Source organism: Lachnospira sp. (assembly GCF_016290755.1).
Lineage (GTDB): Bacteria > Bacillota > Clostridia > Lachnospirales > Lachnospiraceae > Lachnospira > Lachnospira multipara.
On the sequence record NZ_JAEEVD010000003.1, the window covers coordinates 1 to 57671 of the forward strand.

The 57671-nt window shown below is 35.6% G+C and carries 42 protein-coding genes, 1 tRNA gene and 1 other RNA gene (1 of these 44 running past the window's edge); 9 read left to right on the forward strand and 35 right to left on the reverse strand.

What is annotated here, in order from left to right; all coding sequences use genetic code 11:
* Nucleotides 1–264: 264 nt before the first annotated feature.
* The 8 genes from QVA17_RS01765 to QVA17_RS01800 all read right to left on the reverse strand — a co-directional run bounded on the left by QVA17_RS01765 (nt 265) and on the right by QVA17_RS01800 (nt 8688).
* Complete coding sequence (locus tag QVA17_RS01765) at nt 265–651, reverse strand: hypothetical protein (RefSeq protein ID WP_287386045.1); 387 nt, start codon at nt 649–651, stop codon at nt 265–267.
* 70 nt (nt 652–721) lie between these two features.
* Nucleotides 722–1141 carry a hypothetical protein gene (locus tag QVA17_RS01770; RefSeq protein ID WP_287386047.1) on the reverse strand — a complete coding sequence of 140 codons (420 nt, stop codon included), beginning with the start codon at nt 1139–1141 and terminating at the stop codon, nt 722–724.
* A gap of 1049 nt (nt 1142–2190) precedes the next feature.
* On the reverse strand, nt 2191–2436 hold the full coding sequence (locus tag QVA17_RS01775; protein ID WP_287386049.1) for a hypothetical protein: 246 nt from the start codon (nt 2434–2436) through the stop codon (nt 2191–2193).
* A 685-nt stretch (nt 2437–3121) separates the two neighbouring features.
* Nucleotides 3122–3430, reverse strand: a complete 309-nt coding sequence (locus tag QVA17_RS01780) for a hypothetical protein (RefSeq protein ID WP_287386051.1) — start codon at nt 3428–3430, stop codon at nt 3122–3124.
* Nucleotides 3431–3557: 127 nt separating this feature from the next.
* Nucleotides 3558–5594 carry a methyl-accepting chemotaxis protein gene (locus tag QVA17_RS01785; RefSeq protein WP_287386053.1) on the reverse strand — a complete coding sequence of 679 codons (2037 nt, stop codon included), beginning with the start codon at nt 5592–5594 and terminating at the stop codon, nt 3558–3560.
* Nucleotides 5595–5743: 149 nt separating this feature from the next.
* On the reverse strand, nt 5744–6835 hold the full coding sequence (locus QVA17_RS01790) for a GGDEF domain-containing protein (protein WP_287386055.1): 1092 nt from the start codon (nt 6833–6835) through the stop codon (nt 5744–5746).
* Nucleotides 6836–6938: 103 nt separating this feature from the next.
* Entirely contained in the window at nt 6939–8003 is a 1065-nt protein-coding gene (locus tag QVA17_RS01795) for an NAD(P)H-dependent flavin oxidoreductase (RefSeq protein ID WP_287386058.1), read from the reverse strand.
* Between the two features lie 157 nt (nt 8004–8160).
* The gene (locus QVA17_RS01800; protein ID WP_103952648.1) at nt 8161–8688 is read right to left on the reverse strand and encodes a TetR/AcrR family transcriptional regulator; all 528 of its coding nucleotides are present in this window, start codon (nt 8686–8688) and stop codon (nt 8161–8163) included.
* A 130-nt stretch (nt 8689–8818) separates the two neighbouring features.
* Here QVA17_RS01800 and QVA17_RS01805 point away from each other — a divergent pair, with 130 nt between their 5' ends.
* Nucleotides 8819–9646 (forward strand): DegV family protein, encoded by an 828-nt coding sequence (locus QVA17_RS01805; protein WP_034245683.1) that lies wholly within the window; start codon nt 8819–8821, stop codon nt 9644–9646.
* A gap of 144 nt (nt 9647–9790) precedes the next feature.
* On the opposite strand, the gene hcp is transcribed toward QVA17_RS01805, so the two are convergent.
* Nucleotides 9791–11425 carry a hydroxylamine reductase gene (gene hcp, locus QVA17_RS01810; RefSeq protein WP_287386062.1) on the reverse strand — a complete coding sequence of 545 codons (1635 nt, stop codon included), beginning with the start codon at nt 11423–11425 and terminating at the stop codon, nt 9791–9793.
* A gap of 147 nt (nt 11426–11572) precedes the next feature.
* On the opposite strand from hcp, the gene QVA17_RS01815 reads away from it, so the two are divergent.
* Nucleotides 11573–12259 carry a Crp/Fnr family transcriptional regulator gene (locus QVA17_RS01815; RefSeq protein ID WP_287386064.1) on the forward strand — a complete coding sequence of 229 codons (687 nt, stop codon included), beginning with the start codon at nt 11573–11575 and terminating at the stop codon, nt 12257–12259.
* A 95-nt stretch (nt 12260–12354) separates the two neighbouring features.
* Here QVA17_RS01815 and QVA17_RS01820 read toward each other — a convergent pair whose 3' ends face one another.
* From QVA17_RS01820 to QVA17_RS01845, 6 genes are all read right to left on the reverse strand, one after another.
* Nucleotides 12355–13197: an SDR family oxidoreductase gene (locus tag QVA17_RS01820; protein ID WP_287386066.1), complete on the reverse strand. Its 843-nt coding sequence runs from the start codon at nt 13195–13197 to the stop codon at nt 12355–12357.
* Between the two features lie 29 nt (nt 13198–13226).
* Nucleotides 13227–14276 (reverse strand): mannonate dehydratase, encoded by a 1050-nt coding sequence (uxuA, locus tag QVA17_RS01825; RefSeq protein ID WP_027431061.1) that lies wholly within the window; start codon nt 14274–14276, stop codon nt 13227–13229.
* A 41-nt stretch (nt 14277–14317) separates the two neighbouring features.
* Nucleotides 14318–15154 carry an HAD family hydrolase gene (locus QVA17_RS01830; RefSeq protein WP_287386068.1) on the reverse strand — a complete coding sequence of 279 codons (837 nt, stop codon included), beginning with the start codon at nt 15152–15154 and terminating at the stop codon, nt 14318–14320.
* Between the two features lie 21 nt (nt 15155–15175).
* Complete coding sequence (locus QVA17_RS01835) at nt 15176–16921, reverse strand: glycoside hydrolase family 3 protein (protein WP_287386069.1); 1746 nt, start codon at nt 16919–16921, stop codon at nt 15176–15178.
* Nucleotides 16922–16997: 76 nt separating this feature from the next.
* Complete coding sequence (locus QVA17_RS01840; protein ID WP_287386071.1) at nt 16998–17384, reverse strand: TM2 domain-containing protein; 387 nt, start codon at nt 17382–17384, stop codon at nt 16998–17000.
* A 21-nt stretch (nt 17385–17405) separates the two neighbouring features.
* Nucleotides 17406–18875, reverse strand: coding sequence for an MFS transporter (locus tag QVA17_RS01845; protein ID WP_287386073.1), 1470 nt, complete (start codon nt 18873–18875; stop codon nt 17406–17408).
* Nucleotides 18876–19077: 202 nt separating this feature from the next.
* Between QVA17_RS01845 and QVA17_RS01850 the strand changes: the two genes are divergently transcribed.
* Entirely contained in the window at nt 19078–20310 is a 1233-nt protein-coding gene (locus QVA17_RS01850) for an AraC family transcriptional regulator (protein WP_287386075.1), read from the forward strand.
* On the opposite strand, the gene QVA17_RS01855 is transcribed toward QVA17_RS01850, so the two are convergent.
* Complete coding sequence (locus QVA17_RS01855) at nt 20297–21109, reverse strand: class I SAM-dependent methyltransferase (protein WP_074521934.1); 813 nt, start codon at nt 21107–21109, stop codon at nt 20297–20299. The genes QVA17_RS01850 and QVA17_RS01855 overlap by 14 nt on opposite strands.
* Nucleotides 21110–21250: 141 nt before the next feature.
* Nucleotides 21251–22459, reverse strand: coding sequence for an iron-containing alcohol dehydrogenase (locus tag QVA17_RS01860; protein ID WP_287386077.1), 1209 nt, complete (start codon nt 22457–22459; stop codon nt 21251–21253).
* Nucleotides 22460–22750: 291 nt separating this feature from the next.
* Here QVA17_RS01860 and QVA17_RS01865 point away from each other — a divergent pair, with 291 nt between their 5' ends.
* The gene (locus QVA17_RS01865; RefSeq protein ID WP_287386079.1) at nt 22751–24874 is read left to right on the forward strand and encodes a glycosyltransferase family protein; all 2124 of its coding nucleotides are present in this window, start codon (nt 22751–22753) and stop codon (nt 24872–24874) included.
* A 68-nt stretch (nt 24875–24942) separates the two neighbouring features.
* Here QVA17_RS01865 and tkt read toward each other — a convergent pair whose 3' ends face one another.
* From tkt to ffs, 9 genes are all read right to left on the reverse strand, one after another.
* A complete protein-coding gene (gene tkt / locus QVA17_RS01870) occupies nt 24943–26937 on the reverse strand; it encodes a transketolase (RefSeq protein WP_103952658.1) in 1995 nt (664 codons plus the stop codon).
* 184 nt (nt 26938–27121) lie between these two features.
* Nucleotides 27122–29776 carry a hypothetical protein gene (locus QVA17_RS01875; RefSeq protein WP_287386082.1) on the reverse strand — a complete coding sequence of 885 codons (2655 nt, stop codon included), beginning with the start codon at nt 29774–29776 and terminating at the stop codon, nt 27122–27124.
* Nucleotides 29777–29958: 182 nt separating this feature from the next.
* Nucleotides 29959–34395 (reverse strand): hypothetical protein, encoded by a 4437-nt coding sequence (locus tag QVA17_RS01880; protein ID WP_287386083.1) that lies wholly within the window; start codon nt 34393–34395, stop codon nt 29959–29961.
* A 3-nt stretch (nt 34396–34398) separates the two neighbouring features.
* Entirely contained in the window at nt 34399–35103 is a 705-nt protein-coding gene (locus QVA17_RS01885; protein WP_027431071.1) for a DUF6063 family protein, read from the reverse strand.
* Nucleotides 35104–35131: 28 nt separating this feature from the next.
* The gene (locus QVA17_RS01890) at nt 35132–36646 is read right to left on the reverse strand and encodes a hypothetical protein (protein ID WP_287386086.1); all 1515 of its coding nucleotides are present in this window, start codon (nt 36644–36646) and stop codon (nt 35132–35134) included.
* A 125-nt stretch (nt 36647–36771) separates the two neighbouring features.
* A complete protein-coding gene (gene recR, locus QVA17_RS01895) occupies nt 36772–37368 on the reverse strand; it encodes a recombination mediator RecR (RefSeq protein WP_027431073.1) in 597 nt (198 codons plus the stop codon).
* Entirely contained in the window at nt 37368–37718 is a 351-nt protein-coding gene (locus tag QVA17_RS01900) for a YbaB/EbfC family nucleoid-associated protein (protein ID WP_287386090.1), read from the reverse strand. Before QVA17_RS01900 ends, recR begins: the two co-directional genes overlap by 1 nt.
* Nucleotides 37718–39334, reverse strand: coding sequence for a DNA polymerase III subunit gamma/tau (gene dnaX / locus QVA17_RS01905; protein WP_287386092.1), 1617 nt, complete (start codon nt 39332–39334; stop codon nt 37718–37720). Before dnaX ends, QVA17_RS01900 begins: the two co-directional genes overlap by 1 nt.
* A 167-nt stretch (nt 39335–39501) precedes the next feature.
* Nucleotides 39502–39766: signal recognition particle sRNA large type (gene ffs, locus QVA17_RS01910), an RNA gene on the reverse strand.
* Between the two features lie 92 nt (nt 39767–39858).
* Here ffs and tadA point away from each other — a divergent pair.
* The 3 genes from tadA to rsmA all read left to right on the forward strand — a co-directional run bounded on the left by tadA (nt 39859) and on the right by rsmA (nt 41863).
* On the forward strand, nt 39859–40374 hold the full coding sequence (tadA, locus tag QVA17_RS01915; RefSeq protein WP_034245693.1) for a tRNA adenosine(34) deaminase TadA: 516 nt from the start codon (nt 39859–39861) through the stop codon (nt 40372–40374).
* On the forward strand, nt 40365–40910 hold the full coding sequence (locus QVA17_RS01920; protein ID WP_103952663.1) for a GNAT family N-acetyltransferase: 546 nt from the start codon (nt 40365–40367) through the stop codon (nt 40908–40910). The genes tadA and QVA17_RS01920 overlap by 10 nt, the downstream gene beginning before the upstream one ends.
* 74 nt (nt 40911–40984) lie before the next feature.
* Complete coding sequence (gene rsmA / locus QVA17_RS01925) at nt 40985–41863, forward strand: 16S rRNA (adenine(1518)-N(6)/adenine(1519)-N(6))-dimethyltransferase RsmA (RefSeq protein ID WP_287386095.1); 879 nt, start codon at nt 40985–40987, stop codon at nt 41861–41863.
* A gap of 135 nt (nt 41864–41998) precedes the next feature.
* Here the strand turns inward: rsmA and metG are convergent, their stop codons facing one another.
* The 5 genes from metG to QVA17_RS01950 all read right to left on the reverse strand — a co-directional run bounded on the left by metG (nt 41999) and on the right by QVA17_RS01950 (nt 48232).
* A complete protein-coding gene (metG, locus tag QVA17_RS01930; RefSeq protein ID WP_287386096.1) occupies nt 41999–44002 on the reverse strand; it encodes a methionine--tRNA ligase in 2004 nt (667 codons plus the stop codon).
* Between the two features lie 240 nt (nt 44003–44242).
* Nucleotides 44243–46105 carry a DUF885 domain-containing protein gene (locus tag QVA17_RS01935; protein WP_287386097.1) on the reverse strand — a complete coding sequence of 621 codons (1863 nt, stop codon included), beginning with the start codon at nt 46103–46105 and terminating at the stop codon, nt 44243–44245.
* A gap of 145 nt (nt 46106–46250) precedes the next feature.
* A complete protein-coding gene (locus QVA17_RS01940) occupies nt 46251–47000 on the reverse strand; it encodes a J domain-containing protein (protein ID WP_287386099.1) in 750 nt (249 codons plus the stop codon).
* Between the two features lie 30 nt (nt 47001–47030).
* Complete coding sequence (locus tag QVA17_RS01945; protein WP_287386101.1) at nt 47031–47906, reverse strand: DUF5685 family protein; 876 nt, start codon at nt 47904–47906, stop codon at nt 47031–47033.
* Between the two features lie 253 nt (nt 47907–48159).
* A tRNA-Lys gene (locus tag QVA17_RS01950) sits at nt 48160–48232 on the reverse strand.
* 491 nt (nt 48233–48723) lie between these two features.
* On the opposite strand from QVA17_RS01950, the gene QVA17_RS01955 reads away from it, so the two are divergent.
* On the forward strand, nt 48724–50169 hold the full coding sequence (locus tag QVA17_RS01955; RefSeq protein ID WP_287386103.1) for an AI-2E family transporter: 1446 nt from the start codon (nt 48724–48726) through the stop codon (nt 50167–50169).
* 258 nt (nt 50170–50427) lie between these two features.
* Here the strand turns inward: QVA17_RS01955 and trmB are convergent, their stop codons facing one another.
* On the reverse strand, nt 50428–51066 hold the full coding sequence (gene trmB, locus QVA17_RS01960; protein WP_027431083.1) for a tRNA (guanosine(46)-N7)-methyltransferase TrmB: 639 nt from the start codon (nt 51064–51066) through the stop codon (nt 50428–50430).
* Between the two features lie 187 nt (nt 51067–51253).
* Between trmB and QVA17_RS01965 the strand changes: the two genes are divergently transcribed.
* The gene (locus QVA17_RS01965) at nt 51254–52648 is read left to right on the forward strand and encodes a D-alanyl-D-alanine carboxypeptidase family protein (RefSeq protein ID WP_287386104.1); all 1395 of its coding nucleotides are present in this window, start codon (nt 51254–51256) and stop codon (nt 52646–52648) included.
* 291 nt (nt 52649–52939) lie between these two features.
* Here QVA17_RS01965 and QVA17_RS01970 read toward each other — a convergent pair whose 3' ends face one another.
* The 3 genes from QVA17_RS01970 to QVA17_RS01980 form a co-directional block, all read right to left on the reverse strand.
* A complete protein-coding gene (locus QVA17_RS01970) occupies nt 52940–53404 on the reverse strand; it encodes a flagellar export chaperone FliS (RefSeq protein WP_027431084.1) in 465 nt (154 codons plus the stop codon).
* A gap of 45 nt (nt 53405–53449) precedes the next feature.
* The gene (locus QVA17_RS01975) at nt 53450–55015 is read right to left on the reverse strand and encodes a flagellin N-terminal helical domain-containing protein (RefSeq protein ID WP_287386105.1); all 1566 of its coding nucleotides are present in this window, start codon (nt 55013–55015) and stop codon (nt 53450–53452) included.
* Nucleotides 55016–55169: 154 nt separating this feature from the next.
* On the reverse strand, nt 55170–57671 hold the 3' portion of the coding sequence (locus QVA17_RS01980) for a DUF6240 domain-containing protein (protein ID WP_287386107.1). It continues 561 nt past the right edge of the window; only the last 2502 of its 3063 coding nucleotides appear in the window; the start codon falls outside the window, past its right edge — the gene reads right to left on this strand; its stop codon occupies nt 55170–55172.

Sequence of the window (57671 nt, forward strand, 5' to 3'; positions counted from 1 at the left end):
GTCATCTAGATTATATCCTTGCGAAAAATACTTTTTACCCTGATAAACGTATATAACCTCTTCACCATCTAAGAGTTTTTCAACAAAATCGTCAATATTACCATTAATCATAGCTCGGCTCCTTTAAAAAAACTTTTATAGTGTTTGTAAAGCTTCAAATTTTTCAGATTAACACCATCTTCCTCCCCAAAATGAGTCATATCAAATCATTTTAGACAAAAATGCCTACACTGATTATTTGAATCGCTGCGGGTGTTAACGCTCTTACTTATCTTCCATATTCTTAAAAAGATACTTTCCCTTGCCTTTTCCCTTCATTGGATAAATTAAATCCAATTCAAGCATTCTTTTTAATAAAGCAGATGAAGGAGATGCTGTTATTCTAAGAATGTTTTGTACATCTGACCTTCCAAAAAATCTATCATACCCAAATTCACAAAACAGATCTCGAATGTGCTGTTTTGTCTTTGAACTAAGCTCATTCGGTATTCCAATATCCTGTTTTATCTCCTGAATGTCCTGTTTCGAGTTTCCAATGTCCTGTTTTATCCCCTGAATGTCCTGTTTTGCATCTTTCCATCTAACATGAAGATATCTATTTTTCAGTTCATTTTTTTCTCCTAGCAAAAGATTTCTTAAAAATAATTCCAAATACTCTGTTGTTTCCCGAATATTTTTCGTATAAAAGGAAGGAATATAGCGCATTGTCCACATTCCTTTATCATTTTACTACAACCACTTCTCTTTTATACGCCGGTGAATACCCCTCATCCCACTCTTGCAAGAAATCATCATTATCAGAGATTTTATCAATCAAATCATATCCTCTCTGAATTGTTATTTCCTCGGAAAACGGAACTGTATCCTTCTCAAAAGATATCTCGCGACCACCCACTTCGAAAATAATTGCTCTCGTAAGCCAAACCTCATATGCAGGTTCGCCGTTAATCGCCATAGTCTGCTGTTCGTTAACCATCTTTACCGAAGTAATCTCTTCTCCTACAGGTGTAGATACCATTTCAACATTCTTGAACGCCGACTTTATCATTGAATCCTCTGTAACTGATAATTTAGCTACTGCCATATCATCAGTAGTCCCAAAATAATCCACTGTCTCTTGCACATTTGTAAGCGCGTACACTTCATCACCAATATACAATCCGACGATTTGCGTCACGCTATTGGTAAACTCAAAGGTATCGCACTTATACTTAACAAACGACTTTCCAATCCAACTCTGTATCAAATTGGAATCAAATCTCATATCAATTATTTTCATGACACATTATCCTCTCACTTTTCAAAAGTCTCATAAACGAATCTCTCAATTATGCGTGTAGTAATTTTACTTGTTTGGAGGGTATTCGTATCCTCAAATATGTCCCCTTTAGTGTTGGTAGCGCCCAATGGGATTTTTTTATTCGTCAACCCATTCCATTTCCTTTTCACATTCCCAAAAAGTTCTTCCATCAAATAATGGTTCTTTCAAGAATGCATCTAAACTTGCAGGACGATCCAATCCTTTTGCACTCCATAAAACGGATGCTGTGGGTTCCCACTGCTGCAGCTCGAAAATAAAAAACAACCACTTTTCATAGATTACTACTAACGAAAAGTGGTGGTTTATTCTTATTTTACAAATTATTCTTCATAATTTCCAAGTAATTCTCTGGAAAACCAATCAACTCCAAATTAATATCATTTCTGTAAACAATAAAGATGATTTTCTAATGTATCTCTTCCAACACCAACCATATGAGCAATAGCATCTTTTTCTGAATATCTTTTGCTTTCTATCTATCTATCTATGATAATCATACCATGGTCTACTAACTTATCCAATTGTTCATCGAAGGTCAATGGTTTTTTCAAATCCATAAAACCTCTCCTTAACGTAAAAAAGCTGAGCACAAGTCTCAGCTTGGTCCCCAATGTCAAAAAGACTTCGGGCAACTCTGTTACATATAGTATATTCATAAAGCGAAAAAATTGCAATAAATTATATTGTTTTCATCGATAATAATCTACCACATTAAGTCTTAGTAGTCCATTACTACTAAGGATTTCTCCCCACACCTTTGCCTTTATCCTGATTTTTTATTCTCTTTGTCTATGCTTACATTATACCCTCGAATGTAAAAAAAAGACAAACCAGTGATTTGCCTTGTCCAAAACACACCATTATTCTTTTTAATAAATCCAAATATCCTTTTCTGTAATTGACTCCAACATGTGAAGCACAGTGACTCCATCTCGCTCTACTTTTATGAGTTCATCAACAGACTCTACTTCCGTTGTCTCCTGATAAAACTCACAGAATGAAATCACGTTTTTACCGTCAGTCACTCCATACGTTATAGAATACTTTTTTCCATTGAACTTAAATTCTATCTCACGTCCCTCAGAAACATATTCTCTTAATTGATCTAAATTCATTTGTTTTACCTCCATATCTGAACTATCTCTATGCATCTTTCCATTATCGTCATAGGTTATCTTATGCTGATGCGGAACATTAGGATGCATCTTAAGGTATCCTCAAATATTTCCCCTTGAGTGTTGGTAGCGCCCAAGGGGATTTTTTTATTCGTCTACCCATTCTATTTCCTTTTCACATTCCCAGAAAGTTCTTCCATCAAATAATGGTTCTTTTAAAAACGCATCTAAACTTGCAGGACGATCCAATCCTTTTTACATTCCATAAAACGAATGCTGTGGGTTCCCACTGCTGCAGCTCGAAATAATACGTTCCATCATCAAGGAAAAAAAATAGAGCCATATCACATCTCTGCAATACCGCTCCGCAAAAGCACACGCTTTTTCTTTGTGCTTATATTTTATTGCTTTCCGGATCCTCTGTCAATTACCAAGCCGCAATTATTATTTTCAGAAAACCAAAAGCAGATCTAATCATATCAATAACAAGCCCACCGACCCGTGTCATACTCCAGCATATCTTTACCGCTTTTGATGCTTCCCAATGGGGTCATTTATTGGGTCATTTATTGGGTCATCGTGACCCAATAAAATTTTACCGCTAATCTGCATCTCTCGATTATGAAGTTCGTGTTTCTCATTAAGAAGAAAACTTTTCGCAAAGCCTTATACCATGCGGTAGTCTTTATAAACTATCTACATAATCCTTAGCTTCCACAAGACTTACTCCTGTATATTCTCTTACCATTTTAATTGCTTCCACAACTCTACCTGCTCTTTTAAGATTAAGGACCTGTGAATAAGCACTACTGTTTAATCTAATTTTACCACTATTCTGACTAATATCAGACTGATCAATGGGCTTATTTAGATGAACTGTTGAGCTATTTCTATTATGCTTTCCAACTTCGCTTTTAGCTTCGTTATTTAAAAAATTATTATAAACAAAAACAATAATAGCCAATACAACTAAACCGATTAATATATATATCACTGTTCAAACCTCACTTTTTTCTACTATTTTTTCATTCTATCATAGGCAAAATAGAAATTAAAAGCAAGCCGGATTTCTCCGACTTGCCTTTTAAAAGTTAATCATTGAATTTTTATTTTTGAAAATATTACTCAATCGTAAACTGATCTAGCAAGTTATTAATAGACTTAGCCGAATCTGATACTGTGTTAGCTGAATCAGATACACTCTTACTTCTATCAGCAATATCATTAGCTGAAACAACAAGTGTTTCTACAGTAGCTACAACTTCTTCTGAACTTGCTGACTGCTCTTCTGAAATAGCTGCAACATTAGATGCAATATCATTAACATCATTCATAAGAGTAATCATTGACTGCATAATATTAGCGGCATTATCAAGTTCACTAATAATAACAGAGAAGCTCTCTCCTGCCTTCTTAACAGCATTGCTTGATTCTCCAATAGCTTCCATATTATTCTGAGACTTATCAGTAAGCTTATCAACTTCACTTGTAATCTCAGAAATAATCTTTGCAATATCCTGAGCTGCATCCTGGCTATTAGATGCAAGATTACCAATCTCACCCGCTACAACTGCGAAGCCCTTACCAGCTTCGCCAGCTCTTGCTGCCTCAATACTTGCATTAAGTGAAAGAAGATTTGTCTGCTCTGCAATAGAATCAATCATTCTTACGATTTCATTAATCTTATCAGCTGATTCTTTAACCACATTTACAACATCATTCATCTCGCTCATAGACTCTGTAATACGATCCATGTTCTGTTCAACATTTGCCATATCCTTTTGTCCAATATCTGCCTGCTTTACAAGATTTAACATAACTTCATTAGTTTCATTTCCGTTATCTGTTAAATTTGCAATAGACTGAGCAAGGTCTGTGGCATTTTGTGCAAGTTCAGTAACCGCTCTTGAAATACCATCCATAGCCTCTTCAATCTGATTCATAGAAACAGACTGATCACTAGCTTCTTTAGACATGAAGTTTGCTGCATCTTTCGAGGTATCAGACTCATTAAGCAACTGATTTGCTTTACTCATAATATCACTAATGGTATCTCGCATTTTATCTACATAATTGCTCATCTCCGTACTTATCAGGCCAATTTCATCGCCCTTATTTTCTGGCATCTTAGTAGTAAAATCACCGTTAGATACCGAAAGAATACTATCTGTTAAATCACCTACCGGTTTAGCTATAATCCTTCTAATAGCAACTAAAACAATTGCTATAATTAAAGCTAATACTAAAACCATAAGTATAAGTGCTATATTTCTAAAATGTACCGACGCAGCAAGTACATCATCTTCCGCAACAACAGAAACAATTACCCATGGCAAACCTGGAATCGTACACTTTGCCATATATACCTTGTAACCATCATCATGTTCAAGCTCTATTACATCTGTCTGACTATCATCAAAAGCAAATTCCTGTAATTCAGATAAATAATCACTATTAACTGACGAAATCGTTGTACCGTTTAATGAAGAATCAGTATAAGAAAGGAACTGAGTCTCATTAATAACTGCAGATCTACCTGTATCCATAGGTGTAAGTGCTGATACTTCATCATTTAATTCTGTTAAGTATACATCCACCGCCATAACTGCTTTTGTTCCATCATATAAATCAATTCTTCTTGCAAATGTAACGCAAAGGCCACCACTTGATGCCTGATAAGCTTCAGTAACCTCAAATGTATCATTTTCCATACCAAAACTGTACCAATCACGCTGTGTTGGTAACCAACTAGAATCCATAACGGTACCATCTGCATAGATATAAGAATCATCTGGGAAACCAATATAAATACCTGAATTCTTAACAGGTTGATAATTTACAGAAGGCTCTACATACTCTTTAATTGCATCGTGATCTGCAAATTCTACGGTCTCTAGAGTATCTGCATACTGTCCAAATTTAGACATAAGCATTCTAAAAGGCGTGCTTAAAATATTGGCATTCGCATCCGTTTCTGCTTGTAAATCTTTCTTGGACAATTCTAACATTGAAGATGACGCCTGATGATTTAGAAATAGAATAATACCTAGAATACCTACCGTAACAATAGGTAAAATAACAAGTAAAAGTGTAGTACTTATACTTCTTTTTACCTTCTTGCTCTCTCCTAATTTCTTTGTTTCATTTTTTGCATTCATAAAACACTCTCCATTTCACTTAGAAATTATAATCATATTTAGTTGTCACATAATTATCATATTGCTATGATACATTATATTCACATAATATACAAGTTTTCCCTATGTTTTATGAACATTATACAATTATCTCAAATACTAATTTACTATTAATAAATTATTTGATTTCTTCCGTTTTGTTTTGCCTTATAAAGATTAGTATCCGCAAGTTTTATTACCTCAGGAATAGACAAGTTTTCTTCATATTTTGCTACTCCAACTGAGATAGTACATTTAATGGGTTTAGGAGGTTTTTCATCAGTAAATGCAAAAACTGTATTTAAAACCTCATGTCTTATTTTTTCTAATATAATAATAAATTCACTAAATTCTACTTCCCCATCTGCTATTAATAAAAATTCTTCGCCACCCCATCTGCCGGCTTTTATATTATCTGAACTGTTCTTTGTAAGAATAGAGGCAATACCTTTTAACACCATATCCCCTTTGTCATGACCATAACTATCATTAACATTTTTAAAAAAATCAATATCTAACATAGCTACAGAATAACTAGTATTCTCTGCATTATTTCTCTCTAGCTTTACAAGTAAATCATTCATATAATATCTATTGCCCAAGCCCGTTAGCTGATCTGAATCTGCTACATTATGTAAAACTGAATACTTATATTCCATCTGTCTTGTATAAGCAACTGTAAACAATGCAATAGCTCCAAAAGCAGCAAATGCATTACCAATACTTAATACTGTTTTTCCTGTTTTACTTAATTCATTAGTAAAAGGAAATTCAAAATAATGGGTAAATATATATAAAACTACAAATTCAATAAACATAACCATTGTTCGTTCTATTGCATCTTTAACACTATCCTTTTTTGTTCTATCTGGTGTGATATATGGGAATAAATATGAACAAAGCAAAGAAAACAACCAATACTGATATCCACTTTCCCAGCCCAAAATAAGAGTACATAAAAAAATATGTAGCATTATTTCAGAAATGATTAAATGCGAATAAATAATTATATTTTTCTTACTTCCTTTTAAAAGTGGAAAAGCAATTGAATAAAAAAGTATGCTAAAAACATTAATAATGACTATATAATTAAAGCCAGTTAATAACGCCAACACTAAAAAATAAACATGAAAACTCAACAAAAGTATTGTTATTTTTTTATATAGAATTAAATCCTTTTTAAAGGTTTTAATTTCATAAGCATTTGGAGTTCCAAATTCCATATTTCACATCTCCTAGATTTATTATAAGCAAATGTTGTTTTATATTTCTTCTTTTTTTTAACTAGTTAAAATATATCACATAAGCCATAATAAATCTATATATTTACGATTGACAGTCCTTTAATAACTCCTCTACTAAATTATGGACGGATACTATCTCCTTAATCCTAGATACATTTTCACCACAGAAAAATAAACCTTCTTCCTTGTTACCTTCCACCGCAGAAATCAAGGCACGGCTGATACAGTAAGGAATCTTATCTCCCTTAGGACAGGCTGTTAAACAGTTGTTACATTTCTTTGCAAAAAATTTATCTCCCATGTCCAATTTTTTCAAAAGTGGAGTGTAGACAGCTCTTGCTGGCATGCCAACAGGACTCTTAATAATCTTTACGTCCTCTTCCTTTGCCTCCACTAAAACTTCCTTGAAAGCATCTGCTGCATCGCACTCATTTGTTGCAATAAATCTTGTACCGATCTGAACGCCATCAGCTCCGTTTTTTATAGCCTCAGCCATATCTTTTCCAGTAAATACGCCACCGCCAAGGAATACTCTAATCTTTTTCTTAAACTGCTCCTCAAAAGTTTTAACGACCTCAAGGACTTCCTTTAGGATTGTTAGATTGTCCTGGCATGTATCATTTTCTAAATCATCAGCTGAAAAACCTAGATGTCCTCCGGCCTGATGACCTTCAATTACAATAAAATCTGGTACTGAGTTTTCTCTTTTTGCAAAGGTCTTTAAAAGAAGCGCTGCCGCCCTCTTACTTGAAACGATTGGCGCATATAGAGTTTTACTGCCCTTAACTAGTCCTGCTAATTTTAGAGGAAGACCAGCACCTGAAATAATTGCATCAGCTCCTGCTTCAATCGCCGCCTTAACTGTCTCTTCATAATGACTTACAGCCACCATAATATTGACCCCAATAAGGCCCTTGCCACCAGCAATTTCCTTAGCTCTCTTAATGTGATTTTTAAGAGCTCTAAGATTAGCCTCTAAAGGATTTTTGTAAAAATCAGACTCCTTATAGCCAATATTTACCGAGCTAATAACGCCCATGCAGCCTTCCTTTGCCACATTACCTGCAAGCTCAGAAAGGGACACGCCAACGCCCATTCCACCTTGAATAATTCCATGTTCTAGTTTCTTACCATTAATATCCATCATATTTCTCCCTACATTCTAGTCTAGCTTAGATAAAATCCAAGCCAGATATATTTTGTAGAAAATAACAAACAAATTGTATAACTACATTTAATTATTATAAAGTCAAAATATTCAAAGTCAATATTAATTTTGCATTCAAACTAATGTAAATATTTAACTAGTTAATGAAACCTTCAAGAGTAACGGCAATATCCTCTACCTTTTCTTTCTTGCCATTTTCCTCCCACTTTAGGAAACTATTAAGAAGCGCTCCTGCGTAAGAATATAATTTATACATAGAAATACTCTTATCTGGCTTTAAATGATTTATCATAAATTCATTAATGCCTTCAAATAAAACTGAATGTAGTTTATTATCTGCTAGAGTTAAGAAAAACTCTGCATATCTGTCGAAAAAATTAAAGGAAAAGATAATGTGATCATAGTTAAAAAACTTATCCTGTCCTAAATTCTCGCCTTTAACAATATACTCAGAAACCATTAGGCTTAAATAATCCTTAAGCACTGAATATGGTGTTGTGTAATACTTGTAAAAAGTGGTTCTTGATACTCCCGCCTTTTTTACAATGTCTGATATTTTCAAACGAGAAAAGTCTGTAGATTTAAGCAAAATCACTATTGCCTCGCCAATACATTTTCTCGTAAATTCTGATTTCTCGTTAATTTTAATGTTTTTTAATTCCATAATCAATCTCCATCGCCCTAAATGAACAAAAATAGCTATTTTGTAAATTGTACACCCTCGTCGTTTTATTTACAATAATATACGGTTTGAAAAACCACGAGATGACGATTTTACTTAAAGGAGTACGTTTATGATCAAGTTTATTGCCGACTCATCATGTGATACTAGAAAAATTAATGATACCGATATTAATATCGCTTCACTTAGAATATATACTGAGGAAAGAGATTACCTAGACGACGAGAATTTAGACATCCACGAAATGCTTGACTATCTTCTTGCCTACAAGGACAGATCTTATACAGCTTGCCCTTCAACAGAGAGCTGGTTAAATGCCTTTGAGGGCGGAGATGAAATCTATGTTGTAACAATGACTAGCGGTCTTTCAGGCACTTATAACAGCGCTTGTGTTGCAAGAGATTTATATCTTGAGGACCATCCAGACAGCAAGATTTTAATAGTAGACACACTAAGTACAGGCCCTGAGATGCGCCTTATGTTAGAGAAGATTATTGACCTTAAAAAGGCCGGTAAATCTTTTGAGTTTATTGAAAATGAAACAAAGGCCTATCTTTCATCAACTCGCCTTTTCTTCGCTTTCAAATCTCTACATAACCTAGCTCAAAACGGTCGTGTTAATAAAATTGTAGCTTCCCTTATTGGAAAGCTTAACATTAGCATTATTGGTACTGCAAGTAAAGAAGGTACAATCGAGCCTATAGCTAAATCTAGAGGCGTTAAAAATGTATTTTCAAAGCTTATAGAAGAAATGACAAAGGCAGGCTTTGCTGGCGGTAAGGTAAGAATTTGTCATGTAGAAAATGAAGAGCTAGCCTCTGGTTTTGGCGCTGCCCTTAAAAATCTTTTCCCTAATTTGGATATTAACATCTATCCAGCTAGAGGACTTGTAAGTTACTATGCAGAGCGCTATGGCATTGTAATTGCCTGCGAATGCTAATTTTTTGAATAAATTTTACCAACCAGATAATCCTATAATAAATGACTTAGCCGAGGCTAATGTGAATCATCCACATTAACCTCGGCTATTTTTGTTATTGTATTTAAGAATTGTTTGCATTTTAAACAAGCATTCAAATATTTATTATTCGAAAAATGCCTTTAAGTCATCATCTACATTAGTTATTCCTGAAATTCCAAAGTTCTCAACTAGGAAGTTAGTAACATTTTCAGAAAGGAAAGCTGGAAGTGTTGGTCCTAAGTGAATGTTCTTAACTCCAAGGTAAAGTAGGGCAAGTAAGACAATAACTGCCTTCTGCTCGTACCAAGAAATGTTATAAACGATTGGTAAGTCATTAATGTCATCAAGACCAAAGATTTCCTTAAGCTTAAGGGCAATAACTGCAAGAGAGTAAGAATCGTTACACTGACCTGCATCAAGTACTCTTGGTATTCCGTTAATATCACCTAAGTTAAGCTTATTAAACTTATACTTAGCACAACCTGATGTAAGGATAACAACATCCTTAGGAAGCTTCTTAGCAAATTCTGTATAGTATGTTCTTGACTTCATACGTCCATCACAACCTGCCATTACAAGGAACTTTCTAATAGCACCAGACTTAACTGCGTCTACTATCTGGTCTGCTAAAGCAAATACCTGCTCGTGAGCAAATCCACCAACGATAGTTCCTGTCTCGATTTCTGTAGGAGCAGGACAAGTCTTAGCCTGAGCAATGATTTCAGAGAAATCCTTAACCTCGCCGTATTCACCTGGAATGTGCTTACATCCTGGATATCCTGTAGCACCTGTTGTCCATAATCTGTCGATGTAGCTCTCTGATGGTGGTACGATACAGTTTGTAGTCATTAAGATAGGTCCGTTAAATTTCTCAAATTCTTCCTTCTGCTTCCACCATGCATTACCGTAGTTACCGGCAAAGTGAGGGTACTTCTTAAAGGCTGGATAATACTGACCTGCAAGCATTTCTGAATGCGTATAAACATCAACTCCTGTGCCAGCTGTCTGCTCAAGTAACATCGAAAGATCTCTTAAATCATGACCTGAAATTAAGATAGCTGGGTTCTTTCTAACACCAATATCTACCTTAGTAATTTCTGGTGCACCAAATGTTTCATTATGGGCAGCATCAAGAAGAGCCATGCCATCAACACCAAACTTACCTGTCTCCATGCTTAAAGCGATTAAATCCTCAAGGCTTAAGCTGTCATCAAGTGTCTTTGCAAGAGCGCTTTGTAAAAATGCATCAATCTCCTCATTGTCTCTTAAAAGTGCATTAGCGTGCTTAAGATAAGCTGCAAGTCCCTTTAAACCGTAAGTAATAAGCTCTCTCATACTTCTAATATCTTCATCCTTTGTTTCAAGGATGCCAACTGTAACTGCCTTAATAGCGTAATCCTCAGGCTCGCCATTCCATCTAGCGGCCTCGAAAAGATTTTCTTTATTATCTAACTTCTTTAAAAGCTCTTCCTTTAATTCAAGAGTATGCTTAATTCTATCTGTTAATGAGTCCTTATCAAAGTTAGCATTAGTAATTGTTGCAAAGAGGTTCTGAGTAATATAGTGATTAACCTCAATATCAACATCCTTGCCTTCCTTTCTTAGACTTGTTGTTACATTAGAAATCCCCTTAGTAACATATATTAGTAAATCCTGCATTGCTGCTATTTCTGGCTTCTTACCACATACACCTGACACTGTACAGCCTGTACCACATGCTGTTTCCTGACACTGATAACAAAACATATTATTGTCCATAATAAATTCTCCTTTTCTATGTTAATCATCTATAAATCAAAAGGCTTAAGTTGTAATAACTTCTTGCCTTGGCAAACATATAATAGTAAACTTTAATCAAGCAGTATGTGGCAAAAACCACATTTTTCAAATACGGAGAATTATAATATGAATATCAAAGACTTAAATTTATCAGAATTAGCCGCAACTATGCTATTTAAATCTATGTCAGAATTAGAGATAAAAAAATGTCTCATGGAACTAAAAAGTAGCATAAAGCATTATAAGAAAGGCGAATATATTATGCTTGCTGGTGATAGCACTGATTCCATAGGACTTGTACTAACTGGCAGCGTAACTATTGAATCTAATGATATCTGGGGCAACAAAACTATTCTTAGTCACGTTGCCAAAAACGGCTTTTTTGCAGAAACTTATGCCCTAATACCAAAAGAAATAATGCTTGTAGATGTAACGGCTAACGAAGAGTGTTCTATTCTCTTTCTTTGCATTGCTTCTATCTTAAATGATACAAAGCCTGAAGCTTGGAAAGACAAGCTTATAAAAAACACTCTTAGAATTTCTATGCAAAAGAATCTTATGTTATCTAAGCGTAGTTTTCACATTTCCAAAAGAAGCGCTAGGGCAAGAATCCTTTCCTACTTAAATACTGTCGCCCTTCAAAAGAAAACAAAGGAATTTGACATTCCCTTTAACAGACAACAATTAGCAGATTATCTTAATCTTGAAAGAACTAATATGTCTAAAGAACTTTCAAAGATGCAAGCTGAAGGTCTAATTAAATTTAGAAAAAACCATTTTAAACTAAATTCTAAAATTGAAGATACTTTTTAAAAAGAAAAAAAGATAGCACTAAGTCTAGTCTTAGTGCTACCTTTTTAGCTATATTTAAGGAAATTAAAGATATATTATTATGATGCATAAAAGAATTATACACCAGAATAAGCTGCAAAACCTGCATCGATAGGAAGTACAACGCCTGTAATAGCGCTAGCTGCCTTATCGTCACAGAGGAAGAATACACCACCAAGTAATTCTTCGCTATCTACGAAACGGTTCATTGGTGTACCCTTTAAAATCTTCTCAGAACGAGCTGTTGGAGTACCATCTTCATTGAAAAGAAGAGCTCTGTTCTGGTTAGATACTAAGAAACCTGGAGCAATTGCATTGCAACGGATTCCTGTACCTGCAAAGTGTGTAGCAAGCCACTGAGTAAAGTTACTAATAGCTGCCTTAGCACCTGAATATGCAGGGATCTTTGTAAGTGGAGTATAAGCATTCATTGATGAAATGTTAAGAATGCTGCCAGACTTCTTCTCTACCATATCCTTAGCAAAAATCTGAGTTGGGATTAATGTTCCCTGGAAGTTAAGCTTGAATACGAAGTCTACTCCTGATGCATCAAGATCAAAGAAAGTCTTCTGACCTTCCTTAGCTTCATGCTGGTATTCATTATCTGTTGTTGCTCTTGGATTGTTTCCGCCAGCACCATTTACTAAAATATCACAAGGGCCAAAGTCCTTTAAAACTGCCTGATGTACTTCTTCTAACATTTCTGGTTCAAGTACATTTGCCTTATAACCCTTAGCAATAAAACCTTCTGCTGTTAATTCTTCAGCAACCTTCTTAACTGCCTCTTCGTTAAGGTCAAGTAAAGCAACCTTAGCTCCAGCCTGTGCAAATGCTCTTGCCATATCACCGCAAAGAACTCCGCCGGCACCTGTAACAACTACTGTTTTTCCTGTAAAATCAATGTTTAAAGGTAAATTCATAATTATACTTCCTTTCTAAAACTACTCGATTATTTTTCTATTGAGCCACCATTAGCTTCAATTAAACCATTAATATATGCTGAACCAAGGGCTCTATCAAAAAGTCCATAGCCTGGTTTACCTGTTTCACCCCAAATCATACGTCCATGATCTGGTCTAAAATATCCATCAAATCCTGTCTCAACTAATGCCTTAACGATAGCATTCATATCAAGGCTACCTTCTCTTGTTAAATGTCCAGATTCTTCAAAAGATGTATCTTCTAAGATCTTTACATTTCTTAAATGCATAAAGCCGATTCTCTTCATTTCTGAATACTTTCTAACTAACTTAGGAATATCATTCTTAGGTGAGCAGCCAAGTGAACCTGTACAGAAACAAAGTGTATTTGAAGGGCTGTCAACGATTGAAAGATATCTATCAATATTTTCTTCGCAAGTAATAACTCTTGGAAGACCAAAAATTGGATATGGAGGATCATCTGGATGAAGAGCCATAACTACGCCACATTCCTCTGCAACTGGAATAACTCTCTCAAGGAAATACTTAATATTTTCCCAAAGTCCTTCTTCTCCGATTTCACCATACGCTCTAATAAGCTCTCTTACCTGGTCCTGTGTGTAGCTTGAATCCCAACCTGGAAGATGAATGTCATCCTTTAATGGGTCAAGTCCCTTTAACTGATCCCAGTACATAACAAGGCTTGTTGAACCATCGGCTGCCACCTTATCAAGCTGTGTACGTGTCCAATCAAATACTGGCATGAAGTTATAAGTTACACACTTAACACCGTACTTTGCACATCTTCTAATAGACTCGCAATAATTTTCAATGTGTCTATCACGCTCAGGGCTACCAAGCTTGATTTCCTCTGTTACAGGAATTGATTCAACCACATCAAATACAAGACCGTTTTCTCTACACTTATCAGCAATGTACTTAATGCTTTCCTCTGGCCAAACTTCACCAGGCTTAACATCATATACTGCAGATACGATAGAACGCATACCTGGAATCTGACGAATGTTTTCTAGTGTGACAGGATCGCTGTCACCATACCAACGAAATGAACTCTTCATAGTAATTCTCCAATCTTTAATTTCTAATTTTTGTAAAAATGTTACTTTAAATTATCTAAAAACTCGTTTTCCTTGATTTTTCCATATTCCTTATAATCAAGTCCAATAAACTTATTAATTGCTACATTCATAAATTCTTTCCAAGAATCTGCTTCATGCTTAACTAGAATAGGATAGAAGTTAACATTATTAGTCATGGCAGCTTTTCTGTCTCCAGGGGCATCACCAATCATAAGAATTTTGTCTTCTTCATATCCTAAACTCTTAAGCTTTTCAATACATATCGCCTTAGTTCCAGAATCCTGACAGCAGAGACAATCTACCGTTCCTAATAGATTGCAACGCTCCCATTCTTCTACTACTGCTTCTTTGTTGGCACTTGATACAACAGCCACATCAGCGTATTTCTGTGCCATTTCTAGTCCTTCTTTGACCCCATTAAAAGGACATTTTTCATCATCACCTAATTTGTCAATTGACTTATTAACTTCTAATGACCAGTTAAGTGCTTTTGAATAAATCGGACTTCCTGTCTCTTCTATTCTTTTCTCAATTGCTCTATTACTTAACTCTGCTGCAGTGTTAGTCCACTCAACAAATTCTGCGATGCCATCGATTTCACAGTACTTCTTATCAATTTCTTCAAGGGCCTTTGAAAGTCCTGCAAATCGATTGATTCCTCTAGTCATACTGTATAAATTAATTTGATTCCATCTTTCAAGGATTTCCTCTTCCCATTTTGAAAGATTCCATTCCTTAATCATACATGGACCAAAACACTTAAAGTGCTTAATATCCATAGTATCCATAGCGCATCCGTCGCTATCTACACATATAAGAAAATCTTTATTTTTCTTGAATTCATCTAAATTAACCATAGTATTTCCTTCCACTAAAAACTAAAGTCTTGTATCCCATCTTCCACAGAATACTGTTTCATCAGCCTTACCTCTAAACTCATCTAAACCAATCATCTTCTCGATAGCAGCTCTAATATGTTCTCTCTTTGGAGCATAAGCATTAATAAATGTATGAAGCTGTGGTACATCGATTAAATGGTTAGTATAGTTAAGACTCATACCAATTGTTGGAACTTCTTCGTTATACCAAGGAAGCTCGCAACTATGGTTAATACTCCAACGAAGTCTTACGTTGTTCTCCTGAGCGTAACCCTTTACATTAATTACAACTAAAGCTAAATCATGATTATCAACGAACTCTTTTCTAGTTTGATGATTTAACATCTTGATAAAGTTCATTGGAGAGACTCCATTTTCAACCTCTAAATCATGGTAGTTAGGGCAAACATCAACTTCAAAGCCTGCTCTTTCTAACTCTTCAATTACAAGGTTCTTTACTGGATCTCCTGTATATCCCTTAGATGTTGGTGTTGAACCTACATAAACAAGGAATAATCTCTTTTTCTTATTAACATCAACCGGAATATTATTTCTTGTATCCTTAACAAGTGTGATACATTCCTTGGCTGCCTGAATAGCAAATTCATGGTGAGCATCACAACCAATAAGGGCTAAATCATCCTTTGATGGAATATTTCTTACTTCTGTGTTCATGTTAAGATGAGCCTTAAGACCTAAGATTCTATGAAGTGCATCACTAAGTCTTTCCTCTGTTAACTTACCTTCTTCGTAAGCCTTCTTAACATAACCCATATCTTCCTCTACATCATTTGCAAAGAGGAACATATCGCAACCTGCAATAATTGCGCCTGGAACTGCGTCGCATCTCTTGCTTGTAGCACTAAGACCTACCATGTGAGAAGCATCAGTAATTACAACACCGTTAAAGCCCATGTCTTCTCTTAAAAGGTCTGTAAGTAATTCCTTTGAAAGAGTTGCTGGCTTAATATCCTCATCCTTAATTCCTGGAACTAACTTTCTAGACATTTCTGGAAGAGCAATATGTCCTACCATAATTGCCTCAAGGCCTTCCTTAATAAGACTTCTATATACATAACCAAAATTATCTTCCCATTCATTTACAGACATATTATTAACACCCATAACAAGATGCTGATCTAACTCTTCAACACCATCTCCTGGGAAATGCTTAGCTGTACATGCCATATTAGGATTAGCTGCCTTAACACCCTTTATATAAGCTCTAGCATTTTCTAATACCTTTTCTGGATCCGAACCAAAGCTTCTTGTATTAACGATTGTATTTCTCCAGTTTTTATAAATATCAACTACAGGATTAAACATCCAGTTACAGCATAATGCTGAAGCTTCTTTAGCCGCTACGTATCCAAGATTGTAAGCATTTTCATAACCCTCTCCAGCTCCGCATTCAGCTGCTGTTGCTACAAATGTACCTTCCTTACTTACGCCTATACCGCCATCATCACAATTAGCAGCAATAAAGAGAGGTGTCTTACTTGTCTTCTGATAAAATGAATTCTGATGATATACAGTTTCATTATCTCCACCTTGCCAACGAAGGCCGCCCTGATGAGAAACGCTTAAGTCTTTCTTGATCTTTTCTTCATCAACGCCCGGTACCGCCTTTAATAAAACAAAAAGCTGACCAATTTTTTCATCTAATGTCATTGAATTAATTGTTTCCTCAACCCAGTTAATCTGTGTTTCATTTAAATTAAAGGGGCTCTTTTTTAAATCTACCATTCTAATACTCCTGTTCTAATTGCTTTTTTTAAAATGTTATCTTCTGTTTTTATCAGTAATTTGTAAAATTAGTAATCTATAAAGTTATTAAATTACCATCCTTAGTTTCAAGAAAAGCTGCATACCATATATCAAGAACACTTAACGCAAATGAAAGGCCCGTTACGCTAAGTAAAAGATATACAACTCCCATTATCTTTCTTCCAATTAGGAACTGATGAATGCCAAAGAGTCCGCCAAAAAGTGCTGTAAGACAATACTTCTTTTTACTAATCTGTACTGGCTTTCTCTTATCTTTTAAATCAATATAATAATTAATACATTTTTTCCAAAATGGAGTTCTTTCCTTAATTCCATACTCTCTCTTTAATTGTGAAAGCTCTTCCTCTGCTTTTATTAATTCATTAATATCAATTCTAGATTCGTCCTTTTCTGACTTTCCCTTTGACATTACATTTTCCATAAACAGCTCCTATCTGCTTTATTAACCAACTTGATTCTTAGCTTTAATTTCTGCAATCTCCTGCTGAATTTCATTCATCTTTTCCTTGTTTAATGGATAGAACTTCATAGCAACAAGGTTACAAATTAATCCGAATAAAACTAAACCATACATTCCTACCATACCAACTACAAACAACTTAGTGCTATATGGTGTCTGTGCTGTTGGAAGTGCGCTTGCAAATCCAATAATCGCACACATCAAACCAACGATTGTTGATGCTAAAGATGAGATTAACTTATCTACAAAACTAAATAATGTACCAATCATACCTGGAACATATTTACCACTACGATATACTTCATAATCTGCGCAATCCGCTGTCATTGTAATAACAACATTTCCATTAACAGTATTAAATCCGTTAAAGAGAATTGTTAATAATAAGAACAATACTGTAAATACTGTCCAACCACTAAATACTCCATCTCCTGGAAGGCTAAGAGTTCTTGGATTACCAATAATAAATAAAGCTATTAATGCTAAACAGCTAAATAATGCTCCCCAAGAACCAATTACCATTGAACGCTTCTGTCCAAACTTAGCTGAAATCCATCCTGAAATAAAGATGATAAAGATAATGTTTGGAATAATTGTGTAAGCATTTAAGACACCGGATACTGCTGCATTTCCACATACAATACCATAAACAATAAGAGTAATTGTTGCATCACTCTTTGTCTGAGTTGCAAGCTTATCTGTTGATGCTGAAATAACTAACATCTGAATTGCTCTGTTGTTTTTAATGATTTCAAGGTAGTCCTTAAAGGAAACCTTTGAAACACCGCCAATACCGAAGTATTCTTTTCTATCCTTCTCAATTAAAGAAATAATAACGATTACTGAAAGTATTGCTGAAAATACTACAGAGAATAACCAGTGTTCTGCAAAGAAAGCACTTGAAAAGCTGTAATTGTGCTTCTTAAGTAAATATGTGTATGAATAATAAGGCATTGCAGCAAAGAAAATTGCATTACCAAGTCCAAGGAAAACCGAAAGAAGTGGTCTTTGCTTTGGATCATTAGTTAAACAAGTCTGTGCTGACTTTGTTACAACACACTGAAGTGTATATCCCACAATATAGATTGCATAGAAGATAATGAATACTACAAATCTTCCTGCCTTTGGTACGCTAGGTACTAAAAAGAACATGATTGCACTCATTGACATCATGATCACTTGTCCGATTAATACAAAAGGTCTGTTTTTTCCAAAACGTCCTTCTGTCTTATCGACAATAAAACCTATAAAGGGATCAGTCACACCATCCCAAATTCTCATTACAGTTACAAGTGAAGAGGCAATTACTACGCCCACACCTACAAAACCTGTTAAGAAATAGGCGATAAAAGTCATTAACCATAAATACATATTAGTTGCTACATTGTTAAGTGAGAATCCAAAAATCTGCCAAAGTTTTGCACGATGGATTCCATTGTTTTCATTTCCCATAATACATTTCTCCTTACATAGAGTTATTTTCTTGACAATTTGAGTATATCTCTTATAATTCTTATATACCCGCACAATTTTTAGTAAGAATAGCATAATTTTTTAGTTTGCTATTTTTAGCATAAAAATAATGCTATTTTATATGTAAAATGTGCTAGTATTTTGTATACAATTTGTTAAAAATTAAACAGGAGGACTTCTAATGAACGCTGATTTGATTTATACCTACAAGAATATTTTAGAAGCACTTGGAATTCAGTTTCTTCTAATTAATAAAAATCTAGATAACTTAGATGAGCTCGATTACAAATTTAGAAGCTCACTCTATGACAATTTTGATTATGAAACCATCCTAAAGGATGTTATTAAAGAAGAGAAAACTTCTCCAGTGCTTTTCTTTAAGGATGACTTTAATTTAAATTACTGCTTCTTTGAATTACCCTCAGTAATTCAGGAAGAATATAAGGCTAAGTATGCAATTCTTGGTCCTGTTATCTACAGATTTATAACCCAAAGGGACCTAGATGAAATCATGGAGGAGCACCATTTTCCTTTATCCATATCAAAGGATTTACTAGAATTCTACAATCGAATTCCTTCGCTTCCTACCCACGACTTTTGGATTTCCCTGCTTATGCCACTTTTAAAGCCTTTGTTTGGAAGCAATAACGACTATCACTTTATTGATATTGCCGATGAAATCGTTAATAAAAAGGAGGAAAAAAAATACGACCTTGCAGAGAATCCTGACCACACTTCCTTTCAGGCAGTTGCTGATAGATATAAGGCTGAAGATGCCATGCTTGCTGCAGTTATAAACGGTAACACAGATTTAGCCGTGGAGCTTTATCACAGATTTAGGCAGTTTAACATTTCCCCAAGAACCCCTGATAATCTTAGAAATGTTAAGAACTTCCTGATTATCTTTAACACCAACCTACGTCGTGCCGCCGATACTGCCCAGATTCATCCCTACTATATCGACAATCTTTCAAGAGAATTTGCCATTAGGATTGAATCTACCAACAATATATCGCAGCTTGAAAGCTTGAGTATTACTATGCTTCGTAGATACTGCATGCTAGTGCACAATTACTCTACCAAGAATTATTCTTCAATTATAAAAAAATGTATCGAGAAGATTCGCTTTGAATATAACGAGCACATTACTCTAGATAGTTTGGCTTCTTATCTTGCAATTACACCAAGTTATCTATCGGTGCAATTTAAAAAAGAAACCTCACAAACTATTACGGATTACATCCAGAATGTCAGACTTGAACATGCAATTTTACTGCTTAATTCCACTTCTGATTCTATTCAGGAAATCGCTAGTTTGTGTGGCTTCCCAGACTCGAACTATTTTACTAGAGTATTTAAAAAGAAAAAGGGACTAACCCCTAAGGAATATAGAAAGCATATTACTTTTGCATAAAGCAATCATATCTTATGGAAGTGCCCTTGTAGGAAAATTCTGGAGTTCTATCCCCTAGAGTTTCTGCCTTCATAGGGCGCTTTATTAAAATCTTCTTTGGATTAAGACTTAGGGCTGCATTTACCATTTCCTCACCATTAAAGCAAGGGCGCTCTAGCTTTTGAATTAGCTGGAATTTCTTCTTAATCTTTGAAGACTTCTGTCTTTCAGGAAACATAGGATCAAGATAGATTAAATCTGGCATATCAGCTACTACCTTAGTTTCATCCTTCTTTAATTCAGCCATATTAAGCATAGCCTCAATACTATCGCCCTCCACTAATTTCATGCGCATTACCATGTCCTTAATTTCAGGAATCTTTCTAGCTCTAATTAAACAATCCTTTAAAAGGGCTGCAATTACAGGATCCTTTTCATAAAGCATAACTTCATAGCCTGCCGCTGCAAGAATAAGAGAATCCTCTCCAAAACCTGCTGTAGCATCCATTGCCTTAAGATTAGACTCTCCTTCTTTTATCTTTGCGGCTCTTGCAATTAACTCATGCTGCCACATATCATCCTTTACTCTAGGAAGCATATTATTAAAATCAGCCTGAAGTCTTAATTTACCACCAACTAAGGATAAACCCTCTTTATCATATAGAAGAACCAAATCATTTTTAGATACTTCTTCTAGTTTTCTAATCTGTTCTACTTTCAAGTGATTAGCTAACTGCTCACCATCCTGCTTATATCTTTTATGGTCTACACAAACATAAAGTTTTGCCTCTACATTTTCATTAAAATCTTTCTTTGCCATTAAAACACCTAACACTTTCATAATTTAACTAGAACTATTGTAAACAAAAATGTCGCTTCACGCAAATTGTGAAGCGACATTAGGATTTGTATTTATAATCTTTATCGAATTATGATTAAAGTATTTCTAAGCCCCGTCTTTTTAGAAATCAACTTCTGTATCATAATAACAGCACTTAAGAAGCTTTTCCATTTCTTCCTGGCTTGGCTGTCTTGGATTTGAACCTGTACAAGCATCAAGAATTGCATTAGCTGCAATATCATGTAACTTAGCTAAGAATTCTTCCTCTGGAACGATTGTCTCACCTGGAAGACCACCCTCGCCATAGTTATTAATGCTGTGTGGAATATTAAGATCATCATTCATCTTACGAAGATAAGCTATTAAGTTATCAATCTTCTCTGTCTCTGTGTTACCACCAAGGTTAATAAAGTCTGCAATCTTAGCATATCTCTTAGCTGCTGTAGCATCTTTAGAGTTAAACTTAATAACCTTTGGAAGATACATAGCGTTAGCTGCACCATGGATAATATGACCCTTTTCAAATGCAGCACCTGTCTTATGAGCCATTGAATGTACAATACCAAGTAAAGCATTTGAGAATGCCATACCTGCTAAGCACTGTGCATTATGCATTGATGAACGACATGACATTTCGCCATTATATGACTTAACAAGGTTTTCCTTAATCATTTCAATAGCATGAAGAGCTAATGGATCTGTGTAATCACAGTTAGCTGTTGAAACGTATGCTTCGATAGCATGTGTCATAGCATCCATACCTGTATGAGCTACTAACTTAGCCGGCATTGTTTCTGCTAAATCTGGATCTACAATAGCCACATCTGGTGTAATCTCAAAGTCAGCGATAGGATACTTAATTCCCTTTGAATAATCAGTAATAATTGAGAATGCAGTAACTTCTGTTGCTGTACCTGATGTAGAAGGAATAGCACAGAAATGAGCCTTCTTTCTAAGCTTTGGAAGACCAAATACCTTACACATATCTTCAAATGTTACTTCAGGATATTCGTACTTAATCCACATAGCCTTAGCTGCATCAATTGGAGAGCCACCACCCATAGCTACAATCCAATCTGGTCCAAATTCCTGCATTACACTAGCACCCTTCATAACTGTTTCAACAGATGGATCTGATTCAATACCTTCGATAAGCTTAACTTCCATACCAGCTTCCTCTAAGTACTTCTGTGCTCTATCTAAGAAGCCCCCACGCTTCATTGAGCCACCACCTACACAAATTACGGCCTTCTTTCCTTCAAGAGTCTTTAGCATCTCTAAAGATCCTTTTCCATGATATAAATCTCTTGGTAAACAAAAACGTGCCATACAAAAACCTCCAATACATTACATATTATATTGACAATTGTTAATCTATTAACAACTAAATCTATTATACTACATTTGATATTTTTTCTCAATAAAGATTGATAGATTTCTGACAATTTTTATTCCCAAATATGTGAAAGTTAACTAAAAGAAGTGTCTATTTTTTACAAAAGCAGCTTTTTCTATACAAATGTGCTAAATTCCCTTATGACAAGAAGCAATTTAATAGCAAAAATATAAAAAGTGTGTTATATTAAAAATATAAAATTTTCTAACAAAGGGGGACTGCTAATGACCAACTTAAAAGTTCAAGGCGCAGATACTAATCGAGTAATTGGCAGTGAATCTGTGTGCCCAAGTATTTGTCTAGCAATTTGCTATTTTGATGCAAATGCTAATCTACTAGATAGCGTCTATTCCGCACTATCACTAGGCCTATCCAACACACATATCCTTGTAATTGATGCAATCTCCACAGCTAAGGCAAGCATAGATAGCGAAATTCATTCTGACTCTGTAGAGCTTTTAGATATAAGTCACATAAACTTTGCAAATCTAGCTCAGCTAAAAAACCATGTAGTAAACTGCATTGAAAGTGAATACATTTGCTTTATTAATGCAGGCTGGAAACTTACAAGAGAAAAGATAACTAGTCTTTTTAACTCGCCTATAACAGATTCCATTGAAAGTTTCAAAGATATTCTAACTACAAATGTATCCTCCATCGGGCTTTTAGCCTATAAAACCGACCTTCTAAAGGACTTTAAATTTAACAAGGCTATTTATTCTGGTGAGGATTTCGAACTGATTCTTCGCCTACTTGTGACGGACATGAAATCAAGTGAAGGCATAATTAACGAAGACATTTTTTATCTTGAAAGCGAGGATTACAACTTTAATCCAAGCATTAGCTTTTTTGACACCTTGGCCTACTGCCTTGGAAAATATAGTAACATCCTAAACTCTCTTTCAATCTATGAGGAGATTAGCGACTACTACACTGAAATTGCTAAGACCAACAACTATAAAGTTAAGTTTGAAGAAAAGCTTTGCAACTACTTAACTCTAGAGAATAACTACGAGTTAGGAGAAAACATTTTCCTTGCAGCCTCAGCCTATTACTACAACAACGAAACAGCTAAGGCTACAAACCTTTTGACAAAATATTTCTGGCATGAGAATGAAATCACAAGAACTGCCTCTCTTACTGAGAAAAACATGCTTCTCTACATCATGGCAGAAATCGCAAGTATATTTACAAGCGAGGAACTAAAGACGGCATTTCTTAATAAATACCCAACTCTAAGGAGCTTTAAAAAGGACTATCTCCTTGTGAAATTCGCCCTTAGACGAATCTGGTTTAAAAAAGATTGTCTTGATAAGGACTATCTTCTAAGGCTTCTTATAACTAGGGACATCCCAGTAGAGATGCTTACAGTTATAACAAAGTATGCTAGCAGCCAAAACTATTCTTTAGAGCTTTTTGAAAATGTAGCAAAACAGCTGGGCTCATCAAAACTAGACAGGCTCTACTTTAATAAGTTTGACTGCTTTAAAACTATTCTAGAAAAGGATTTAAAGGAGAGGCAAATTTCTCAATATAGCATAAAGGAAAGACTTGATAATCAGACTGATTCTAGTATTAATTCTCGTATCTTTTACACAGAACTTGATTTAACTAGGGATAGTTTTACACAATCAGGCCCTGATTCTTCCACAAACACTTTACAACTTCATCCAAAAAAGGATCTAGACTTAGAAAAGATTGCCATTATCTTTTGTACTAACAATGAAGTTTACAAGGAAGAATGCCTATTTTATCTAAAGGATTTAAAACTGCCAGAAGGTTTTAGCCTTGAAATAATTGCTATTAAAAATGCAAGCTCCATGACTGAAGGTTACAACTTCGCCATGAGTCACACCAACGCTAAGTTTAAACTCTATATTCATCACGATACATTTTTGATAGATAGGGACATTTTAATAAAGCTAGTCACTGCCTTTAAAAAGGATTCTAATATTGGAATGCTTGGAGTCTTTGGTTCTGCAAGTCTTGATGGTTCTTGCAAATGGTACAAGAGCCCTATAGATGACAACTACTTTAATCTATATCAGGATGAGATTCTTGATGTGTTAACTTCAGTAAAAAGACCAGAGGCAGGTAAAATAGCTGAAGCTCTAGCAATTGATGGAGTATTTATGGCAACTTCCGTGGATATTCCTTGGGATAAGGACTGCTTTAATGACTGGCATTTCTATGATATTGCCCAATGTTTTAAGATGAGAGAAGCTGGGCTTAAGATAGGATTTTTAGGTACGGATAGCATTTGTCTACTACACGAAAATAGCCTAAATAAAGATCCTGACTTTAAGTATGAGCTCTATGCTTCACTTTTTAAGAATACTTATTATTAATCTATATAAAAAAACAAACCCCAGCTAATTAAAGCTGGGGTTAATTATAATCACTAATCTATGATTAATTATCTATTAACTACTTTCTTTACTGTATTAACAACGTTCTCTGTTGTAAATCCGAAGTGTTCGAAAAGTGTCTTAGCTGGACCTGAAGCACCAAAGCCCTTCATTGAAACAACTTCACCGTCAAGACCAACATACTTATACCAACCAAAGTCAGATAATGCTTCAACTGCAACTCTGTTACGAACTGCCTTTGGAAGAACTGATTCCTTATATTCATCAGACTGAGCATCGAATACGTCCATAGATGGCATACTTACTACTCTTACATCAATTCCATCTGCTGCAAGGCTTGCCTTCGCCTCAACTGCAAGTGAAACTTCTGAACCTGAAGCAATGATGATTGCATCTGGTGTTTCCTTTGTAGAATCTTCTAATACGTAACCACCCTTAAGAGCTTCCTTGCTTGAACCTGCAAGCTGTGGAAGATTCTGTCTTGTAAGAACAAGAGCTGTTGGCTCGTTAGTTGAGCTTACTGCATGCATCCAAGCTGCAGCTGTTTCTGTTCTATCAGCTGGTCTAAATACTGAGATTCCTGGCATTGAACGGAATGCAGCTAACTGCTCGATTGGCTCATGTGTAGGACCATCTTCACCAACACCGATTGAATCATGTGTAAATACGAATGTAAGTGGTAACTTCATAAGTGATGTAAGTCTAGCCATTGGCTTTACATAATCACTGAATACGAAGAATGTAGCAACAAATGCCTTAAGACCACCGTGAAGAGCTAAACCGTTACCGATTGCAGCCATTGCCTGCTCACGTACACCAAAGTGTAAGTTAGAACCTGCGTAGTTCTCCTTAGAGAAATCACCAGCGTCCTTCATGTTTGTCTTATTAGATGGCGCTAAGTCAGCTGAACCACCAATTAAGTTAGGCATCTTAGTCTTAATAAGGTTAAGGATTGAACCAGATGTAGCTCTTGTAGCTTCTGCCTTCTCACCCTTAGCCCAGTATTCTTCTGAGTCAAATAATTCTGAAAGATCAGCACCGTTAAAGTACTTATCCCATAATTCCTTCATTTCTGGATACTTAGCGCAGTAGTCTGCAAATAACTTATTCCATTCTTCTTCAGCCTTAGCCTTCTCTTCGCCAATCTTCTTATAGTTATCATAAACTTCTTCTGGTACGAAGAAATCTTCCTTTGATGGCCAGTTGATGTTCTCCTTAAGTGCTGCAACATTATCAACACCAAGAGGCTCACCATGAGCACTAGCCTTACCCTGCTTAGCTGGGCAACCAAAACCGATAAGAGTATTAACCTTAATAAGTGTAGGTCTTGTTGTATCAGCCTTAGCTTCTTCAATTGCCTTACCAATTGCCTTAAGGTCTGTTCCGTCTTCAACTTCAAGAGTCTGGAAACCAAAAGCCTTAAATCTAGTTACAACGTCTTCTGTGAAAGCAATATCTGTGCTACCTTCAATAGAAATGTTGTTTGAATCGTAAAATACGATTAACTTGTTTAATCCTAATGTACCTGCAAGTGAGAAACATTCTGATGAAATACCTTCCATCATACATCCGTCTCCACCAAGTACGTATGTGTAGTGATCAACTACCTTGTAATCATCCTTATTAAATACTGAAGCTAAATGTGCTTCTGCCATTGCCATACCAACAGCCATAGCCATACCCTGGCCTAAAGGACCTGTTGTAGCTTCAACACCTACAGTGTGACCATATTCTGGATGTCCTGCTGTAAGTGAACCGAACTGACGGAAATTTTTTATATCATCAAGTGAGAGATTTCCAATTCCAAAAAGATGTAATAATGAATATAAAAGCATAGATCCGTGTCCACCTGAAAGGATGAATCTATCTCTATCAACCCAATCTGGATTAGCTGGGTTAAACTTCATATGGTTAGCCCATAATTCATAAGCCATTGGAGCAGCGCCAAGTGGTAAACCTGGATGACCAGAATTTGCCTTCTGGATAGCATCTGCTGATAAAACTCTTATTGCATTTACTGACATCTCATCAATATTGTTCATTGTTATAATCTCCTATATCTATCATAATAATGTTAATGTAATCTTTATCACATAAAGTGACCTTGGCAAGCATACCATGTAAAACAAAATATTGCAAGGAAACCGAAGGAATCCTTGCAATTATTTTTATGTTTTTTATACTTTTAGTAATACCCTTGCAATGCCTTTTAAAAAAGCTTATTTATCAATCTTTAAAATCTGCCTCTGTAAGGTAAATCATATTACCATCGTCAGACTTCTTTTTCTTTAAAGCACCAAAGAATCTTCTTGATGCCCTTCTTTCTGAATTAAGGATTGCGCTATTAATAATCTCCTTAATATCATCAAGCTTAATATTATCATTTACATTCTTAAGCTTATCAATCTTTAAATATAATTCAAGCAATGCATCATCATGAACTTCATACTGTCTCTTCTTAGCAAATCTCTTTGCCATTTCAACAAGTTCATTAACGTTATACTGCTTAAGAACAATTCTGTGGTTGAAAGTATTAGTAAGTTCTGGATTAAAATTAACTAATACATTCATCTCTGCATCAGAGTCTTCTAAGATAACAATCATTCTTCCTGTATCCTGCTCTAAGCAGTTAAGAATTTCATTAATTCTCTTTGGCTGAATTGTACCAGCACCTTCAATAATAAGTACTGTACCACGAAGCTTAGGCATTGCTCTAGTAATTCCTCTTGCATTAATACTCTCACCAGTAGTCTTAGCAATCTTCTTAGGACTTTCTGGATAAAGATAATTAATAGCTCTAACAATTGCTCTAGCTAAATCCGTCTTATCGGAACTTGTATTTCCTGATAAAAGAATATTACCCTTTACTGAATTAGTCATATTCATCTCTTTCTTTAATTCATCAAAAAGAGTTACTAACTGATCTTCAATACCTGGCATATCCTTATACTTTCTAAAGATCTTAGCAAGATCAGGATCTAACTTTTTGCCATTCTCTTCTTCATACTCTAACTCATCGATAGATTTCTTCATCTCTTCAATGATGTCAGGTCTTTCTGTCTCTTCCTTATCAGAGCTTACAAGATTAACTGTTGATACTGTCTTAGCTTCCTTAACCTCTACAGCCTCCTTAACAGGAGTATCTGTGTTAGCAGCTTCTTCTGCTTCTAATCTTGCTGCTTCAGCTAAAATTGCCTCAGTATCTAAGAAAACTGTATTACCTGATGCGTATTCTTCTTCAGGCTCTGCTTCTGACTTTGATTCTTCCACACTTGCCTCTTTAATAGGCTCAGCTACTGTTTCTACTTTTTCTTCATTCTCCATATTTTTATTCTCAACCTCTTTTGCTTCTTTATTAGCAAATTTCTCTTCCTTAATTGACTCTATCCAATCCATAAGACTTAACTGACCTTCAATCTGGTCATCGTCTTCGCTTACTTCTTCCTCTTCTCTTTCCTTAGCTGCTAAATTGATTTCTTCCGGATCTAACTCCCCAGTCTTCATAAAATCTTCCGGTGTAAAATCTTTATCTTCCTCAGCGATGTAATTGCCAAGGCCCTTAGCAATTTCAGCTTGAAGGTTCTGAGTATTATTAATGTCATAATCTGGCACTACTGTATCAAATTCCTCTACTCTCTCATCGATACGAGCCTGTGCTTCCTTACGCTCTTCCTCTTCATCTTCTTTATTAATCTGATCTATATTGTCCTCGATCTGCTTCTTAGCATTCTCGATTAATTCCTTTAATGAAAGATTTGCCTTGTCGATGCTGCTTTCTATTGATGCTGCACCTTCCTTGCTAGCTTCCATACTAACTTCTGGCTTGCTAACCTGTGGGCTTTCCTTGTCATCTCTAAGAACTTCGCTAGGTTTTTCTTCCTCAACCTTGTCCTTATCCTTTTCAAGAGCTCTCATAACAAATTCTTTGATTTCTTCATTGCTGTTAGTATCAATTAAATCTGTGTTTGGACCGTCCTGCCCTGGAGCCTTAAGTGTTGGTAACTCATCGGCTTCCTTAGCAACTGGTGTTCCATGAAGAGAAACTAAATCTTCTACCTTCTTAGTAGCTTCTAATGAAATCTTCTCTTCATTAGCTTTCTGCTCTTCCATTTCTTCGCTCTTAATTATATTAGCAACAGCCTTATCAAGGGCTGCTTCCTTCTCATCAGCCTCTAATACTTCAGCTACATCATCCTTCTTAACCTTAACTAATTCCTTAGTCTCCTCAAATTCCTTTAAACGATTAAGTTCAGGATCCTTCTTCTTAGCAATTGCTGCATCAAGAATCTTCTTCTGAGTATTAGTAAGTTCAGCACCAAGCTGAGACTTTAACTGAACGGCGCATTCTACATAATCGCCATCCTGGAACCATAACACGATGTTGTCACAAGTCTTAATACATTCATCTTTTCTGTCTGTCTTAAAGTATAGCTTAGCTAATTCATACATATACTTCTCGTCAATTTCGTGTTCCTTGTATTCCTCAAGGATCTCAACAAGCTCATTATCGTTTGCCTTCTGAGCAAGTCTTAATTCATATAAAAGAATGAATCTATCTACATCCCTATGCGCTACATGTGCATATTCCTCATATAATTCTTCTGCCTCTTCGTAGTCTTCAAGCTTAATATTTAACTCTACTAATTTATAAATAAGCTTCTTTCCACCAAGATTTCTATTATAGGCAAGTATTGCCATATCTCTCGCTTCATCATAATCACCAGCAGTTTCATGCACATTAATTGCTGTTGCAAGTGCCTGCCAGTCTTTACATTTTAGCCAATTAAGTTCCTTCGCAAGTCTTGACGCTTCTTCGTACTCTTTTTTGGCCGCAAGTTTTCTAACCTGCTCCATCTTTATATTAAATTCGTATTTATCCATAACCTCTTTTAATTCCAACCTTTCGTTACAGCACATAATGTTACTAAACATTTACAGCTTTGTTACATTTTTGCACACGTACAAATTTTAGCACAATACAAAAGCATTGTAAACCAATACACAAGCTTCTATACTGTGCTAATTGTTAAATTTCTGTGTCTTTTGGAAACTAAACTTAAAAACTAGTTTACAAAATCAAAGCTAGCCTGCTCGTAATCTAAACGAGTATACTCTAGTTCCGTTTCCGTTGTATTGCTGTAGTAGTCTACCACTACGGTCTGCTGCCTGTTGTCTACAAGCTTCTGACCTAAAATGTAATTCACATCAAATCTGCCAACTATAGCAGGAGTTGCACCTCTTGCAGGTACAATAAGCTGTACATGATTTGTAGCAAGCAACTTAAAGATTGGCTCCCAAATATAAATATCCTTAGCCGCACCAAATGGGTTATCAATAAAGATTGTCTTTCCTGTAACGCCCTCTTTTGCCACATCATTCATATTAGAAATGTAATTAATAATGGCAATTAAGAACTGGATGTAAATACCCTGTGACTGACCTGTTGAACCAACGGCCTCTTCATAACGAAGATATCTAGACTGATCCTTAATTCTTTCTCTCTTATAAAGATTAACTCTAATTGAGTTCATATCTGTAACAATTACAGAGAACAATCTCTTCCAGCTAAGTCTATTTCTAATGTATTTTAATCTCTCAGAAATATCCTTAAAGGACTCCGCCATAACAACCGTCTCGTCAATGTAGTCTGACATTCTCTCCTTATAGAAGTCCTCCTTAACATAAGGAATATCAAGACTAATAATACTAATCTGTTCTCCATCAAGATTAATATTAGATAACTTAGGAAGTCTATCAAGTTCTGTCTTAATATTAGAGCATGTCTGGATGCATCTATTTTCAAAATTATCCTTAATTCTTTCCATGTCCTCAATACCCTTGTGGATTCTATCCTTTTCAAGTTCCACAAGACTATTAGTCTCAGTTAAGGCATTAATCATATTGTCTGCCTTCTCATAAGAATCAGGAATATTAATAGATAACTTAATCTCAGCTGCAAGTTCCTCAGCATTAAAGCCATTTAATAAATCCACGAGATTTTGCTTTTGCTTTGCAAACTCATCTACCTTCTTGTATTCAAGCTTTGTGATGTTATTGTATTCCTTTGCAACATTTTCATAATCCGCAAGGTCAAGGTCAATGGCTGCAACGTCTTCTCTTGAAACCTCTGCTGGAAGTTCCATAGCTGCATCCTTTACAATTCTTTCTAAGTCTTTTTGAATTATTGTGACATCCTTTAAATTACTCTCTAAGCTCTTAATCTCGGCTTCTCTTTCCTTAAGATCAGCTTTAAGCTTTAAGATTAAGTCCTTGTGCTGCTTCATAAAGCCTTCAGGGTCCTTACATTCAAAGGCCTTAAACTCACCATACTTAGTCTCAATCTGATTAATACCATGTGCTATTGAACCATCAAGTCTGTTATAAAGAGCTTCCTGTGCTTCAAGTTCAAGAACTGTATTTTTATGTTCCTTCTTGGCCTCAGTTAAATGTCCTTTTATTTCAAAAAGTTTCTTCTGATTTGTCTTTGTAATATTCTTTTCATCATACTTAAGCTTGATCTGGTCTAGGCTGTAGCCCCTATAGCTAATCTGCTCCACGCACTTATCAATGGAAGCCTTAAGATGAGACATTAAAGTTTCCTTATCCTTAACGTCTACATTTTTACTATTTAGGGCAGTCTTTAAACCAAGGAAGCGGCTTTCAAGCCCCTTAATGTCCTTTTCGTATATTGCAAATGTTTCGCTAACATCAAGGCCTTCCTCAAAGTATTTACTATACTCTTCATCCCAGATTGCATTAAGACTCTTAATCTTTTTATCATAGGATAAGTTAACTTCTCTAGCACTATCTAGCTGACTAGTAATCTTAGCTAAATTCTCTTCTGATAAGCTAACTCTTTCTCTAGCCTCAGCTATTTTCTTTTCAAGTTCTTCTACTTCCTTGTAGACATCTGCAATCTGCTTATTAAAGTTAATAATAGTCTTTAGGCTCTGAGACTTATGTCTCATTTTTTCAATTTTTTCTTCTAATTCTAACTTAAACTTTTCCTGATCTGTCAACTTAGATGTTACAGTCTTTAAGTTAGCTTCAAGTGTTTCTAGCTTAGTAGTGTTTGTCTCAATTTCAGACTTAATCTCAGCAATAGTCTTTTGGCTATCCTGATTTTCTGTTAACAACTTATAGCCAAAGGCAAATGTATAATCGTTCCAAACAAGCTCTTTTCTATCCTTTAGGGTATCAAGCTTATGTCCGATTTCTTCAAATTCGTCATTGGCAAGTTTTAATTCTCTTTCAATATCCGCTGGGTCTCTAAGGAAGTTCATGTCTTTAAGGGCAAAGACGATTAAGTCCTTATTAATCTCAAGCTTTGTATCAATTAGAATCTGCTCACTTATTACTGGGAAAATGACACCACCCCTGCCAAAGTTAGCAAGAGTCTCATCGTTTTTTACCCTTTCAAAATCATTCTTTATAATAAAGCCATACTCTACAAAAGGAGTTCTCTTTATTACATCTCTTCTCTGACCTACAGGAAGGGCATCAAACCATTCATGACCTTCTACCACATCATCTCCATACTGAGAAATAAGATAACTCTTTAACTTGTTTCTCATAGGGTCATCGCAGATGTAGGTTCTCTTTTTTACATTTTCAATAAACTTTAAAAGTGCATTAGATTCTGTATTTAACTTATCGTAGTCTTTTACAATGGCATTGTAAGTCTCTAAAATCAGCTCACATAAGCCATCCTTTAAATCCTTACCATAAATCTCACAGATGCTCTTAATTCTTTCTTCATCCTTCTGATTTGAATTTTCCTTATCTTCTAGTTCTGCTGCCTGACTATTAAGAAGTGTATTTAATGCCTTAAGAGCGTTAATTTCTTCCTTTAAACTAGCAGACTTAGAGGCATTTCCATTGTAGTTTTTAGTTACTTCTTCAAGATTCTCATTTAAATTAGTTAGCTGTGAGTCAGTAGAAATAAGGTCTGTGTCTGCATTTTCAGCAACTAAAAGCCCCACTTCCTCCATCATAGTCTTAAGGCGCTTGTTAGCTCCCTCAATACCGTCCTTGTTATGCTTAATCAAGCTAGTAAAACCAGCTAATTCCTTATCCGCTTCTCTAAGAGCAGTCTTTGCATCCTCATACTTTGCCTGAAGGCCCTTCTCGTCTCTATCAGAAAGATTCTTCTTCTCCTCTAAATCCTTAAGAGACTTCTTATAAAGCTTATTATAAGCCCCTGCAAGCTGCTTTAACTCAGCCACAAGGTCCGTATCCTCTCTTAATCTTCCATCAAGAGAAACCTTAACCTCAGAGTAGTTGTTCTGATATTCAAGATAGTCCTCGTAATCCTTTAGGGCCTCATAAAGACTTAAGCTCTTTTCAAGCTCGTCAATATTGTCCTGTTCCTTTTGAGACTTAGTCTTAAATTCCTCCACCAATCTCTCAAGAGAGTTTAGAGAATTTTGTTCCTCAATAACCTCTGCTATGGCGATATTCTTATTTTCTAAATCAAGAGATTCTTTTAAGTCTTCAAGTCCATGTCGTTTTTCTTCAATAGTTTCTTCTGCGTTTTTAACCTCATACTTAGCGGTTAATGCTAGGTTATAGAGGTCTGTAGATGTCTTATTTTTTCTATTGTAAAAATCTTTATAGCTCTCAAGATATTCCTTAAATCCATCAATTGCTGACATCTGACTATCATAAGCGCTAATCTGTGCATGCTTTTTAGAGAGTTCCACAAGCTTATCCTTTATATCAAGTAAAGTTTCCGCCATCTTACCCTCGTCGCTTTCCACAGAAAGTCTATTGTTAAAGGACTTCTGAATAATCTCTTCAATAAGCAAGTCCTCAATTACTTTACGGCTAGTCTTATAATTTGTTTCAAAGTAAGTTCTTACATGACCTTCCGTCTTATTAATACCGCGAACAATTTCCCAGGCGCTTTCATAAATACCGTACTTTGTAATAAAGCTCTGGTATTCACCCTTCTTATCGAAAATGTATACCTCATACTTAAAGTCATTTTTATTCAAATCTCTAAGATAGCTTTTTAGACCATTATAAGTGACTCTCTCTCCATTACTTGTAAGAGGTAAATTCTTAATATCATTGTCGCCAAACTCACGATAGAAGATGCAGTAGTTAAAGTATTCCACAGTAGCACTGCTTGATGCTGCTGCCACACTTTCCTCTCCCTCTTCTTCGTTTGCTTTACCCTTTCTTGCACAGAAGCCTGTTGTCATATATTTAAAACCATCTTTAATATAGGCACTATCAAGCTTCCACTCCACAAGAGAATGAATACAAGTATTTTGTCCACCCTGTCTAAAAAGCTTCTCAATAGGCTGCTTCTCATCAAGAGTACAATTAGGAATCATGTTTTGTAGGAGTAAAAGCATAAGTAAACTCTTACCACCACCATTGGCTAGATCATAAATTGTATTCTTGCAGTTAAAACGCATAATAAAATCATCATAATACTGAGTGGCGAAGTTATATTTTACGTTATTAACACGAATTCTATTAATTTGTGGCATTTTCTATTCCTCCCCATTCATTATTTCAGAAAATCTTCCTCTATACTCATCAAAGTAGTTTTCAATCAGGCTCTTAAATCTATCTGTTGGATAATATCTGTCCTGACTTTCCACTAAAAGCTCCTGACTAATAAGGAAGTTTACAACTATCTTTACAAAACCTGCCTTAGAGTTTCTTGCAGCTCTAAGTCCAGACTGATCTTCAATAGTTGCTGCTGGTAATTCATCCCAGCTAAGAGCAATCTGCTTAAATGAGTTTTCTTCGATTTCATCCATAATTAAACCAGCTGACTTATCAATGATTGAAAGGCTGGTCTTTTCTACATTTGCAATAATATCCTCTAATCTTACAAACTCTGCATAAGTCGAACTTACTGTGTCTGTGTAAAATAGAGTGATAACGTTATAGATTACAAAATAAGCTAAGTACAATTCCTTATTAAGCTTAAGGCCCATCTTAGCTCTAAGCTCTTCATTGCTGTAACCAAAGACCCTATTATTCTCCTTTGGTCCCACAAATAAAGCGTTATTATATTCATAAATATTTAGATTAAATTTCTTAAGAGACATATGCACAATGTCGTAAACTTCAGCATTTGTGTTGTACTCCTGATAAAGTGTGGCATTGGCGCCCTTCTCTGATACATTTTCCCCTTGTATAAGCTTAGATACTATGTCTAAGGCCTTATCTAAATTTCGATTCTCCATAAAACTCCTTATCTAAATTAGCTTTTATCTAACTTACCTTCTTAATCAGAATATCACTAACCTCTAAATTATCCCCGATTTCAAGCATCTGTGCCTGCTGCTTTTCTAACTCAAATTTTAAGATGTCCTTGCCTTCGTAGGCTTCCTTTAGGATTCCATCTAAAAATGTTTCGTTGTCCATTTCATTACCACCTAAATTATATTTCTCTTTTTGACAAAGATTTACAAAGAAGGAATAGTAATCAGCATTCTTTAAAATCCTCTCATCGTAGGCTTTTTCCATGTATTCGTTGAATTCCTTTAAAGTCAAACTTTCCTTTTTAGATAGAAGCGCAATAATATTATTCATTATGAAAATGTAATTAAACCTGATTCTTGCATCTTCCACCTCATCTGCAAAGACGATATCTTTTAGTTCTTCATTAGTTACCTTTTCCTTAAACTCGTACTTAGCCGGTTTAACAGTTAAGGCATCGTCAATTGCTGTAATATTAAAGTTCTTCTTTATGTTTGGCTTAAAAAGCGGATTAAGTAGAATTTCTAAGGCATCCGCCTTGTCTCTTTTTATCAAAGCATTCAGTGTTGCTGTAAAATCCATGTGAGATCTAAGTCTTGATAGCTTAGCCTTTCTTACAGCATCATCTGTCATTTTCTGCATTAAAGTACAATCTCTTAAAAGCTCCGCATGTCGATTCATGGCAAGCTTAAGCTGATTTTCAAGATTATAAATTTCATTAACCGTTCTATAATAGCTCTCGCTTTTTACTGAAGTCTGACCTGCATTAAGCTTTTCAATGGCCTTTGAGATTAATTCCTGATTCTTTTTAAAGAGCTTTTCCTCGTCTTCAAACCATTTCATACCAGTCTCTACAAAGTCCTCATAAGCCTCAATACCTGCATAGACATCTGTTGATAATATAACTAAAACTTCGTTTTTCTTCTGCTTTAGTCTATTAACTTCTTCATTTATACGCTCAACAACCTCAATACCACCTCTGAAATTCTCAGAGTTAATCATCTTTTCAAGTAAGAGCTGAGATACATTTATCCTACTCTCATCCTTAATTTCCTTGGTATCAAGATAAAACTCTACAGCGTCAGCACTAATAGAGTACCATACCGTATTGTTACGAATAGTACTCTCAATTATCTTCATTCTGGAAATATATCTTTTTTTATCAACTGGATCAAAATAAGAAAATTCAAATGGTCTGCCGTCATTCTTGATCTTATCAAAAATGTAATCAGAGATTTCCTTAGCTTCCTCCTCAGATAGCTTAAGGCCAAAGTCTCTATTTAGCAGAGCAGTTGTAAATTCTAGATATTCAATATAAGTAACATCCTTTTCTTTAAAATTATTCTCTTCAATAAAGAATCGAAGAATGGCCATAAGAATATATCCCATATCAAGAATCTCATACTTGCCATCCTTGAACTGAGAAAAGTTGGTATCAATAAGTTTAAAGAAAGGATAGTACTTCTTTAGATTTAACATTCTTTCGCGGTGATCTGAGATAATATCACCCATCATATTTTCTGCCATGTATTCTCCCTTTTAGGCACTAGGCCTGCTTCCCCAAAATCATCTACTCACTACACTTCCCTTTTTTTGAAAATGTATTGCATGTCGCATTTTTACAAAACGACTTATGTCGCTTTCTTTCAAAACTATAAGGTAGTTCTTCCTTCTAAAGCTCTAAGTAGTGTTACCTCATCAATATATTCAAGGTCCCCACCTACAGGAACACCACTAGCAATTCTAGTAACCTTAATGCCTGTTGGCTTAATCATCTTACTAATATACATTGCTGTTGTTTCACCCTCAAGATTAGAATTAGTGGCAATAATTACCTCATCTACATCGCCCTCTAATCTCTTTATAAGTTCCTTAAGCTTTATATCAGATGGTCCAATTCCAAGCATTGGACTAATTGCTCCATGAAGCACGTGATAAACGCCTTCATACTTACCTGTCTTTTCATAGGCTGCCAAATCCTGTGTCTGCTCCACAACCATAATTGTCTTATGGTCTCTTTTGGCATCTCTACAAATTGGGCACTCCTCTTCATCTGTTAAAGTAAAGCAAGTCTTGCAGTAATGAATGTGGCCTCTAGCCTCTACCATTGTGCTAGCAAGATGTTTTACTTCCTCTTCAGGCATATTAATAATATGAAATGCCAGGCGTTGGGCACTTTTTGTTCCAACACCTGGTAATCTTGATAGTTCTTCTATTAGCTTATTTATATGTCCACTATAGATGTCCATTAAAATAATCCTCCGCCAAGTCCTGAAAGACCGCCAGTAATCTTAGACATAGAAGCTGCAGACGCTTCTTCACACTTTCTAAGTGCTTCGTTAGTTGCTGCAACGATTAAGTCCTGAAGCATCTCAACATCATCTGGATCAACTGCTTCTGGATCAATCTTAACCTTAGTAACTTCTCTCTTACCTGTTACAGTTACTTCTACAACACCACCACCTGCTGTTGCACTAAACTCCTTGCTTTCTAATTCAGCCTGCTGCTCTTCCATCTGTCTTTGCATTCTCTGAGCCTGCTTCATTAAGTTATTCATATTACCAGGCATACCACCTGGGAAACCGCCTCTCTTAGCCATTAAATCATTTCCTCCGTATCATCAATTTCTATATCGATTCCCACTAATTCTTTCAAGTCAACATATCGTCTGTGGAAATCATCATTATCGTCTATCTTAGTTACAAGAAGATTCACCTTAATTCCGGTTCTTTCTTCAATTAACTCTACCAATTCAGCCTTTCTTTCTTCTCGGCTTAAATCGTTATAGCTACTTAGAGATTGTACCATAATCTCAAGACTAATTCCATCATCAGCTAAAGTAACATGTTCATTTTCAAGCATGGCTCTAAGTAAGCCATTATCAATGCTTGACACAATGCTATTCCATGATGCTGCAATCTTTTTTATGTCCTCAGGAACTGCCTTATAGACTCTTTTTTCAACAGGAGCTGCCTCTTCTTTTGTAGGACTACTCTCCTCATCTCTTATGGCAATTCTTGGAACACCATTTTTTATTTTAGCTAGAGCTTCTTCAAGCTCTGTCTCTAATTTTGATACCCTTGCTGAGAGCTCCCCAACATCGTTAGTTTTCTCCATAGCAGGTTTCATCATCTTAATTAAGCTAACCTCTAACTTAATTCTCTTCTGACTAGCAAGCTTTAAATCTGCCTCTAATTCTGAAAGAACTCTAATATATCTCATTAGAGTATTAGCATCTATATCCTTACTTTGTTCTGCTATCTCATTCATATTATCCCTAGATAATTCAACAACATCCTCCACCGCTTCTAGGCTTGGACTTGTCTTAATAAGTAACATATTTCTAAGATACCAAACAAAGTCAGTAACAAACTGTACTAGGTCACGACCAGAAATAACAATTTCCTCAATGAGATTCATACATCCGGCCACATCACCCTTTAAAATAATAGATAACATTTTCTTAAAAACATCTGTATCTACGGCGCCAAGTACATCCAACACGTTCTCGTACTTAAGGTCTTTACCAAGATAAAAGGCGATACACTGATCAAGTAGGGATAGGGCATCTCTCATGGAGCCATCTCCTGCCTTAGCCACGTATCTTAGGGCCTTCTCTTCAGCATTAATGTGCTCGGCCTCCATAAGTTCCTTTAATCTATCAGTAATTGTATCAATGGTGATTCTATGAAAATCGTATCTCTGCACACGAGATAAAACTGTAATCGGAATCTTTGCAACCTCAGTTGTGGCAAGGATAAATATTACATAAGCTGGGGGTTCTTCTAGAGTCTTTAATAGTGCGTTAAAGGCACTGATTGAAAGCATATGAACCTCATCGATTATGTAAACCTTGTATTTACCCTCAGTTGGGGAATACTGCACCTCATCTCTGATTTCACGGATGTTGTCTACACCGTTGTTGGAAGCAGCATCAATTTCAATAACATTCATAGAAGTTCCTGCTGCAATTGCCTTACAAGTTGGGCACTCACCACAAGGGTTGCCATCCACTGGATGCTCGCAGTTTACGGCCTTTGCCATAATCTTTGCAATACTTGTCTTACCTGTACCTCTAGTACCTGTAAAAAGGTAGGCATGACCGATTCTATCAGATTTTATTTGGTTTTTAAGTGTTGTTACAATGTGATCTTGACCCTTAACATCGTTGAAATTATCGGGTCTCCATTTTCTATACAAAGCCTGATATGCCATATTCTTATCTCTCTTTTTTTATTTTGGAAAATCCTAAATTAAATTATAAATCAAATGTCAAATATTTAAAAGACATCTTTACAAGTCTATTAGGATAACAATTGCCACACCAAGGATCACCCTCAGTGTGGCATTTATAAAAGATAAATTATTCCAATGTTTTAAAACCGCGCGCTCTGGCCTCGAACAATCATCCACAGACGTTACCAGTCTAGTTAGCTCGGCCCAGGCAACCTCTCGGCACACAGAAGCTTCTACTTAATGCTGCTTCGTTCCCGACCTGACATGATTCGTAGATTTCTGTTGCGAGAGACCCAAACGTCATCACCACTTTTACTGGGCTGCTCCATAAAATCAAGCCCTCAACCAAAGCATCACCCCTGCTATAGCAGATTTCAGGTACAGGGTCCTGCTACCACCCCGGCTGCACGGTAAGTTAAATTATACTTAGCTTTTACTGCTTTTGTCAACCTCAATATAATATGATAAAATCTAATTAGTTTATAAGAAATAAGGTAAATACTATGAATGAAGAGAATTTAAGTAAAGAAGAATTAAATTTACATAAAAAATATATGCGACAGGCCATCACTCAGGCAAAGAAGGCCTATAAATTAGACGAGGTACCTATTGGCTGCGTAATTGTCTATGAGGGCAAGGTTATTGGTAGAGGTTATAACAGACGAAACACTGATAAAACCACTCTTGGCCACGCAGAAATCACAGCCATTAAAAAGGCTAGTAAGTATATGGGCGACTGGAGACTCGAGGATTGTAGCATTTACATAACCCTTGAACCCTGTCAGATGTGCGCTGGCGCCATTGTTCAGGCTCGTATTCCAAATGTAATCATTGGCTCTATGAACCCAAAGGCCGGATGCGCAGGTTCCATAATAAACCTACTTAATATGGCGGAATTTAACCACCAATGTAAGGTAATTCGTGGTGTTTTAAAGGAAGATTGTTCTAACATGCTAACAGAATTTTTTAAGGAGCTTAGATCTAAGAAAAAAGCTAGAAAGGAAGAGTCATGCAATTAGAATATAGCATCGACAACTATATATTAAAGGTCTTAGACGAGGGCCATGCAGATATTGTTCTTGATTTCTATAAAAGAAACAAAGAGAGCTTTAATCCTTACGAAACTGCAAAGCCTGAGAATTTTTATAGCACCGAATATATAGCCCTTATGTTAAATACAGAATATAACGCAATCATCAAAGGAAAGTATGTGAGGTTTTATCTTTTTGAGAAGGATAAGCCAGACTACGTAGTTGCTACATTTTCATTCTCAAACATAATCCTTGGCTATACGAAATCCTGCAATATTGGCTACAAAGTGGATATCGCCTATCAAAACAGAGGCATTGCCACTAAGTTTATACCAATCTGTGTGGACCTTGTAATTGCTGATAAAAATATACATCGCTTTAACAGCTATGTCTTAACCACAAATTATCCCTCCCTTAAGGTCATGGAAAAACTAAATTGGATAGACGAGGGAATTGCCCATAAATACGCCTATTTAGACCACGACTGGAGAGACCACAAGCATTTTGTCTACATAAATAACTAGACAAGCTTTAGTATTTATAGATATAATATCTAGACGCCTAATTATGAATTAATTAGATTTGAAAGGAATTAACTATGACAGATTATGATAATATAATGCATCTTGCCAATCCGACTAATACAATTGCTGTACTTAACAGATACGGCTTTAATTTTCAGAAGAAGTTCGGCCAGAACTTCCTTATTGATGAGAATATTGTAGAGAAGATCGTTAGAGAAGCGGGAGTAACAAAGGATGACTTCGTCCTTGAAATCGGCCCTGGTATTGGTACCATGACACAGATTCTTTGTGAAAATGCTAGAGAGGTCGTAGCTGTAGAAATCGACACTAAGCTTATCCCTATTTTAAAAGAGGATACCCTTAGATACTACGACAACGTAACAGTTATTAACGAAGATATCTTAAAGCTTGATATTAACAAGATTGTTGAGGAGAAAAACAACGGCAAGCCAATTAAGGTAGTTGCTAACCTCCCTTACTATATTACAACCCCAATTATTATGGGACTTTTTGAAAATCATGTAGCTCTCGATAGCATTACAATCATGGTTCAAAAAGAAGTTGCCGATAGAATGCAAGTAGGTCCTGGTACTAAGGACTATGGTGCTCTTTCCCTTGCAGTTCAGTATTATGCAAAGCCTGAAATCGTACTTAATGTACCTGCAAGCTGCTTTATGCCACGTCCTAACGTAGATTCAGCAGTTATTAGACTTAATAGATATCAGACACCAGCTTACGATGTTAAGAATGAAAAATTATTATTTAACCTTATTAAGGCATCTTTCCTTCAGAGAAGAAAGACAATGCTTAATAGCGTATCTAATGGTCTTGGTAATGTAACAAAGGAAGATTTAGCTAATGCCCTTGAAAGCATGGGCCTTCCAAAGACAGTAAGAGGAGAAGCCCTTACTTTAGAGCAGTTTGTAGAGCTTTCTAACTTACTTGCTAAATAAACCATTAAGACAAGCGTGTCGCTTTTATACAAAATTATCAGTGACAATTTATGTCGCTTTTATACAGAAAAGAGGAGTCCTATTAAGAACTCCTCTTTTCTTATTCCTATTAATTAGTAAGCCACTAATTATTTATTACTTAATCTCGCTACCAGCAATAATATCCTTATCAACTGTAAGGACTGATAAGTTACCTTCATCATCACTTGCTGCAAGAATCATACCCTGTGATTCAACACCACAAAGCTTAACTGGCTTTAAGTTAGTAATAACTGCTACCTTCTTACCAACCATTTCTTCTGGCTTGTAGAAATTAGCAATACCAGATACAATCTGTCTTACCTCATCACCAATTCTAATCTGTGAGCAAAGTAACTTCTTAGCCTTTTTAACTGGCTCGCACTTTAATACTTCGCCAACTCTAATCTGAATCTTATCGAAATCATCGATTGAGATTTCTTCCTTAGCTTCAACTTCTGGATACTTAACTCCGCCAGCTGCTGCTTTTTGTGCTGCCTGAATCTCTTCAACCTTAGCTAAAACTTCTTCAATATCAAGTCTTGCAAAGAGAATTTCTGGCTTTTCTGTTACCTTAAGGCCTGACTCTCTTAAACCAAACTTATCTAAGTCATCAAAGTCACGAAGACCTGCTTCCATATTATCTGGATAAAGCTGAGCTAAAACTCTCTCAGTTGTTTCTGGCATGAAAGCCTTAAGTAGGTTAGCACCAATTGTGATACCCTCAACTAAGTTATATAAAACTTCTTCAAGTCTTTCCTTCTTAGCTTCGTCCTTAGCAAGTGCCCAAGGCATTGTCTCATCGATGTACTTATTACATCTCTTAAATAATGTAAATACTTCTGTAATAGCATCAGCAACATGAAGTGTAGCCATCTTATCTTCTACCTTCTTAACTGTTCCTGTAACTACTGCCTTAAGATCAGCATCGTAATCTGCGCTATTACCTTCAGCATCAACTGCACCATCTGTATTAACACCTGTCTTATTAACAACTCCGCCAAAATACTTATTAGACATTGAGATTGTTCTGTTAACAAGGTTACCAAGTGTGTTAGCAAGTTCAGAGTTCATTCTCTCAACTAATAATTCCCAAGAAATTACACCATCATTTTCAAATGGCATCTCGTGTAATACGAAATATCTAACGGCATCTACACCAAACATATCTACTAAATCATCAGCATAGATAACATTTCCCTTAGACTTACTCATCTTACCATCTGCCTGGATAAGCCATGGATGACCAAATACCTGCTTTGGAAGTGGTAAATCAAGAGCCATAAGGAAAATAGGCCAATAAATTGTATGGAATCTAATGATATCCTTACCGATTAAGTGAAGATCTGCTGGCCAGTTAGCCTTGAATAAATCAGATGATTCACCATCGCAATCATAACCAATACCAGTGATATAGTTTGTAAGAGCATCAAGCCATACATAAACTACATGCTTAGGATCAAAGTCTACTGGAATACCCCACTTAAATGAAGTTCTAGATACACATAAATCCTGAAGACCTGGTAATAAGAAATTATTCATCATTTCATTCTTTCTTGACACTGGCTGAATAAATTCTGGATGTTCATTAATATAATCAATTAATCTATCAGCATACTTGCTCATCTTAAAGAAATAAGCTTCTTCCTTAGCTGGCTTAACTTCACGTCCACAGTCAGGACACTTTCCATCAACTAACTGAGACTCTGTCCAGAAAGATTCACAAGGAGTACAGTAAAGACCCTCGTAAGCACCCTTGTAAATATCTCCCTGATCATATAACTTCTTAAAGATTCTCTGAACCTGCTTCTCGTGGTCTTCATCTGTAGTTCTTATAAACTTATCATAAGAAGTATTCATTAAATCCCAGATTCTCTTAATTTCTGTAGAAACCTCATCTACAAATTCCTTTGGAGATACACCAGCTGCTGCTGCCTTCTCCTCGATCTTTTGACCATGTTCGTCACTACCTGTCTGGAAGAATACGTTATATCCTTGCTGTCTTCTAAATCTTGCAATACTATCTGCAAGTACGATTTCGTATGTATTACCAATATGAGGCTTGCCTGATGTATAGGCAATAGCTGTTGTCATATAGTAATTTCCTCTATTCTTTGGCATTGATCTTCCTCCTATCATTTATTAGCATTAATCCACCAATTGGCAGAAATCAACTCATTGTTAATTGCGTATTGAAAATGTATCTATAAAAAACATATACCAGTACACATATTCTTAAATGATAGTTAATTTAATTAGCTATGTCAAGCCCCGTAAATCTCTAGACTTTCCACTAAATATCAAGAAACTACGGGGCTTTTACACATTTTCCTATAAAGTTTTCTACATCTAAGCTAATTATTAACTAATGCTTTTACACCAAGCATCTAAATTATCAAAAAGAATATCAAACTGGGCTGGGCCCATATCTAAAATGTACTTATGAAACTCATAAATATCAAACTTATCTCCTAATTCGTCCTCTGCCTCAGACTTCAATTCCTCAATTGCCACCATACCAAAGGCATACTGACAGTAGTTACCAGGATTTGCCACAAAAGCATCATACATTGTCTTAACAGCATCAGAACCTACATTAAAGTAATCCGTAACAAAGTCTGATAACTCATCTAAATCCCAGCCATAATAATTAACCCCAATATCTCCAAGAGCATATATTATTAAAGTCGTTTCATAATTTAGGCCCATAAGCTTATTTAAATCCTCATTACCAGTACTTGCAAAGTTGTAAGAGTAAACCTCTACATAAGAAGCCCAACCTTCCACATAACCACCAGGAGCTAAGATATATCTTATCCAGTCAGGATTTTTAGAAGCAAAGTACTGAGTCTGATAAAGATGACCAGGATAAGCCTCATGAGCAAGGGTTGGATAAATCTCTTTCTCACCTGAACCCTTATTAATATAGATAGAATTAATATCTAGGTTATCAATTTGTGGTATGAAATACATGGCAGGACTAGCATAATCCTCAAGTGCCTCGCATACATATTTAACCTCATAACTTGTATCCCCAATAGCTGGGAAATCCTCCACAATCTGCTTTTGCAAATCCTCTAATATAGCTTCAGGATCTGACATATTAAAGCTAAAGTTTGACATGCCATTATAAACCGAAAGATTACCATACATAAGAGTACTCATCTGATTAAGTAAATCCTCTACATAATCCTCACCCAGTTCATAATAATCATCCACTGACATATCAATGCCAAGTCTCTTATTCATTAAATATTCGAAGTAGCGCTTGCCATCTGGATAGTTACAAATTCCACCACTATACTTAGAGCTTCCCTTTAGCTCTTCAACGCCCTTAGCTAGGGCCTCATAGGCTGGCACTACATTTTCATTAATAGCAGTTACATTCTCCGACTTATAGCTAGTCTTCTCTTCCTCTGTAAGTCCTTCAAACTCCTCAAGTCTTTCATTAAAACTAGAGATTAAAACTCCGTCCTCGCTTTTTGCAGTTTCTAAAAATGAATTGCAGGTATCAATCACCTCGTCTGCTAGATCATCCTCAAGAAAATATCCCGCATCAGCCCTAAGCTTTTCGTATTTTAGAATATCCGCGAAGTACTCATCTAAATCACATAGAAGTGTTAAATACTCTTCAATGTCCTTTTTTTCCACAAAACTGTATTCCGCAAGAAGAATAGGAATCTGGACTTGCACACCCGTTGTTGGGGCAATATCTGTATTAAGCAAGTAAAGGTCTGCATATTTTTTCTCATTTTCCATCATAAGATAAAGCTCTTCATAAGTTATTTGCTGACTCTTTGTAAGTTCAGATTTTTCAAACTCATCAAGCTTTTCTAAAACTTCATCATAAAAGGAAGTATCTCCTAAATTATCAAAATCCGTTCTTCCAAAACTTTTCTCATAGTCTTCAATTCCATAATTTTCAGGATGTTCAAGATAGGCATGCAAGCTAACTAAATCGCTATCTTCCATAACCTCTGCAAACAAATCCTCAACGAAGCTGTTAAACCTCTCACTTTCACTTTCATTTACCTGCTCTTCTTCTATCTCATTAGAAGAATCTGTGTCACTATCTAGCTCTCCATCTAGGCCATCCTCTATAAGGCCCACTAAATAGGACTCTCCCGCCTCTTTTACAAACCACTCACTATAGCCGCATGCAGTTGTAGAAAGCATTACTAAGCTAAGAATAATAGATAAGGCTAGTCTCAATCTTCTCTTCATAAATACCCCCATTTTTCTACCCTAAAGCTTGTTATCTAACTCTTAATCAAATATTTTTTTCTTTAATAACGCAAAACACATCTAGCTAATTCTAACTAGATGTGTTTGTATTCTCTTAGTAAATATTATATCATTTATAAAATTTTTAACAACAGAAATTGCAAAGCAACCAAGTACCAAGACAAGTCATGCAGGATGTAGCACCATTAGCTGGGCTATAAGACTGCTGTCTTGCATTGTACCAACTGCCACCACTTGCTAGATTCTGATAGAAATTTCTATATTGAAAATTATCTGGGTCCATAGAAACCGCCTTCTTAGCATATTCCATAGCTGCTGCCTGATTGCCCTTGCCAGCATAGGCATTAGCTGCTAGGAAATACCATCTAGCATCTCTATCCTCTAAATCATTAAGAATATTAATAGCCTCATCAAAACCACCATTATTAATGTAGTTAGCTACTGCTCTAAGTCTCTGTGAAGTCTGGTCGTCCCCATTCATATTAGCCTGATTAGAGCGACCTCCCTGATAGCCTCCGTAATAACCGCCAAAGCCAAAAGGACCAAAACCAAAGAAGCTTCCAAAGTCCTCAAAGTCTTGATACTGGCCACCTCTAGAATTCTGGTAATCACCATCATAACCGTAACTACTAGATCTACCTGTGCCGTATCTATTCTGACTATAAGAGCCGCCTGTAAAGCCACCTTCTCTTTCCTTCATAATCTGATTATAAGCCTGCTGAATAGTCTTAAACATCTCCTCAGCCTGCTCCTTATTAGGATTATTGACGTTAGCATCAGGATGATACTTTCTACTTAATTTTCTATATGCTTTTTTTATTTCATCATCTGAGGCATCTCTTGATACCCCAAGAACTTGATATGGATCCGACATTATAACCTCCAAAATAAATCCTATCTAGATTCATTTTTTATTTTTCGATTCATTTTTAATATCATTATTAATTTCATTTTTTCTTTCGGCCCTGCGCTTTTTCACTTCTTCAAACTTAATGAAAACCCCTGAGTATATTATGTTTCTAAGTATCTCAGCATTTTCTATTATAGGAAGAAATTCAAACTCACGGGCAACTACTGTCATATGAGCCTTAAGAATATTTTCTACAAATATATCAAAATCTTCTTCTTTTTCATAGCCCTTTAGGACATTATAGTTTCCAGTTTTCTTATCCTTCTCTAGATCATCATAAGCATCCATAATATAGATAAACTGTCCCAAGGCCATTCCAAGATTATGCAAATTAGTTTTCCACTCATCATCTTTATAAGTTAAAACTTCAGCCAATACCTTACCAAAGCTTTGTGAAACTTTTATGATGCTATCTTCATTTGCTTGCTCGTAGCTTGAAAGCTCATTAAGACCCGCCTCAATAGCTGCTGCCTTTTGAGGATAACGCTTCTTTATACTACTAACATTCTTTGATAGTAAGCTAGCATATGCCTTGCTTTGAATCTTTCTCTCATCTTTCCAATCGTCTACTAGATGATAATAAGACATAAGCACGTTCATATCTGCCACATAATTAGTAATAATGCTTTCACTCATTGCCTGCTTTTTTATTGGGTGTGCTTTGCAGGTCCTTCTTGTCCTTGTAACCTCAGGCTCATAAAGAGCTGTCAATAAAAGCACCGCCATAGTCAAGTCATAACTTAAAGTCATCTGAGCTTTAAATCCATATTCACTTCTTAAGGTATGGCATAAACCGCAATAATAAGATCGATATTCATCAAACTCTCTTATTTTAAGTTCAGGCTTATTAACAATAACATATCCAAACATGTCATATCACTCCTTACATTTTCAAGAATAACACAACAGTTTTCTCAATACCATTATAATAGAATTAGAGCTTTATTAAAAATTTCTTAACTTAGATAATAATTTTTAATTGGAAGATAAATTATAGGAAATTATATAAAGAAGAATAATTATGAAAATGTATCGAGCAAGCGAGTCTTGACAACTTGCCCCGTCAGAACAAAAAATAAAAGCCTTACAACCTAGGTTATTCCTAAATCATAAGACCTTCCAGTGCACCGCCAGGGGTTCGAACCCTGGACACCCTGATTAAGAGTCAGGTGCTCTACCAACTGAGCTAGCGGTGCTTATTTTGTTTTTCAGTTCTTAGCTCTGTAAGAACCTTATTCATTATACATCAGAAGTTTTTGTTTGTCAAGCACTTTTTTTATTTTTTTTAGTGGCTTGAAAACTTCTTGATGAAGTGTGTTGCTTGTCTTAACAAATTTCTTTATAATCTATTAAGAAGACCGGTTCGTAAGAACTTGTGTCCCAACGAGATGTAATTATAGTAGATGATTATCTTTTTGGCAAGCCCTTTTTTCGTTTTTTTGCGAATTTTTTTAATTTACAATGAATAGTATAGATATTTTAAGGCTTCAAACCCGCACAAACACTGAATTCTATTTTTTCAAACTTTAGAACTAGGGTCGAATTTTTACAAAAAATTTTTCGCAAAATTATAAAAAAATCCCTTGATTTATAAAAAGCAAATTAAAAAATAAACTTTTTACCCAATTATTATTTCAAATATGATAATCTCTATGAATAACAAATATATATAACTTGGAGGCAGTAAATGGCTAAATTTTCTTTTTTTTCATCCACAAAGAAAAAAAATAATACTGAGACCGATAAAGAAGTCACAACAAAAAACAGTATTGAAAGGCTAAATGAAAGCATCGATAAAATATCTGATATTGAAGATGGCTACTCAAAAAAGAAAAGTAAGAATTTTGTCCCTGACAATTCTAAGGACGCAACTTATAAGAAAGAAGATAATAAAGAGACAAGAGACTACGAAAAGGATCATGTTTATGATACAGAGGATTCTAATAAGTTTCACTTTATAAAAAGTGATAAATATTTCTCTATATTAATATATGCCCTTGCCTTTGTATTATGCTCTATTTTGATTTTTAAGCTTATTGGTAACCTAGCTATTACCTTTAAGGTAATTTCACAGCTCTTTAAGCTTATTGGACCTTTTATTACTGGCGGATTTATTGCGTTGGTTTTATATCCACTTGTAAAGACTCTCTATAATAAAGTATTTACAGAAACCTTTCATATAAAATCAGCTAAGCTAAAAAAAGTTTTAGCCATAATTATTGCTTACTTAATAGCTATTGGATTCATTGTAATTTTACTTGGCTTTGTAATTCCACAGATTTATTTAAGTTTACAGGAAATTATAGACAAACTTCCTATATGGTATGACAATGCCTATAACTACATCATTACCTTTGAGAACAATCACTCTTACTGGACTTTTGTAGATTTCAAGGAAGTTAATGATTACATTCAAAGTCTCTATCCAAGAATATTAGACTACTTATCTAATATCGTAACTAACATGGTGCCATACATTTTCAATACATCCATGCTTATTGTTAAGGGACTTGTAAATTTCATTATTGCTATTATCGTTTCGGTTTACATGATTTCAGATCACAGAAACCTCTTCTATCAGTCAAAGAGAGTTCTTTACGGAATTCTTCCTAAGAAGAGTGCAGATTCAGTTCGTGTAATCGTTAGAAACAGCGTATCCATTTTACTTGACTTTATCTTTGGTAAAGCGCTTGATTCCTTAATTATTGGTATTCTTTGTTTCATCATTATGACAATCTTTAGAATGCCATATTCGGTTTTAATAAGCGTTATTGTTGGTGTAACTAACATGATTCCTTACTTTGGACCATACATCGGCGGAGTTATTGGTGGTTTATTCATTATAATCACTAACATCTTCCTAGTAATTCCATACGCAATTATGATTTTAGTTATCCAGCAGCTTGATGGCCTTGTTATTGGACCTAAGATTATTGGCGATAGCATTGGTTTAAAGCCACTTTGGGTTATCTTTGGTATTACTGTTGGCGGAAGCCTTTGGGGCGTTGCTGGAATGTTCCTTGGAGTTCCAATCGTTGCAGTGCTTGGCTACATCATCGACCTTATAGTTCAGCACTTCCTTAATAAGAAGGACGTCAATGTAAAGCCTTACGATTCCTTTGATGAGATTTAAGCCGAATTACATTTTTATGAACGCAGTGTAAGCAATCCCCAGCTTCAAAAGCGTAAGCTTTAAGCGGGGGTATAAAGCTTACTAGTGTCAGAAGGGGTTAAAGCCCCTTCTGACAGGTGGCACAAAGTGCCACTGCGTTCATGAGGAAGTAGCGAAGCGGATTCCGAATGTCCGCTTTACAATGTATCTAGATAATAAAAATAAAGCTAGTTAGGAAATTCCTAGCTAGCTTTTTTGTATCTATTCTAAGTTATCTAATTATCTGTTGGCAATCAACTTACAGATGGCATTGCCTGCCTCTGAAAACTTCTTCTCATATTCTGTCATAACATTGCCTTCATTCATTCTTGGCTCGTGATGAAGGTCTCTAGTGTAATCTACTAAATTCCACTTAGCCTCTCCAACTTCCTCTAACGAGAAATCAAAAAGGTCTACATTATCTGTCTTAAATTCAACTCTGCCTTCCTTTTTAAGGATTTCATTGTATCTTGCAAAGAACTGTCTTGATGTAAGTCTTCTCTTAGCATGTCTATCCTTTGGCCATGGATCTGAGAAGTTAAGATAGATTCTATCTACTTCATCCTTAGCAAATACTTCTGTAATTGCCTCAGCATCCATTCTAATAAAACGAAGATTAGGAAGCTGTAATTCATCCTGCTTTTCTACAGCTCTAAGTAAAACTGAAGAATACTTTTCAATTCCAACATAGTTAATATCTGGGTTTAAGCCTGCAAGTGTTGTAATAAATGTTCCCTTACCCATTCCAATTTCAATATGGATTGGATTATTATTTCCAAAAACTTCTGCCCATGTTCCCTTCATTCCAATTGGTTCTGTAAAAACATAATTATTCTCAACCATGACTTCTCTTGCGCCAGGTACATTTCTTAATCTCATTAATTCCTCCAAAAATAAACGGGCATAGGCCCAACGATTTTTTGTAACTTTCGTATTATATATGATTTTTTCTATTTTGCCAATATAGAGATTTCAGCTACGGTAAGTTGCACCTTTTTTTGAAAGTTACTATAATAAGAATGATTGCGATAATTTAATCGTTAAAAGAATAAAGGATGGAAATATCATGTTTAGATTCAAAAAATATTTAAAGCGTGCCGCAGCTTTACTTGGCGCAGCCGCTCTTTTAGTATCTAGCCCTATACAGACCTTTGCAGCTCTTTCATCCACTGGTAGCGTAGTATCCTCAGTAGATACAAACTCTACCACATGGCCAAGTGCCCCAGATGTTTCAGCAGGAAGCTGTATTCTTATAGACGCAGATACAGGCTCAATTCTTTACGAAAAAAATGCCTATGAGAAATGTTATCCCGCAAGTACAACTAAGATTCTAACCGGACTTCTTACTATTGAAAATTGCAGCATGTCCGACATTGTTACATTTTCAAAGGAAGCTGTAGCGTCCGTCAATATAACAGAAGATGCCAACCTTGGTACAAAGGAAGGCGAGCAATACACAGTTGAACAGGCCCTATACGGAATGCTTTTATATTCCGCTAATGAAATTGCCTATGGCCTTGCAGAACACGTAGCAGGCGATTTAGAGAGCTTTGTGGACATGATGAATGCCAAAGCCGCTGAAGTTGGCGCCCTTAATACACATTTTGCCAATGCCAGTGGACTTTTTGATCAGAATCACTACACAACAGCCTATGATATGGCAATGATAGCAAGAGCTTGTTACAACAACGCTACTTTCGTTAGCATCGATTCGACTTACACAACTTACACAATTCCAGCAACTAATAAGACGGACACAGCTAGAACCTTCAAGCACCGTCACAAGATGCTCTATGGCAGGGAATATTACTATGAATACTGCAAGGGCGGTAAGACTGGATTTACAGACGAATCACAATATACTCTTGTAACATTTGCAGAAAAAGACGGAATGCGACTAATCTGTGTAACCTTCCAGGAGCCAGATGATGCTAGCCGATTTGTGGATACTAAGGCCCTTTTTGAATGGGGTTTTGAGAACTTCACAAAGACAACTACTTCAAGCAGTAACATAAGCTCGCTTCTAACAAACGATACAATCTACACATCAGATGTATTTACAAGCAGAGCTCTAAACTATAACTTAACAGCTTCATTTATTACAATTCCTAACTCTGGTTCTTCATCAGACGTTACGGTTGCAATTGATGATAACTATGACTTAACTAACGACAACGGAGATTTAACGGTGCATTTAAAGTATCTGTTTGGTGAAAATGTAGTAGGTACCACAACCCTAACGATTTCCTCAAACGATTCCACAAACACCAGTCTCTTGCCTTATTTAGAGGAGTCTGATTCAAGCTCAAACTACACAGCAAAGAAATGCCTAAGAATTAATCTTTGGATTTTACTTGGTTTCATTGCATTTGCAATAATTCTTGCCTTTGTAATTAAGAATTATAATTCTAATAGCAGGCGTAGAAGACGACATGCCTCAAAGAGAAAATTAAGATTCTAAATAACTAATTAGAAATTAAATAGATTATAGATTTAAATAGACTATAAATTTGAATGCCCCCGGCCAGGAATAAATCCTGACCAGGGGTTTTTATAATGAGGGGGACTGGAAAGCAAAAATAAATTTGGGCGACTTTAACTAAGGTGTCTAAATCACCCTTTCCAAAAAATATATATAAAGTTGTTCTATAAAGAGATTCTCTAGGTGGGAGTTCCCTCTCCCACCTAAGGAGAGTCTATGGTATAGCACATCAAAAGCATTTTTAAAGACATCTTGTCTTTTGGAACATTTCTAAACTATGTAGCCTCGGTTTGCATTGTTTGTAACCGATTCGCAAGCTCCGAGTCTAGAGTAGGTCAAACCAGCGTATACATTTTGCGTATTCTTCATAAGTGGTGCTGATTCGTCCGCTTTACTAACCTCATAAAAACTCTTTCTTAATTTGCTAAGTAAAGCTATAACCCTTTCTAATTCACCATTGTCTAGCTTTACAGAGGCTGAAATTAAGCTTCTTTTTATGTGGTTGTATATAATAAACAAATTTTGTGATAAATCAAATTCCATGTTAAGACCAACTATTAACTGATCAATAGCTCTTCCTGCATTTACAATATTATGTCGTTTTTCTTCAACTTTTTCTAACTGGCAGGCTTCCTTTAAATAGTCAATTGCCAAGTCATAAATAACTACAACTAATTGAGATCTATTCGCCTGTGATATTCTATATGAATAGGTTCTAATTAAATCATTATTCATAACTGTCCTTCCCTTAATATGTCCATTTTTTACAAAGCTGTTTCTTTACTGATTTAAAATCTGTAATACCTCAGCAGGTCTTTGATTAGCCTGTGAAAGAATTGAAGTTGCTGCCTGAGTCATTACTGTGTAGCTTGTGTATTCTGTCATCTCCTCAGCCATGTCAGTATCTGTCATAACTGAAAGTGCCTTTGTAAGATTTTCTGAAGATACGTCTAAGTTATTTTCTGTGTGCTCGAATCTATTTTCATAGGCACCAAGCTGAGAACGAACCTTGTTTAACTTAGTAATGGCGTCATCTACAATGTCAATTGAGAGCTGAGCTGTGTAGCCAGTCATGACATTGATATGTTCTGTCTTTAATGTATAAGTTGAGATTTCAGGTACATTTATAATAATAACCTGATCCTGATTAGCTCCTATATGAACACTTAATGTTCCAACATCAGTTACTTCCTGATTGATTTCTTCTGCTGAACCTGCAATTAAAACCTGTGACTTGCCGCTATTTCTAGTCTTGTCGTTAAATACTGTACCTGATACATTTCCTGGAACATCTAAGACAAATTCCTTGTTATTTACATCTGTAATAGTGATTATTGTTCCCTTTGTAGACATTACTGCTGAGTTTTCAAAGCCTACTCTAGAGGTAACTCCTGACTCTGTAACCGTTGAAAATTCTGCAGTTACATCAGTTCCTTCTGCGATTACCTCATCGTTATAAGCTGCCGGCATACCGAGTAAATTTGCAAGCTCTTGGTTATCACAAGTTATATTTAATTTCTGATCTGAACCATACTGATTTGTCATCATTACAAGGTATGTAGAATTATAAGTTGTTGCTGGCACATATCCTGCATACTCAGTACCGTTAGTCTTTGTGTCGTTGGAATAAGGGTCAACTATTGTAAATGCACTGCCACCGGCATTATTCATGCCTGTAACAATTTTTCCCATAACAGTATCTAGAGTATCTCCTGCCTCAATGTCTACAATATAGCCATTGATGTTAATACCCCCTGCCTGTCCTTCTCCAATTACTTGTGTGTCTGTCATTGTGATTGTTGAACTTGCCACTGCAACTGCCTGTCTTGCATCGCTAGTTACAGTAATGCCATAGATACCAGCTACGAAGTTATCAGTACATTCTAACTGATTAACTCCCTGGTAATCGGAATAAACTCGACGAGTTAAATTTCCGTTAATTAAAGATTGAGTATTAAACTCTGTTTGATCTGAAATTCTATCTATTTCTGAATTGATATTATTAATTTCTTCCTGAATAGATCTACGTTCACTATCAGAGTTAACATCGTTGGCTGCCTGAACTGTTAGTTCCTTAAGTCTTGTAAGCATAGACTGAATCTCTGCCATTGCACCTTCAGCTGTGTTAAGTACTGATATGCCATCAGAGGCATTATTATTAGCCTGATTAAGGCCTCTAATCTGCATTCTCATTTTCTCTGAAATGGCACATCCAGCCGGATCATCTAGGGAACTATTTAATTTATAACCAGATGATAATCTCTCAATTGAGGTAGATAAAGCGTTCTGCGCTTTTTGCAAAGCGTTATTAGAAACGATGGCTGATATATTAGTATTAATTCTCATAGTAAAACCTCTCTTTTTGTCCTCCACCGCCCTGTGAAAAATCTCAAGTATTAACTTCCTTGTACTTTATATATCGGACTTATTTCCCATTTCTTAACGTGACTAGTGCATTTTTATCCTTGTATTGTTTGAATAATCCTTGATGAAAATGCATCTAAACCATTACAGTTACCATATCCCTAGCAATTTCATATAAGCTTTCAGTTGGAATTTGTGTCGCTTTTTTTCTATTTTCATTTTGAAAAATTTCATTAAAAGTTACTTCAGTAAATCCATGCTGATTTCTTAATACAGCCTCTAGATCAGACTTTAAAGTTTCTAATGCCCGGTCGCTGTTTTCAATGCTAAGAGATAAATTTACAGATAAGTCATTAACTTCTAAATTAAGCTCACTGCTGCCATAAGTTTTGCTGTTTAATTTAATTGCAAGACTAGATACTTCCTCCTCACTAACAAGGCTCACATTCATAATTCCTAGGCCTTCTTCAGTCATATAGGGGATTTTGTAGTCTCTTTCTTTTGCTCTATTAGCAATATAATTAAACTGTCTTGTGGACTTTCTATACATATCAAACAACTGGTAATCAAGATCATCAATTGGATTGTTTATATCTGTTAATCTTCCTTCTATTAAAGCTTCAAGTTCTTCCTTACTAGCATCTACAAGTTCAGAAATATAATTTGATAAGTCTGGCTCATGTCCGATTTTTTCAATAACATTTTCAAGATTATCAATTTTATTATTCTTATCAAACTTATAGTTCTCATAAGTTGCCAAACTAATATTAGAAGACTGCATAAACTCACTGACAGCTTTTATGTTACCAATATTTACTGCCATGTCGTTTTCTTTCAATTCTTCATAAAGCCTATCTTCTGCGCTTCCATCCTCTAAATTAGCGGCATCTGTTAACTCCCTTACATATCGGTAATCTAGCTGTCTTTCTAGTTCTGGGTCATACTCACTATTTAAGTCATTAACAAAATCCTCCACCCCTTCACTTAAGATTCCATACTTATCATCTACCTTCTTAAGAGTATTAGGAGTAATTAGTTTCTCGCTATTCATAAATAGAGAAGTGTAATAATTTACCTCACCAGAAACCTCTGCCAAGCCAGTATCCTCACTAATAAGTTCGTCAATACCTGCATGCTTCCTGCTTTCATAAGCTGTCATTAAATTAGACATGGTTACAGAGCTACCCTGCTTAATTAACCTGCCCACAGATTCACCTGCATCACGAGTAAAGATGTTCATCATCTGATAAATACCTATAAACATCTTTCTCTCGGACTTTGTAATATTATCTGTCTGGTCTAATTTATACAAAAACTTAGAAAACTTCTCTTCATTTAATAGACTTGCCCCATCATTCTCTAAAATTAAGAACTTATTAAGGTCATTAATATCCGCATCCATTGGATTAATGCCCTCTCTAATCATCTTTAGGACAGTCTCTGGCTTCATATTGTTAATAAGATTTTTAAGGGTCTCGTTGACCTCCTTAATCTTGTCTACATTTTCCTTAGTCTCCTCCATGCCATTAAGGGCAAGGATTCTAATAGCGTCTTTGTTAGCCTGATTATAATCTAGGCCAAGGCTATCCATAAGGCTCTCGGCACTATTATTAACCGCCTTAACTATAGAGTCTCCAAGATCAGCCCTAATCTGTGTTCCCACAGTTTCCACTGTGTTATTGTATCTGTCAAAGCTCTTCTTTAGCTGGCCCGCAAGACTTGCAGTGTAAGAAAGAGTCATGGTCTGAATCTGACTATTAGTATTAAGCATCTTATTGAAAATGTATATCGGAGATTCCTTTATCTCTTCTAAGGCCATTTCTGTTTCCACTAAGCTAGTCAAGCTCTCCCTATCAAGGTCTGTAGCAAGTATGTTATTGCTTGCTGTTGTGACATTTTTATAGAGCTCTTCATTTAATTTAGAAATAGGTGTAGTCATAATCTTATCCGCATTGTTAATAAGGAAAGACCTTGCACTAACACTCATAAGAATTCTAGTTTCAAGTAAAGTTACATATGCCTTATTTGTCTCATTTGTTCTAAAATCTATTTCATCTTCTAGCTGGAAATCAGCTAAAACTTCTAAATCTTTCTCATAGTTATCTTCTGGCTCAGTATCTATATAAGAATTTCTGCTAATCTCCTGCTTAAGGTTTTCAATAGTTAATTCTCTATTTCTAGATAGCAAGCTTTCAACTTCACTATAACTAGCGTCATTTACCACTTCAAAGCTTTCAGCTACAGTTTCTAATTTTGAAAATTTACTAGTTAAATCTATCTCGCCTAAGTCCCTTGAAATCAGCTTATTTTCTAGCATTTTATCAATTACTGAGGCCTTTCCTAGCATAGATTTCATATCCGAAATATTCAAAGAATCTAGAGCCTCTAACTTTTCAAGATTTTCTGAAGTTACGGCAATATCACTGCGTAAAAGTGTCTTTGCATTTTCAAAAGCCGCTGATAAATCATCACAGCCAGACTCCTGTACTAGGCGCACTAACTGTGGTTTCATGCTATCTAAATCCGCTTCACTTATCTGGCTTTGTCTATTAGCGCTTGTGCTTGTGGCAAACTCTGCTGTATATAAATCCTTAATAGATGCAGATAGATTATTCTCTACAATATAGAGTTTTGCAGA

Bases quoted from the DNA above. Each gene is read 5' to 3' on its own strand.
- QVA17_RS01775 (WP_287386049.1), bottom strand. From the start codon at position 2,436: ATGAATTTAGATCAATTAAGAGAATATGTTTCTGAGGGACGTGAGATA.
- QVA17_RS01785 (WP_287386053.1), bottom strand. From the start codon at position 5,594: ATGAATGCAAAAAATGAAACAAAGAAATTAGGAGAGAGCAAGAAGGTA.
- QVA17_RS01790 (WP_287386055.1), bottom strand. From the start codon at position 6,835: ATGGAATTTGGAACTCCAAATGCTTATGAAATTAAAACCTTTAAAAAG.
- QVA17_RS01795 (WP_287386058.1), bottom strand. From the start codon at position 8,003: ATGATGGATATTAATGGTAAGAAACTAGAACATGGAATTATTCAAGGT.
- QVA17_RS01800 (WP_103952648.1), bottom strand. From the start codon at position 8,688: ATGGAATTAAAAAACATTAAAATTAACGAGAAATCAGAATTTACGAGA.
- QVA17_RS01805 (WP_034245683.1), top strand. From the start codon at position 8,819: ATGATCAAGTTTATTGCCGACTCATCATGTGATACTAGAAAAATTAAT.
- hcp (WP_287386062.1), bottom strand. From the start codon at position 11,425: ATGGACAATAATATGTTTTGTTATCAGTGTCAGGAAACAGCATGTGGT.
- QVA17_RS01815 (WP_287386064.1), top strand. From the start codon at position 11,573: ATGAATATCAAAGACTTAAATTTATCAGAATTAGCCGCAACTATGCTA.
- QVA17_RS01820 (WP_287386066.1), bottom strand. From the start codon at position 13,197: ATGAATTTACCTTTAAACATTGATTTTACAGGAAAAACAGTAGTTGTT.
- uxuA (WP_027431061.1), bottom strand. From the start codon at position 14,276: ATGAAGAGTTCATTTCGTTGGTATGGTGACAGCGATCCTGTCACACTA.
- QVA17_RS01830 (WP_287386068.1), bottom strand. From the start codon at position 15,154: ATGGTTAATTTAGATGAATTCAAGAAAAATAAAGATTTTCTTATATGT.
- QVA17_RS01835 (WP_287386069.1), bottom strand. From the start codon at position 16,921: ATGGTAGATTTAAAAAAGAGCCCCTTTAATTTAAATGAAACACAGATT.
- QVA17_RS01840 (WP_287386071.1), bottom strand. From the start codon at position 17,384: ATGGAAAATGTAATGTCAAAGGGAAAGTCAGAAAAGGACGAATCTAGA.
- QVA17_RS01845 (WP_287386073.1), bottom strand. From the start codon at position 18,875: ATGGGAAATGAAAACAATGGAATCCATCGTGCAAAACTTTGGCAGATT.
- QVA17_RS01850 (WP_287386075.1), top strand. From the start codon at position 19,078: ATGAACGCTGATTTGATTTATACCTACAAGAATATTTTAGAAGCACTT.
- QVA17_RS01855 (WP_074521934.1), bottom strand. From the start codon at position 21,109: ATGGCAAAGAAAGATTTTAATGAAAATGTAGAGGCAAAACTTTATGTT.
- QVA17_RS01860 (WP_287386077.1), bottom strand. From the start codon at position 22,459: ATGGCACGTTTTTGTTTACCAAGAGATTTATATCATGGAAAAGGATCT.
- QVA17_RS01865 (WP_287386079.1), top strand. From the start codon at position 22,751: ATGACCAACTTAAAAGTTCAAGGCGCAGATACTAATCGAGTAATTGGC.
- tkt (WP_103952658.1), bottom strand. From the start codon at position 26,937: ATGAACAATATTGATGAGATGTCAGTAAATGCAATAAGAGTTTTATCA.
- QVA17_RS01875 (WP_287386082.1), bottom strand. From the start codon at position 29,776: ATGGATAAATACGAATTTAATATAAAGATGGAGCAGGTTAGAAAACTT.
- QVA17_RS01880 (WP_287386083.1), bottom strand. From the start codon at position 34,395: ATGCCACAAATTAATAGAATTCGTGTTAATAACGTAAAATATAACTTC.
- QVA17_RS01885 (WP_027431071.1), bottom strand. From the start codon at position 35,103: ATGGAGAATCGAAATTTAGATAAGGCCTTAGACATAGTATCTAAGCTT.
- QVA17_RS01890 (WP_287386086.1), bottom strand. From the start codon at position 36,646: ATGGCAGAAAATATGATGGGTGATATTATCTCAGATCACCGCGAAAGA.
- recR (WP_027431073.1), bottom strand. From the start codon at position 37,368: ATGGACATCTATAGTGGACATATAAATAAGCTAATAGAAGAACTATCA.
- QVA17_RS01900 (WP_287386090.1), bottom strand. From the start codon at position 37,718: ATGGCTAAGAGAGGCGGTTTCCCAGGTGGTATGCCTGGTAATATGAAT.
- dnaX (WP_287386092.1), bottom strand. From the start codon at position 39,334: ATGGCATATCAGGCTTTGTATAGAAAATGGAGACCCGATAATTTCAAC.
- tadA (WP_034245693.1), top strand. From the start codon at position 39,859: ATGAATGAAGAGAATTTAAGTAAAGAAGAATTAAATTTACATAAAAAA.
- QVA17_RS01920 (WP_103952663.1), top strand. From the start codon at position 40,365: ATGCAATTAGAATATAGCATCGACAACTATATATTAAAGGTCTTAGAC.
- rsmA (WP_287386095.1), top strand. From the start codon at position 40,985: ATGACAGATTATGATAATATAATGCATCTTGCCAATCCGACTAATACA.
- metG (WP_287386096.1), bottom strand. From the start codon at position 44,002: ATGCCAAAGAATAGAGGAAATTACTATATGACAACAGCTATTGCCTAT.
- QVA17_RS01935 (WP_287386097.1), bottom strand. From the start codon at position 46,105: ATGAAGAGAAGATTGAGACTAGCCTTATCTATTATTCTTAGCTTAGTA.
- QVA17_RS01940 (WP_287386099.1), bottom strand. From the start codon at position 47,000: ATGTCGGATCCATATCAAGTTCTTGGGGTATCAAGAGATGCCTCAGAT.
- QVA17_RS01945 (WP_287386101.1), bottom strand. From the start codon at position 47,906: ATGTTTGGATATGTTATTGTTAATAAGCCTGAACTTAAAATAAGAGAG.
- QVA17_RS01955 (WP_287386103.1), top strand. From the start codon at position 48,724: ATGGCTAAATTTTCTTTTTTTTCATCCACAAAGAAAAAAAATAATACT.
- trmB (WP_027431083.1), bottom strand. From the start codon at position 51,066: ATGAGATTAAGAAATGTACCTGGCGCAAGAGAAGTCATGGTTGAGAAT.
- QVA17_RS01965 (WP_287386104.1), top strand. From the start codon at position 51,254: ATGTTTAGATTCAAAAAATATTTAAAGCGTGCCGCAGCTTTACTTGGC.
- QVA17_RS01970 (WP_027431084.1), bottom strand. From the start codon at position 53,404: ATGAATAATGATTTAATTAGAACCTATTCATATAGAATATCACAGGCG.
- QVA17_RS01975 (WP_287386105.1), bottom strand. From the start codon at position 55,015: ATGAGAATTAATACTAATATATCAGCCATCGTTTCTAATAACGCTTTG.